This window comes from Shewanella sp. Isolate7, from assembly GCF_022398425.1.
In the GTDB taxonomy this organism is placed as follows: Bacteria; Pseudomonadota; Gammaproteobacteria; order Enterobacterales; family Shewanellaceae; genus Shewanella.
Genome location: NZ_JAKEVJ010000003.1, coordinates 57672 through 100955, shown reverse-complemented (window position 1 = coordinate 100955; position 43284 = coordinate 57672). Strand labels below are relative to the sequence as shown.

Here is a 43284-nt window from a genome sequence, read left to right as displayed (position 1 = left end):
TGTCGAGTAGACGACACTTGTTACCAAGTGCCGCCCCTCTAAGAACCGTACGTGCAACTTTCACTGCATACGGCTCAAGCCTCCACTAAGGCATCATTGATACCCAGCAACTTATAACGCAGTCGGGACAGGCTCTTTCCAAGAGTTACGAGCTAGCCTTTTAGATTTTCTCTTCACCAAATATTCTTGGTATTGAGGGTCAAAAGGGGTCGCTGCATTCTTGATTTTTACGTGTCGCTCGATGGGCACTTTAGCTATTTGGAACAGATTGAAGTGACAGTCCATGTCCATGATTTTCTGCCAACCGTGAAATTGCCACTGGCCTTTACGATTGAGAAAATACTTATGAACAACCCAGTCTTTGGACTTGGTTGGATGACGCCTAACTGCCCAGTGCCATAACGCTTGGAATAGTTTGTGGCCGACATACCCGAATACTTGTTTAGCAACACAGTGGCGATAGTAATTCGCCCACCCTCTAAGTTTCGGATTTATCAACTTGATAAGATCGTTAACAGGGATGGTTGCGTGCTTTTTAATAAGTTCACGTAGATTTCTAAGGAATAACAGCGTGTTAGATTTGCTCGGTTTAATGAGCAATTTCCCTTTGTACTTCCTGTGATTGAAACCCAGAAAGTCAAAGCCATCATCAATATGAGTGACCTTCGTTTTCTCTTCGGAGAGGGTTAACCCTCTTTCTGCCAGAAAGTCAGCAATCAACGGTTTGATATCGTTCACTAGCACTTCCTTTGAAGAGCAGGTGACCACGAAATCATCCGCATAACCAATAAAGTTGGCCCTAGCACCCATTTTCAGAGCTGTAGATTTTATTTGTTGCTCTATTCCCGCGAGAGTCATTAGCATCAAGGTTGGAGATATTATTCCACCTTGAGGTGTACCCTCATCGGTATCATAGAACAGACCCTTATCCACATAGCCAGACTTTAACCATTGCTCTAACATACGTTTATCAACCGTGATATTGTCGATAAGCCATTGATGCCCGATTTTGTCGAAGCAAGCCTTAATATCTCCCTCAAGAACCCATTTCGCTGATCGCTTTAGAGCCAAACATTTGAAACACTGACTGACGGCGTCAGCCGTACTGCGATTTGGCCTAAACCCATAGCTATTGAGGTCGGCAAGCGTTTCGGACACTGGTTCTAATGCTAGAAGGTGGAGGGCTTGTTGCGCTCTATCAATCATGCATGGAATACCCAATGGCCTGAGCTTACCGTTCTTTTTGGGGATGTAGATACGTTTGAGTGGTTTTGCAGAGTAAGCCTTGCGGCTCAATTGATTGACTGCTTTCATACGGCGTACATCTGTGTTCCAGGTGACACCGTCTATTCCAGACGTTTTACTGCCTTTATTCTGAGAGACTCGCTTAACCGCAAGAAGCTTGGCTGAGCGAGAATGAGTCAAGAGCCACTGTAAGGACTTCACCTTGCTGTATTTCTTTTCTCTCGTTGCTTTTGCGATACGCATCTGAAGCTTCAATACGTGTGCTTCAACGGATTTCCAGTCGATGGACTGCCATTGAGCGCCGTCAGAAGATGCACTAATCTCTTTCGAGATCACCATTTGCTTTTCTCCTTGAATAAAGTTCTTCAAATTCTCTCGCAATGGGAGACCAGTCGGAAGTGGGCTCACTTTCGTGATCAGACATAAGTCTGTATCTGCATCATTACAATGTAGCTTTCGCTTTTTCCGACCTCCTATACCTGCATCACTATCGGCCACAAAGGCTTTCCCAAAGGGAGTGATACAGGCTTACCCTGTTCCGTATGTTACGTAAAATGTCAGCTTAGATGCCCACTATAGTGCGGAGAGTACGGCGACCACGAAAAAGTACTGTCCAACCTCTTTCCAACTCTCATTGCCTTTTGGCCACAGCGTATTAACCACTTCCGCTGCTTCATCATATAACGCACCTTGAATGGATTCACATACGTTCATCATACTGACTACCTAGCACTTACCCGAATTGTGGTTTTCAGGAGGAACGTCCTCTCACGATTCTTTTCCCACTCAGCCTAACGGCCAAGTTTCGTTACATTGTCCGAGCCGCTGCTTTATTCAGGCTCGTAGGTTCATCTGGTGATACAGATGGTTCACTCGTTAAGCGGTGAACAACGCTTCATACGACCTCAGGTCGCACNCATCATATAACGCACCTTGAATGGATTCACATACGTTCATCATACTGACTACCTAGCACTTACCCGAATTGTGGTTTTCAGGAGGAACGTCCTCTCACGATTCTTTTCCCACTCAGCCTAACGGCCAAGTTTCGTTACATTGTCCGAGCCGCTGCTTTATTCAGGCTCGTAGGTTCATCTGGTGATACAGATGGTTCACTCGTTAAGCGGTGAACAACGCTTCATACGACCTCAGGTCGCACGGACAAATGTAAGTTAGAACTTTGAATCCAACTCGCTAAATTTAGAATAGAAAAGGTATCTTGAAATCTTTAGGAGCAACAAGCAAGACCAGATCCTATTTCTTCCTGTGGGTATGCCAGTAAAGTCTAGCGAGAGTGGTTAAAGAGCTATTTTATAAAGATGGGATAATATTACAAACGAAAAGTGTGTCACGAAATGTAGGTGATTGATTGCATTGGTAGTTGTAGAGTATCATTGGCACATAATTCAGTTGGTGATGATATAGAATGCTTTTAGATAAATTAATTTCACTTGATGAGTCAGAATCCATAGAGTTCAAGTCGTATTGGTACTGGAACGCACGAGACAACGACACACAGAAAGCCTGGGGGGAACTTCTTAAAGACTTTGTTTCTCTAATTAATACAAAGAGTAGAGAAAAAACTAAGTACTTAATTGTCGGATTTGATGAAATAACAAAGAAAAAAAATAGATACAATTATGATAGGCAAGGAGATAAAATAGAAAACATATCTGATATAGTTGTATTCAAAAACAATCTTGTCAACCGACTTAGAAGAAACTTTCGAGCTAAATGTAGTGATAGCTATGTAGATTTAAAAACCATTCCAATTGATAGCTATTTCACGATCAAAAAGGAAAACTCAGATGACGTGGAATTATTAATAATATCATTTAAGGAAATACCATTTTTACTAGAGTTAGATAAACAACTCCCAGCGCAAACTGCATATAAGCAAGGTAATATTTTTATCCGAAAACTGAAAAAAGATAATACGCCGGAGAATGCAATTGCCAACGCAAGTGATATTTCATTGTTAGTTTCCGAGTGTAAAAAATCTAACGAACTGATAATAAGAGAAAAAGAGTATACTGTAAGCAAACTGGTTGATTGCTTTAGAGAAGTTCAATCTCCTAAATCAGTTATACATAAGCATCATTCTAAAGAAAACAAGTATGAACACTATACACTCTCTGGTGGAATAATACAGAACCCAATACATTTAATTTACTTTAATAAATACACATCTCAAACAAAAGCTGTTCAACATATATCTGAAAAAAGCTTAATCAAGTTCCAAGATCAAGTATTTTTGATAACGGATAATGCGAATAGAACTGGAGGGGAGTTTAACGATAATAAACTATCAAGAGACTTTAATAACATCGAGGTAAGTGTGGGAATTTACACAATTGAGAAATTCTCATTGGACAAGATATATAACGATGCTTTTGAGGTTGATATATTACATGATGGTGAGTTTTCGATTGATGATTTTATAACACCCCAGACAATAAACAGCGATAAAAATGCAGACCTTTTGATTTCAGAGTGGATGGAATTAGACAACTCACCTCTAATGATTTTAAAAGGTCTAGGGGGGATTGGTAAAACAACAGTTGTAAAGCATTATCTTGATGGCTTATACAAACAAAGCAAAGGCGATGTTAATATAATATTTGTAAGCTCTCACGATCTAATAAACGTTCTTAGTAAAAATGATGAAGTTAGTGATTTATATGATTTTTATAAAGCATTCCTAGATGTTGAAAATGTAAGTTACATATTGGACAAAACGGTTTTTGAACTTACTATAGATCATGGTAATTTAATATTCGTTATAGATGGTATTGATGAGGTACTAGCTAAGTTAGGCGGTAAGTTTGACGTAAATGGACTAATTAGTTCTATTTTTAATAATTATACTGATACCCTTGCCAAGGCTAAAGTAATATTTACTTGTCGAGAAGAGTTTTGGTCTATTGGTGAGTACGAGGATCAAATATACTCACTAACTTTATCACCATTCACTAGAGAGTTAGCTGAAAAATATTTTGAGAAAAAATTTGAAGGAAATAAAAACAAAATTAGTAAGGCATTAAGCTTATCTGAGCAATTTGCTTTAAACAAAGAAACAAATGAATATGTTCCTTATATTCTAGACATGGTGAAGGAAAACCTTCTAGTAGACGAACAGAAACTCTCTTTTCCTAATACAGAACTATTGATTCCAGAACTAGCTAATGACTTTTTAATTGGTAAAGTGTGCGATAGGGAAATAATAAAATTAGGGCATAAGTCAATAGATGAACAAGTGAATCTGTTCATAAAAATAGCTCTAACCTATGATGGAAAAGTACCATGCCATATTCTAATGAAGAATGAATCTGTTGATAGGAACGATATGGAAATATATAAGGCGCACCCTTTATTAATATATGATTCTGTTTCTGACTATATTCTCTTTAGATATGATTTTTTCGCGGACTACTTCAAGATGTTGTACGTGTTTTTAGTTCTATCAAAAAAAACTGACTTGAATGAACTATCTAAACTAGACAAAATAACAATCAGTCAGGTATTGTCTATTGGTGTATCTGCTATTGATTTAATTAAAAAGCGAATTGATGATATCGATGCTTTCAGAAATGATTTGATCGACAATCTTTATCTATTTGTAGGCTTAGCTTCACAAGATAGTACTGATAGGAAACTATCTTCATCTATGTTTTTCTTCATCCTATGCACACTCGCAAATCAAACCAAGGATGAGAGAACTAAATTATTGGAGAAAATATATTCCGGGGCTAGTCAAGGGGTTATAGAGAACTTAAATCTTATCAATTTCTATTCAACTAGGACCTTCAAAAGTACATTCAATTTCTCAGACATGGTATTAAAAAACTGTTGGATAGAAAATCATGAAGCATTTGGAGAGTGTGATTTCTCTCGTGATACTAAGTTTTATGAATCTACTTTTATAAAGCCTTTATTTAGTAACGGTTGTATTAACTTTTGTCGAGAAAACTTTGGAAACGATTGCAATATAACTGATCTTGAAGATAAGTTTTCAGAGATTGAAGAACTAAGTTTGGCAAAAGAATATAACTATGAAAAGAGCATTAAGAAATGTTTGAATTATTTTTGGAGTAACGGTCGATTTAAAGTAAAAACTGTCGACTTCATTAATAAAAGAATGCATAAAGATCCTGATATCCTTTTAAAACTACTTCAAGTTGGCGTTATTGAAGAAACCAAGGTGACTACAAATGCGAAACGATTGGAGAAATCTTACTTAATATCCAAGAAATATAAGAATGATCTATCTAAAATTATGGACCAAAATAGTTCCAATTCTTCTCTAGACTTCATTGTAAAAATGGTTGTAGATATTAAATAAATCTCGGATTTGTCTGGCTAGATGCATACTGCAAGGATTGGTACTTCAAGTAACGTGTTGAACTGATTCTAGCCTGTCAGAAACTCAAAAGCTCTCGCAATGGGAGCTTTTTCTTTTACCTACGGTTTATACTGTTGTTTTCCATCCACTCCGTTATAAAGAGTATCCTTAAGTATAGGGCAACAACTCTAACTCGGAACGGGGCAAAACTAAGTTAGCTTATGCCCCCCTCTTCCCACCAAACACGGTCAAATCGAAGAGACGTTTAGATACGGGTGTAAGCACGCTTTTGGCTCTCGGCGGCATGGACGCCGCCGTGAAGCGTATAGGGATATATCCACAGCGTGCCAAAAGAGTGCTTGCACATATATGGACCCATCCGATTTGCAAGACATTTGATATCAATTTTGAAAGAGTTCATTGCACCCATATATTCGGCCTGTTTATGAGGTAACCCTCTGGCCCTGATGGATATATGCTTCTACTTTCCTTATCATCCCTGCGGCGTCTTCAGCGCCTATGTGCAAAGCAGGTTTTAAGTAGAACAGTCTGACTGTCTCATCATCAAATCAATTGCCTTAGCAACTTGGTGGTTGGTTAAAAATTAAAGCTTATTTTATGGCGTTAAAGTCTGCGCAAGTACTATATTGCCATCTTATACTCTTCCTCTCTGGCTGCGACAGCCCACGCTATTCGAGCCAATTTGTTGGCTACCGCGACACAAGCACGATTAAACCCTCGTCTTTCTACCAATGCTATTGCCCAGCGGTTAAGCCTATCTTCTTTGTCGGCACTGCGCTGCAGCACCGCTCTTGCGCCATGGATAAACAATGTTCTCAGGTAAGCATTGCCTCTTTTGCTTATACCAAGCAGGTTATCTTTACCGCCACTGCTATGCTGTTTTGGCACAAGGCCACACCATGCTGAAAAATGCCTACCATTGGTAAAATCTTTTCCTTTCCCAGCTGCTGCATAAAAAGCTGTCGCTGTCACTGGGCCAATTCCAGCTATACCCTCTAATCGTTTACATATCGGGTTATTCTTTGTCTCTTGAAGCACTTGAGCATCGCAGCTTTTAAGCCGAGCTTCGATAGCTTTAAACTCTTCATAGAGTTGATAGAAAATCTCTCGGCTTTTTGCCGTTAACTCATTGTCTCCGTTCTCTAAAATATCAGGCAATTGAGACCTAAAGGCGGTTTTGCTTTTGACTATCACAATACCGTACTCTGCGAGCATGCCTCTGACCTGATTGACTAATGCTGTAGACTGTTTGTTTAACCTGTCTCTTACTCTATGCAGCATTTGAATATCTTGCTGCTCGACAGGCTTTGGTTGAACAAAACGCATGTTTGGCCTTTGCGCCGCTTCTGCAATGGCAAGCGCATCGTTATAATCATTTTTATTGCCAGGCCTGTATGGAATAACATGTTGAGGCGCAATTAATTTGACTTCGTGGCCTACCTTTTGAAACTCCCGAGCCCAATAATTCGCTCCACCACAGGCCTCCATGACAACAAGACAGGGGTCTATCTGTGCAAGAAAGTGAATTAAGTCTTTACGTTTTACCACCTTTTTTCTGACTAACTTTCCAGCCTGATTTACACCAACAAAATGAAAAACGGACTTTGCGATATCTAAACCAACTGTAGTAATCTTCATGGTGGACCCGTCCTCTTTTTGATGAGTTTAAGCAACTACATCCTGGCCCATTGCGAGGCCGATTTAAAGTGGATGGGTCCATTCCATTATCCCTCGCCGGGCAGGCGATAGGTAAAAGTGATGGCTAACGCTAAACAACAGGTTATAAACCTAGATGTCGGTACGCATTACACCTAGACATTGGCTAACTGGTTAGCTGATCCCTGATGCGCATCAGATACAAAAATGCCGATGAAGCCTAAACCTCATCGGCATTCATCAACCTTGAGTCAGCGACTCAAAAATTGAAAGATCGAATTCCCGATCACCCCAACCTTTGGCGAACCGCCTCGAACAAACAGATCCCAGTAGCTACTGAGACGTTAAGGCTAGAGACGCTACCCGCCATTGGAATAGATGCCAGTGAATCGCAGCTCTCGCGGGTCAGGCGGCGCAGGCCCTTGTCTTCGGCGCCCATGGCGATGGCGATAGGGCCTTTAAGGTCTGCCTTGTAGAGGTCATGCTCGGCCTCACCGGCGGCGCCGACGATCCAAACACCCTTGTCCTGCAGGGCCTTCATGGTGCGCGCCAGGTTAGTCACCTGAAACAGGGGCACTACTTCGGCGGCGCCGCAGGCAACCTTGCTGACGGTGGGCGTGAGGCCGACCGAGTTGTCACGCGGCACTATCACCCCATGTACACCGGCGGCGTCTGCGTTACGCAGACAGGCGCCCAGGTTGTGGGGATCGGTGACGCCATCGAGGATCAACAGAAACGGCGTGTCTGTCTTATCCAGCAGTGCCAGCAGATCGTTGTCATTGAGCTGCTTGGCAGGCTTGGCGCGTACCAGCACCCCCTGATGCTGGCTGCTACCGGCCTTGTCGTCCAGCGCCTTGCGTGAGGCTTGCTGTACAGACACGCCATATTCGGCGGCCATGGCCAGCAGCGGCATCAGACGCTGATCGTCGCGCCCCTGCAATACCCACATCTCGATCACCCGCTCGGGGCTATTTTTTAGCAAGGCCTCTACGGCGTGGATGCCGAAGGTGAAATCTTGTTTCTTCATCTGGTTTGAGTCTCTTATTTCTTACTGCTGCGTTTCTTCACGCTCTTACGTTTCTTGGCACCCGGCTTAGCCGATGATTTCTTGGCCCCGGCCTTAGACTTACTTGCACCCGCCTTACCCACGCCTGACTTACCGGCTCCAGGCTTACTTGTTCCAGGTTTAGCGTCGCTGCGTCTACCGGAGCGGCGCTTGCCACTCGGCTTATCGTCCTCTTTGCCCTTACGGGACATCTTGGCGCCCTCGAGGTTGACCCGCTCGCGGGCGGTCAGCGGCTTCTTGGCGCGGCGGGGGCGCGACGTCTTACCATCGTCACCCACCATCATGAGATCGATCTGACGATCGTCCAGGTTGACTGCGGCCACCTTGACGGTAACTGGGTCGCCTATCTGATACACCTGGCCCGAGGCCTCGCCCACCAGGCGCTGACGCATATTATCATAGTGATAGTAGTCGCCGCCCAGGGTAGAGATATGCACCAGGCCGTCGATGAAGAGATCGCTCAGGCGGACAAACATGCCGAAATGGGTCACAGAGGCGATAACCGCCTCGAAGGTGTCACCCACATGGTCACGCATAAACTCACACTTGAGCCAGTCGCTGACGTCGCGGGTCGCCTCGTCGGCACGCCGTTCTGTGGTGGAACACTCCTCACCCAGCAGGTCCAACTCTTCGATCTGGTAATGATATCCGCCATCCGGCGTCCACTTGTCGCTGGCTTCGCCACGCTCCTTCGCCAGCAGATAACGGATCACCCTGTGCAGGATCAAATCCGGATAGCGACGAATAGGCGAGGTAAAGTGGGAGTACTCCTCCAGCGCCAGACCAAAGTGGCCCTCGTTGTCCGGATTATAGGTCGCCTGACGCATTGAGCGCAGCAACATCACCTGAATCAGCTCGGCATCGGGTCGGTCAACCACCTGCTCCATCAAGGCCTGATAATCGGCAGGCTCAGGCTCCAGGCCGCCGCCCATGGCAAGGCCGCGCTCCTTGAGGAAATCTTTGAAGTTAGTGAGCTTCTGCTCCGACGGCGCCTCATGCACACGATAGAGCACCTCACCCTTATGCTTCTTCACAAACTTGGCCGCCGCCACGTTGGCCAAGATCATGCACTCTTCGATGATCTTATGGGCCTGGTTGCGGCTGCGCGGCTCGATACGGTCGATCTTACGATCGGCGTTGAAAATAAACTGGGTTTCCGTTGTCTCAAAGGCGATGGCGCCGCGCTGGGCTCGAGTCTCATCCAGTGTCAGATAGAGCGACTGCAGGGTCTCTAGATGCGGGAAGATTGGCTTGAGCTCATCGCTCACCTCGCCGCCCTCGAGCATATCCGCCACCTGGGTATAGGTGAGGCGCGCGTGGGAGTGCATCACGGCCGGGTAAAACTTGTAACCCGACAGCTTACCCGCCGCCGATATCGTCATCTCGGCCACCATACAGAGGCGGTCGACCCCAGGGTTGAGGGAGCAGAGGCCGTTAGACAGCTTCTCCGGCAACATGGGGATCACCTGAGATGGGAAATAGACTGAGTTACCGCGGGCGCGGGCCTCTTTGTCTAGCGCCGACTCGGTGCGCACATAATGGCTCACGTCGGCAATGGCTACCCATAGGCGCCAGCCGCCACTCTTCTTGGTCTCGGCGTACACGGCATCGTCGAAGTCGCGGGCGTCTTCACCGTCTATGGTAACCAGGGGCAGCTTACGCAGATCGACTCTGCCCTGCTTATCCTCTTCGGTCACCTCATCGGGGATCTTACGCAGCTTCTTCTCGATCAGGCTCGACCAGGTATGAGGCAGATCATAGTTGCGCAGGGCGATCTCTATCTCCATGCCCGGCGCCATCTCTTTGCCCAGAACCTCGGTGACCTTACCCGCCGCCTTCATATAACGGCCGGGACGGCGTGTCAGTTCGACCACCACCACATCGCCCTGACGCGCGCCGTTGCGAGCGTCATCGGGAACCAGGATCTCCTGGGTGATACGCTTGTCGTCGGCGATGACAAAGGCCATGCCAGAATCCAGATGGAAACGCCCCACCAGAGGCGCGGTGCGCTCATGGGTCAGGCGGACGATGCGGGCCTCACGGCGCCCCTTACGATCGACGCCGGCCTTCTGAGCCAATACCTTGTCGCCGTGGAAATACATCAACATGTCACGGTTATTGATGAAGAGGTCGTCGCCGCCTTCATCGAGTTTAAGGAAGCCGAAGCCATCCTTATGCCCCAGAACTGTACCGCTAAGCAGATCCATGCGCTCTGGCAGGCCGTAGGCCTGGCCACGGGTAAAGACCAGCTCGCCGTCACGCTCCATGGCCCGTAGGCGACGGCGCAGGGCTTCGAGCTGCTCTTCGTCGGTTATCTTGAGCGCCTGAGCGATCTTCTCGCGATTGAGGGGTGATTGCTGTGAGCGTAAGTAATCTAAAATATACTCACGACTAGGAATGGGGTTGTCGTACTTCTCTTGTTCACGCTTTAAATGCGGATCTTTGATCATTCATTATCCATAAATTTTGCCCAGGCTCTCCTTTTCTTGTTAAGGGGCTTAGGGCGATTACCGGGATCTCAGGTGCGCCTGCTTAGCCCTCTCAACTGCACTTGCGGGCATCTTCGCTTCCAGCACCATCAATAATTTTAGGGCTTCCTGTTTGGTCGCCTCATCACTAAATACATCGTTATACAGCCAGTGGTAACCCATCTCATAATCTCTGGGGCTACCATAGCCTTCGCCAAACAATCTAACCAGCATCATACGCGCTGGCAGATCGCCACCGGCGGCAGCGGGCAGTGTGTATTGCACCGCACGCTCCTTATCTTGGATCACGAACTTACCGTCATGGTAATACTCGGCGATCCTGACCATGGCCTCGGCGCTCCCCTGCTCTGCGGCGTCGCGTAGCATGGAGATCCCCCGTGGCGGGTTGGCCTTGACGCAGATGCCATAGTTAAGCATCTCCGCCCATAAATATTGGTACAGCGGCTGCTTCAATACCTCGGCACGCGCCTCGATATCTTGCACCAGCTGACAGTCGTCTCCCGTGACGCGGGTCAGGTAAGACTTGTCACGGATCATCTTGATAAGCTGCTCTTGGCTGTAGATATTGACCGCCTTCAACCCTTCCGACCTGTTTTCGGTGGGCTTATTATCAACCGCCTTAGCGGTTTGGGGCTCGGCATGGGCCAGGGTTGATAGCCAGGCCAGCAACATAACACATACTAATCTTGCCATAAGAAAGCTCTCTTGGTTGATCTCATGCCTTATCTCTCAAACAGACTCAGGCAGTATACCTTATCTTATCGGCCGCTGCGGCATTAGCTTAAAAAGTGATCGCATGCTTATCGCTAATAGATCTCAATTTACCCACAGATATTCAAGCTTGGCACGCTCAAAGTATCTGCAACAAAGTCATTTGCGGTAAAAGCATTTGCAATAAAATCGCTTGCAATAAAAAGGCCGCTTAACGCGGCCCTTATGATTAGCTGAACGGATTCACTAGAATCATGGTCTCGTTTCTGTCGGGACCCGTTGAGATAATATCGACTGGCGTTTCCAGTAGCTCTTCTACACGCTTGATGTAGTTGATCGCTGCCTGTGGCAGTTGATCGATAGAGGTCGCACCAAAGGTGTTCTCGCTCCAACCTGGCATAGTCTCGAGCACAGGAGTAACCTGCTCGTAGCCTTCGGCTGCCAACGGCGTAACCGTTGCGATGCTGCCATCTGGGTACTGGTAACCCACACAGATCTTAACTTCTTCAAGGCCATCGAGTACGTCAAGCTTAGTCAGACAGAAACCGCTGATGCTGTTGATCTGTACCGCGCGCTTCATGGCAACGATATCTAACCAACCTGGACGACGCTTACGACCAGTGGTCGCACCGAATTCGTGACCCTTAGTACCTAAGTGATCGCCGATCTCGTCTTGCAGCTCAGTTGGGAAAGGACCCGCACCCACACGTGTGGTGTATGCCTTCATGATACCAAGCACATAATCCAGGTGACGTGGACCGAAACCTGAACCCGTCGCCACACCACCTGCAGTAGTGTTTGAAGAGGTTACGAATGGATAAGTTCCGTGGTCGATATCCAGTAGGGTACCCTGTGCGCCTTCAAACAGGATAGGCTCACCGGCCTTACGTGCTTGATCCAGCAGCTCAGTCACATCGGTACACATACTCTTCAGATAGTCGGCGATGGCCAACGCATCTTTTAGCGTAGTCTCGTAATCAACCGCTTCGCAATCATAATATTCGGTCAGCATGAAGTTGTGATATGCCATCACTTCCTTCAGCTTCTCGGCGAATAGTTCTGCATTAAACAGATCGCCAACGCGAAGACCGCGACGAGAGATCTTATCTTCATAAGCAGGACCGATACCACGACCCGTTGTACCAATAGCTTTATTACCGCGTGCTTTTTCACGTGCGATATCTAAGGCACAGTGGAAGGGAAGGATCAACGGACACGCCTCGGAGATAAGCAGACGCTCCTCTACAGGGACGCCACGCTCTTTAAGCATGTTGATCTCTTTCATCAGGGCGTCGGGCGCTAGCACAACACCATTACCGATAATGCATTTTACATTATCGCGTAAGATTCCAGATGGAATAAGATGAAGAACGGTTTTGTCACCATCGATAACAAGAGTATGACCAGCATTGTGGCCACCTTGATAACGAACGACATATTTGGCCTGTTCGGTAAGTAGATCGACTATCTTACCCTTTCCTTCGTCACCCCATTGGGTGCCGAGAACTACAACGTTTTTGCCCATTATTTGCTGCAAGGTAGTGGTTAAAACGGGATTTTAGCAGATCTTGGGGGGGAAGTGGCAAGTAATTTATGAAAAAATAATCAATATGACCACGCCCGCGGTCACTAAAGCACCACCCAACCTTTGCAAAACTCGTTGATTTTGGCTGGAAATTTCTTGCAAATATGCCCGCCAACGATTCGGAAATAAAAGCGGACCTATCCCCTCGATAATCAACACTATCGCCAAAACCAGCATCAGGAGTTGGAATGTCATCTAGGTGTGTTTCCTATAGCGAACAATTGAGCCTTAAAAATAGCAGAAAACGGCCATAAAAAAACCCAGCACAAGGCTGGGTTTTTCCAATCTTCGCGGCGTAATATTAACGCTTTGAGAATTGTGGCTTACGACGTGCTTTACGTAGACCGACTTTCTTACGCTCAACTTTACGAGCATCACGGGTAACGAAACCAGCGGCACGTAGAGAAGGACGTAGAGCTTCATCAAGCTCCATCAGGGCACGAGTGATACCGTGACGGATTGCACCTGCCTGGCCAGTGATACCACCGCCCTTAACAGTTACATAGATGTCTAGCTTTTCAGTCATTTCAACTAGCTCTAGAGGTTGACGAACAACCATACGAGCAGTTTCACGACCAAAATATTCGTCAAGTGGACGTTGGTTCACGACGATGTTACCACTACCTACTTTAGCGAATACGCGAGCAGTAGATGTTTTGCGACGGCCAGTGCCGTAGTACTGAGTTGCAGACATTAGCTTACTCCCGGATTAGATATCAAGAACTTGTGGTTGTTGTGCAGCATGGTTGTGCTCTGCGCCAGCGTAAACTTTCAGTTTACGGTACATGGCACGTCCCAGAGGACCTTTTGGCAACATACCTTTTACTGCTTTCTCGATAATCATTTCTGGCTTATGATCTTGCAGCTTATCAAAAGTAATCTGCTTGATACCACCTGGGAAACCAGAATGAGAGTAGTAAGTCTTAGCTGCTGCTTTGTTACCAGTTACAGTTACTTTCTCAGCATTGATAACTATGATGTAATCGCCAGTATCAACGTGAGGAGTGTATTCTGCCTTATGCTTGCCACGTAGACGACGAGCGATCTCAGTAGCGATACGACCTAAAGTTTTACCTTCAGCGTCAACAACGAACCATTCGCGCGTCACTGTTTCTGGTGTAGCAGTATATGTAGTCTTCATTTACAAAAACCCAATGTTTAAATTCTGTCTCAAATGCCATTATTTTTAATAAATAACAACACAAAAAATGCCATTCTCCGCCCCTTCGAGCAAAGAATAAGGCTTTACAACTTCCGCCTTTTTGGCGGAGTAACGAGGGCAGGTCGCGAATTATAGACAAAGCTGAGTTAAAAATCACCTAATTTTTTCAGCTAAATTTAAATGATTTACTCAGCTTTCGATCGATTTGGCGCCGAAACGGTAAAAAGCGCCATTTATCGGTTGAATCTCGCCCTATGGCAGGTGTTCCAGCGCGAGATAGTCGTGCGATTGCATCTCGGTCAGGCGCGAACGACAGCGTCTGAATTCGAAACTCAGCAGCCCCTGGGTATAGATCTCCTTCAGTGCTACCTCGGCCGAGATGATCAGCTTAACGTGGCGCTCATAGAACTCGTCCACCATGGCCAGGAAGCGTCTGGCGATATCATCACCCGTGCTCTGACTGCCCATCTGCTCGACACCGCTGAGCAATACCGTGTGATAGAGACAGGCCAGCTCCATATAGTCGCGCTGGCTACGGGGACCGTCGCACAGATCGCGAAAATCGATCAATAGCACCCCTTGGGCCTGCTGGCGGATGGCGATCTCACGGCCATCGATATCAATCGCCTCGCGGGAGACTTCCGACTCGGGCGCCAGCTGCTGGAAATACCCCAGCAGGTTCTTATCGGCCTGAGGGTCTAGTGGATAATGGTAGATCTCGGCCTGCTCCAGGGTCCGCAGGCGATAGTCGATGCCGCCGTCCACATTCAACACCTGACAGTGCTTGTTAATCAGCGCAATCGCCGGCAGGAAACGCGCCCTTTGCAGGCCGTTGCGATAGAGCTCATCGGGAATGATGTTCGAGGTGGCCACCAGCGCCACCCCTTCGGCAAACAGCGCCTGAAATAGTGTGCCCAGCAGCATGGCATCTGTAATGTCTGAGACGAAGAACTCGTCGAAACAGATCACCTGATAGCGCTCAGCCATCCGCTTGGCGATCACCAGCAGGGGATCACGCTGCCCCTTGAGGTTGTCGAGATCCAGATGAATCTGATGCATGAAGCGATGAAAGTGCGCCCTGAGTTTACGCTCGCCCGGCAGCGCATCATAGAAGGTGTCCATCAGATAGGTCTTGCCGCGCCCGACGCCGCCCCAGAGGTAGAGGCCTTGCACCGAAGGCGCCGGCTTAGCCAGGAACCCCAGCAGTTTCGCCATCCCCGTCGGCTTTTGCTGCGCCGCAATCAACTCATCATAGACACGCTGCAGGGCCTTGACCGCCTGCTCCTGAGCGGGGTCATAGGAAAAGTCATCACGTTGTAGATCGGCTTGATAATGCTGCCAGGGGGTGAGATGCGACACTGAAATTATTCTCTTCTATCCTTAATCCAATCGCTAAATGGTATCACGACACGCAATCTCAGGGTATATGTGCGCCAAGCTTAAACCTGAGCAGACACAGACAAACGTTAATGGGACGACCAGGGTTTTACCGCTCGCTAGTCGATGAAGACTAACGAAAAATTAACCTTTGTTAATCACCTGAACTTTATCGAGAAGGCGATAGTCGGATTGAGTAACACTGTCTTTTAATCACTTGATTTACGTCCGAGTAGCCTTATATCTACAGAGTCATAAGTTCATAATTGCAACATTGGAGTCATGAATAGATGAAAACGAAATTATCACTACTTTCCGCCGCACTGCTCGGCGCGAGCCTGATGGTTATGCCTGCCGTTTCTCAAGCCGCCATTCCACTGGCCGTCGACGGACAGGAGCTACCTAGCCTGGCCCCCATGCTGGAGAAAACCACCCCAGCCGTGGTGGCCGTCGCCGTATCTGGCACCCATGTCTCTAAGCAGCGTCTGCCCGACGCCTTCCGCTACTTCTTCGGCCCTAACGCCCCGAGAGAGCAGGTGCAGGAACGTCCCTTCAAGGGGCTAGGTTCGGGGGTCATCATAGATGCGAAGAAAGGCTATATCGTCACCAACAACCATGTGATCGACGGTGCCGACGAGATCTTGATTGGCCTGCATGACGGCCGTGAGATAGAGGCCAAGCTTATCGGCACAGATGCCGAGTCCGACGTGGCCCTGTTACAGATCGAAGCCAAGAACCTGGTGGCCCTCAAGCGCGCCGACTCAGATGAACTTAAGGTGGGTGACTTCGCCGTGGCCATTGGTAACCCCTTCGGTCTTGGCCAGACAGTCACCTCGGGCATCGTCAGCGCCATGGGCCGAAGCGGCCTAGGTATCGAGATGCTGGAGAACTTCATTCAGACAGACGCCGCCATCAACAGCGGTAACTCGGGCGGCGCCCTGGTAAACCTCAACGGTGAGCTGATCGGCATCAACACCGCCATCGTCGCCCCGGGCGGCGGTAACGTAGGCATCGGCTTTGCTATTCCGGCCAACATGGTCAACAACCTGGTAGATCAGCTGATCGAACACGGCGAGGTACGCCGCGGCGTGCTGGGTGTCAGCGGTCGAGACCTAGATAGCGAGCTGGCCCAAGGCTTTGGCCTGGATTCTCAGCACGGTGGCTTCGTCAACGAGGTAATGCCAGACAGCGCGGCGGATAAGGCGGGCATCAAGGCCGGTGACATCATAATCAGCGTCAACGGCAAGCCGATCAAGTCCTTCCAGGAGCTGAGAGCCAAGATAGGTACCATGGGTGCCGGTGCCAAGGTGAAGCTCGGCCTGATCCGCGACGGCGATGAGAAGACGGTCACCGCTGTGCTAGGCGAGGCTAACCAGCAAACAGAAACCGCGGCCGGTGCCGTACATCCTATGCTGGCGGGTGCAACGCTAGAGAACAATAAGAAAGGGGTCGAGATCACAGAGATCGCCCAGGGTTCTCCGGCGGCGGCTAGCGGCCTGCTCAAGGGCGATATCATAGTCGGGGTCAACCGCACCCGTATCGAAGATCTTAAAGAGCTTAAGGCGGAACTTAAGGAGCAACACGGCGCCGTAGCCCTGAAACTGCTGCGCGGTAACAACAGTCTTTATCTGGTGCTCAGATAGGACGACTCGGGGGCCATGGCCAGGCTTAACCGCCTGCGCCATGGCCTCTTTTATTTCTCGCTTTATGCACTTAGGCCAATAGTGCCCTATAAATAAACATGTTAATCTAACGCTACTTTCCCCATAACACCTTAAATCATGACGCTTAAAGACACGGTAATTTACATCGCGAAAGCTGTTTTTTTCGGCCTCATCATGGCCGCCGTCTTTCTGGTCATCACCCCATGGATCACAGGCACGGCTAACCACAGCAACTTCTTCCAGAGCCGCGGACAGAACGGAATAGAACTCTCCTTCTCCCAGGCAGTACGCCGCGCCGCACCGGCGGTAGTCAACATCTACAGCCTGAGCATAGATCAGAGCCGTCCGCTCAATTCGGGCTCACTACAGGGGCTGGGATCGGGCGTGATCATGAGTAAAGAGGGTTACATACTCACCAACTATCACGTGGTCAAGAAGGCCGACGAGATAGTGGTCGCCCTGCAAGATGGCCGCAAGTTTACCTCTGAGGTCGTGGGTTCTGATTCTGTCACCGACTTGGCGGTGCTCAAGATAGAGGGCGATGCCCTGCCTGTCGTCCCCATCAACTTAGATGTGCCGGCCCAGGTCGGCGACGTGGTACTGGCCATAGGCAACCCCTATAACCTGGGGCAAACCATCACCCAGGGGATCATCAGCGCCACAGGTCGTAACGGCCTGAGTTCGGGCTATCTGGACTTCCTGCAGACAGACGCCGCCATCAACGCGGGTAACTCGGGCGGCGCGCTCATCGACACCAGCGGCCGACTGATCGGCATCAACACCGCCGCCTTCCAGATTGGCGGCGAGGGTGGTGGCCATGGCATTAACTTCGCCATCCCCATCAAGCTGGCCCACAGCATCATGGGCAAGCTGATTAAAGATGGCCGGGTGATCCGTGGTGCACTTGGCATCACTGGCGAGGCGATCAACCCTGTGATGGCGCAGATCCTCAACCTGCCGGATCTGACCGGTGTCATGGTGACGGGTGTCGATCATCAAGGGCCGGCCGCCCAGGCCAAGCTCAGACCCAGAGACGTGATCACTAAGTTTAACGACGAAACCGTTCCCGGTGTCGAGATGCTGATGGACAGAATTGCCGAGACGCCACCAGGCACTCAGGTCACCATGACCATCATACGCAGCGGCAAATACTATGAGGTGCCCGTCACCATAGGGGAAAATCTAGGCAGTGAGTAAGAGCCTGTGAATAGCCCGCATAAAAAAGCCAGCAATCGCTGGCTTTTCTTTTATCTGTTCTATGGCTGATAGCCCAACAACCTAAGTGTAACGGCTCAACCTAAGTCGCTCGACCTAACGTAAGTTTAACGGCCCAACCTAACCCTAACCGCCCAACCAGAGTTGTGGCAGGCCAGTCGCTATCGACTCGGACGCTTAAATAGCCGGAGCCAGAAACCACACTCGAGCAGCGCGCCGACGACCAGCAGGCTCAAGGCCCCCAGATGCATCCCCACGCCGTAACAGATAAGGGCGCCGATAAGCAGCGCGACTAACAACGCCATCCTTTTGCTATGTGCCATATACTCTCCTTAGCATAATTAAATTGGCCGACCTTTTTATACTACAAGTATAAGCAGATCTGTACCGCCCAGATGAGATTAAATATGTTTCATCCCTGCAGAGGAAGTTCTTGCGAAGGACTAGGGCCATTCGCTGCAAACTGTGCCTTGCATCTATCCACTTTTAGCACACACAGAGCAAGCACGGGGCTTATTCGCACCTTCCCTAAGCCTTACTCAACCTGGCATGGCGCTTATCGCCAATTTCACCGCCTAGACCGCGGCAAGTCTTGACCTGCATAGCGGTGACTCATCCTCCCCCCAAAAAAAAGACCACCTTAGCGCAGTGGCTGAGATGGTCTTCACCTATGGGGAAGGGCAATGAATCACTTTTTCACTTCATTATCGTGGGCACAACCCACACTTATTATCTAACCTGTTATTTATGGATCTTAGTCAGGGCCGCCGCCTTCTCTGTGTAGTCGCCATGACAGTTACCACAGGTAAACTTGGCCGTACCCCAAGGCATTTGATACTTACCATCGTCGGTAAACTGTTTCGCATCGGGTGACAGGTCCAGGGTGAACAGGTGAGACTTGATATCACCAAACACCACATCGGCACTGCCTAACTTAGGTCCAGTGGTTACCGCACTCTTAGCAAGTTTCGGCATATGACAGTCGGTGCACTCGGCAATGGAGCTATGACCGTAGGATCCGCCACCATCGGCAAACGCCATGGTATGACAATCGCTACAGGCCTTCACCGCGCCCGCATGTAGACCATCGCTGCTATCCTGATTCTTGGTTGACTTGTGCGCATCATGACAGCTGGTACAGCTCATGCCTTTCTTGGCACCAATCTCATCGCCGGCTTTGTAGGCACCATGATCTTGCGGTACGACACCCAGGAGTTCGTCGGCGGTTTGGTGATGCTGAGCCAGGCCTCCCTTAGCAATGATACGTCCCCCTACCTGACTGCCCGCAGGGAAAGCACCGTTGTACTTGCTGACGAAGCTTGGATAGTCCTTCTCACCGTCACGGGTATGACATTCGGCGCAGGTAACTGCCTTGCCATATGCCATATCCTCGGCGAGGAAATCATCCGTGGTGCGCGCCGTTGCTATCTTGGTGATGTTGTCTTTCGAAGGCGCCTTCACGTGTAAACTACCGGCACCGTGGCACGATTCACACTGAATCCCCTGCTCGGCAAAGGTTCCGTTCATGCCGGGTAGGTCGCCTTGACGATCCGGATTACGGCTGTCGCCACCGGCCACGTCTGTGGTGCGCTTCCAGCCCGTGGTGTGACAGTTACCACAGCTGTACTGCACATCAAATTCGGTATCTTTGTAGTTACCCATGACGTCCGGGTCGGCGGGGTGATTGTCGGGAATGTTCAACTCGCCTTTACTGTTATGTATGTTGTACTGGACATTCTTACCCGTCACTATGTAACCGTCTTTATCCAACCAACGCATCTTCCAGTGATAACCGCCCACCACATAGCTCACCTCATCATAGCTAGTCGGCGCCCCCAGGGTATTGTTTGGCGTCGAGTCGACCAGCAGATCTATGGCTCCAGTGATGGTGCTCTCTGGCGTATAAGGAAAACTCGGCTGCTCGCCAGCGGCGATCTTCTGAATCTTGAAGTTATGGCCCGTCTTGGCGAATGAGGCATGCTGATCCCCATGACAGCCAGCACAGGCGGCAGAGCCGACATAGGCCAAGGCTTCAGGCTCAGGCAGCGCCTCGACGGTCACGGTAACCTCACCAACCGCCTCATCTGTGCCATCTGTGATGGTATAGTTAAACTTAACCTCTCCCGCCGCGTCACCTGCGGTATATTCAACCTTACCCTCCTTGATGACCGCACTATCGGAGCTGACAGAGACGATTGACAGGGTATCGCCATCGGCGTCGGTATCGTTTGCCAGCACATCTATGCTGACCATTTCTGACACGGTAACGGTTGCGCTATCGGCAACGGCAACGGGCGGGGTGTTGCTTTCAACTGGTGGAGGGGTGTCGTCATTATCACTACCACACGCCACCAACATAGAGATCATGCTAGCAAGCAATAGCTTTTTACATGGAATTTGGCTGCTCATATATTCATCCTCTCGTGGCTTATGACAATCACCAACTTGCAGGAAGGGTGACTGATATGTCTCTTCGGACATGGTCACAGTATTTGCGACTTACCACTTAAGGGATAGATTAGGCGATTTCACAATAGCCTGACTATTGTGAAGTTTCCTTATCAGAAAAAGATTAACCTACTGATTATTAGGATTTTATGACGTCATGAAAGATTGTGATTTTGTAAAACAAATTGCCCAGTTGTTGTCAAAATATAGACCTTACTCTCATTTTGTTGCACCAGACCGGCCTTCTTTAATTGGCGCAGATGAAAATTAAACCTGGTGTGATCCTCGACGCCCACCAGACGGCAAAGATCCATAAATTTAAGTTGCTTATGAGTCCCCAGCTGTTTCAGGGTCGAGCGCCGCAACGGATTGGCTAGGGCGGCATAGACGCTATCGGCGTCGATATTGACGGCCGACTTCAACAACTGCTTCTCGGCGATACTGCGTTTAATCCCCATCAATAGCTCACCGGCATTGAAGGGTTTGGTCATCACGCTGTCGGCGCCCTTCTTCATGGCATCGACGGCGGTATCGACCGTGGCGTAGGCGGTGACTATGATAATGGCGATGAAAGGATTCAATTGGCGTAGGTTAGAGATCGCCTCGACCCCAGTCATACCCGGCATGAGCAAATCCATCAGCGCGATGTCGAAGCTGTGCTGCTGGCAGGCCGAGATCGCCGCCTCGGCGCAATCGACCGCGACGACCTGATGGCCTTCCAACTCTAAGATATCCACCATATTGGTGCGTAAGTCGGCGTCATCTTCGGCAATTAAAATGCTGGCCATCAGACCTCCTCAAATAGAATCGACACCTGGGTTCCCTGCCCCAGCTGGCTGTGAATATCCATGCTTCCCCTATGGGCCCTGACTATCGACTCGCAGATAGCCAGCCCAAGTCCGGTGCCCTTACCTATCGCCTTGGTGGAGTAAAAAGGCTCTAACGCCCTGGCAAGACTCGCATCGTCCATCCCCTGCCCCTGATCCGTGACCGACAGCCTAATCCCACCCGCTTCGCTTGCCACATCGACGCAGATGATGCCGCCCTGTTTACTGGCATCCATGGCATTGTTGAGCAGGTTGATCAGCAGCTCTTCAAGCTTAATCTTCTGCCCCAACATCGACAGCGATTCGGGGCAATTGACCCGGATCTCGAAGTTACGTTGCTTATGTGACAGCAGCTTAATCGACGAGCGAATCACCTCAGCCAGGCACACCGGCATCGCCTCCTCCGAGTTCGGTCTGGCATAGGCCAGTAACTCCTTGCTGATCTCGGCGGCGCGGCTGATCCCGAGTCGAATACGGTTGATGTACTCTTTGTATGCGTCATCTTGTGGCGGATGCTTTCGCTCTAACAGATCCAGCGCCAGGGTCGAGGATGCCAGCGGATTGTTGATCTCATGGGCCACCCCCATGGCCAGCTGACCGATCGCCTTATACTTATCGGCCTCTATCGCACGCTTTAACTTCACCTCAGTTTGCTGCTCCCGCTCGATGTCGAAGATCTTGAGCGCCTTAAACAGGGTGATCAACACCAGGCCACTGGCTAGGGTACGCAGCACGGGAATGGTCATATGCAGATCGGTCGGCACCAGACCCGCAAGCACGCCGTAAATCCACAGGCCCACACCGGTCGCCACAAAATACTGGCCATAGTCATGCCGCGCCTGTAGCAAGCCATGGCCATAGATAGCCATGCCGGAGCCGGCCAGAAACGCGCTGCCAAACCCCAGCAACAGACGCGTACAGTGAGCCGCCTGTGAAAACATCTCATCGGAGAGATCCAAGGAGCCAGATAGACTCACCACTGAGATACTGTAGGCCAGCAGAACCAGCAGGATCGCCCCATGGCCTATGCGGGCTATGCGCCGCGACAAGATAGCGAAGAGCAGCCAGGCAAACACCATCAGGCTGGCAAAGGAGAGTGCCAATTTAAGTAGCCTAAGCCACTGAACCAGCACCTGATATTGCTGACTGATGTCGTCGGCAAAGAGGATGACGTATAACTCAGACCACTCGTGGAAGGCGTGGGTAAAGCCAAACAGGGCCAGGGCCCAGAGCGTGGGCGAGATGGAGAGCTGACTGTACTTAAAATTGCGAAAAACGACTACGCAGCCAATGGAAAAAAACACTAGGCCATAGAAGAGGTAGATGTTAAACACGATAAAAGTCAGCATAGGAAGACTTTAACACTGGCTCAACATAGGCCGCCGTGACAGTCTCGACAATATCGACGCAAATTTATCTCGGCCACAAAAAAGCCACCCTAAGGTGGCTTTCTCATGATAAAGAAAAGGTTAGCTGACCCGCACGACTTCGCCGCCTAGGCCCTTAAACTTCTCTTCGATATGCTCATAGCCTCTGTCGAGGTGGTAGATACGATCCACCGTAGTCACACCATCGGCCACCAGACCGGCAATCACCAGGCTCGCCGAGGCGCGTAAATCTGTCGCCATCACCTGAGCGCCGTTGAGCCGCTCACAACCCTTGATGATACAGGTATTGCCTTCCAGCTCCATGTTGGCGCCCATACGGATAAGCTCAGGCACATGCATGAAACGGTTCTCGAAGATGGTCTCGGTAATGGTCGCCGTACCTTCCGCCAAGACGTTTAGCACACAGAACTGCGCCTGCATATCTGTTGGGAACCCCGGGTAAGGCATGGTCTTGATATTGACCGCCTTAGGGCGTTTGCCCTGCATATCCAGTTCGATCCAATCTTCACCGGTTGTGATGCTGGCGCCGGCGTCTTCGAGCTTGGCGAGTACGGCCTCCAGGGTCTTAGGATCGGCATCGACACAACGTATCTTGCCTCGGGTTACCGCAGCGGCCACCAGGAAGCTACCCGTCTCGATGCGATCTGGCATCACGCGATATTCACAGCCACTGAGAGACTCGACACCCTGGATACGAATGGTATCACTACCTGCGCCTGTGATCTTTGCGCCCATGGCGTTGAGACAGTTGGCCAGATCGATCACCTCAGGTTCGCGGGCAGCGTTTTCGATCACGGTCTCGCCATCGGCCAGGGCCGCCGCCATCAGCAGGTTCTCTGTGGCACCGACGCTGATCATATCCATGAAGATATGGGCGCCCTTGAGGCGACCATCGACACGTGCCTTGATATAACCCTCTTTCACCTCAATCTTGGCGCCCATCTGCTCCAAGCCATGCAGGTGCAGGTTAACCGGACGAGCACCGATGGCGCAGCCACCAGGCAGGGATACGTCGGCGGTGCCGTAACGGGCCAGCAAGGGGCCCAGGATCAGGATAGAGGCGCGCATGGTCTTCACCAGTTCATAGGGCGCGCAAAACTCGTTTAGCTGAGTCGTCGAGATGGTGATCTTGCCGTCATCGCCACGGCTCACGTCGGCGCCGAGGCAACGCAACAGCTCACAGCTGGTGTTGACATCGCGCAGGTTCGGCACATTGCTGACCACAAAATCGGTCTCGGCGAGCACACCGGCCATCAGAATCGGCAGGGCGGCATTCTTGGCGCCTGAAATCACCACGTCACCGGCCAATGCACCACTGGCCTGAATTGTTAATTTATCCACTGTGAGTCTCTAACCTGGCATGTTGAAGATTTTTTCACGCTTCCACTGCGTCGGGGTAAAGGCATTGATAGTGATGGCATGTAGCGCCCCACTGGTCACATGTTCCATCAAGGGGGCATAGATCATCTGCTGCTGCTTGACGCGGCTTACACCGTCGAAACACTCGCCGACGGCGACAATCTTATAGTGTGTCCCATCCTGGCTCACGTGTACTTCATCTAGTGCCAGCGCTTGAGTAAGCAGCTGTTCAATCTCATTACATTCCATAAACGGATAACCCTTTTATTTGGCTTCTTCGGTGAAGAAGTCTTGTAAATCATATAAATCTATTAGCTTTTGCAGTTGCAATGGTGGATTGCAAAGCGCCAGTGACTTTCCCTTCGCCTGCTGCTCTGCCACCAGATGCAACAACAGGGCGACACCTGCGCTATCGCTATAGGCGACTCCAGAGAGATCCAATCGCTCACATGGCCCGCTCAGCAGTGTCTCCAGTTTAGGCCAGAGCTGTACCACGGCCGCCTGTGACAGCTGGCCGCTCACCTTGCACTGGCCAGCGTCCTGCTCAAAGGCCAGCATTATAGCTTAGTCTCCTTGCTCGCCAAGCTGATACGGTCTGCCGTGTGCGTCTCTAGCTCCTTGATCACCGCATCTATGCCATTCTGGCGGATGAGGTTAGTGATCTCGGCGCTCTTTGAGGAGAGCAGGCTGACCCCTTCTGCCACCAAGTCGAACGCCTTCCAGGTGTCGTCTTTGAGGCGGCGAACCCTGAAGATCAGCTTGATAGGCGGACGTCCCTGCTCGATGATCTGCACGTTAACATCCACCATCTTCTCATCGTCGAAACGCTTGGCCGGCGCAAATTCTACCTGCTGATCCGTATACTCGGTAAAGGCCTGAGCATAGGTGGCGATCAGATAGGCCCTAAACGCCTCGGCGAAACGCTCACGCTGATCCGGCGTACTCTGACGTAGGTAAGGCCCCATCACCTTGTAAGAGGCATACTTGTAATCGATATAAGGCATCAGCTCGTCAGAGACTATCACCTTAAGATGGTCAGGATTGGCCTGAATTGTGGCAATATCCTGATGAAATCGGGCGAAAGTCTTGTTGGCGACCGATTCCACCATGGCGTAGGGGTCTTTAGTATTGACCGAGATCTCCTCGGCGCTGACCAGATTGCTAACTAGCAACACCAAGGAAGAGAAGAGCACTTGCAACAACTGTTTCATATTCGTCCCTATTAATTTTCTTTAGACTTCATACTGTATAAGAACTGGCCGATAAGGTCTTCGAGCACTAAGGCCGAATGGGTATCGTCGATACGATCGCCATCTTTCAACATGCCGATATCGTCCATCACGAAACCTGGCGTCAGGCCCAGGAACTGCTCACCCAAGAGCCCAGAGGTCAAGATAGACAGGCTACTGGTCTCGGGGAACTGATCGTACTCTTTGTCCATCGCCAACTCGACCACGGCCACCAGTTCATCGGGATCCAGGCCAATCTTGGTCACTCGACCAACCACCACGCCACCCACTTTGACCGGCGAGCGCACCTTGAGGCCACCCACATTGGTAAACTTGGCATACAAGGTGTAGTGGCTCTGCCCAGGCTTCACCTCGACGTTGGCGACATTGAACACCAAGACCAGGAAGGCCATCAGGCCCGACAGAATAAACAAACCAACTAAAAGTTCAATTTTGCGAGTCAACATACCCAATTACCACTCAGTTCTATACATACCACGAAGGCAGGCATATAGGTTTATCCATAAACAAAAATTCATCAGCGGCCAAACATCATGGCCGTCAACAGGAAGTCCAGCGCCAACACCGCCAGGCTAGACTGCACCACTGTTTGTGTGGTCGCCCTGCTAATCCCCTCGGGATTAGGAATCACATGATAGCCACGATACAGGGCTATCCAGGTGACCACTACGGCGAACACCAAGCTCTTGATCAAACAGTTCACTATGTCCTGACGCCACTCTACCGAGGCCTGCAGTATCGACCAGAAGCTGCCGCTATCGATCCCCTTCCACTCAACCCCCACCAGATGACCGCCATAGATGCCCACGGCGGTAAACATCAGCGCCAGCAGCGGCAGGCTGATCACCCCGGCCCAGAAGCGCGGCGCGATCACCTGACGCAGAGGATCGATAGCCATCATCTCCAGGCTGGAGAGCTGTTCGGTACTCTTCATCAGGCCGATCTCTGCGGTGAGCGCCGAGCCTGCTCGTCCGGCAAACAGCAGCGCGGTCACCACGGGGCCAAGTTCACGCAGCAGACTGAGCGCCACCATGGGCCCCAGGCTGTCTTCGGTACCAAAACCCACCAAAATATTATAGCCCTGCAGCGCCAGCACCATGCCGATGAAGAGGCCTGAGACCAGGATGATCACCATGGACTGCACGCCGATCACATACAGCTGCTTGATCAGTAGCGGCGTGCTCTTACGTACCCTTGGCACCTTGGCGATGGCGCCCCACAACATGAGTCCGGCGCGTCCCAGGCCGGTGACACTGTCGATCGCACCACGACCTAAGCGGGCGATTTGATCAATCACGCTCACCTAACATCTCCTTCTGGTAATCCTGGGCGGGAAAATGAAACGGCACGGGCCCGTCGGGCTCGCCGCCGATAAACTGTTTCAATTTCGGATTGTCTGCGGCCCTTAATTCGGCTGGCGTACCATGGGCGATCACCTTCTTATCGGCCAGCACATAGACGTAGTCGGCAATCCCCAGCACCTCCTGTACGTCGTGAGACACCACCACAGAGGTGAGGCTCAGCGCGTCGCTCAGCTCGCGGATCAGCTTAACTAGGACGCCCATGGAGATAGGGTCCTGACCGGCAAATGGCTCATCGTAGAGCACCAACTCGGGTTCCAGGGCGATGGCGCGAGCCAGGGCCGCACGCCTTTGCATGCCGCCAGAGAGTTCGCTCGGCATCATCTGCGCCGCGCCGCGAAGACCGACCGCCTCGAGCTTCATCAACACGATGCGGCGAATGATCGCCTCGGGCAGCTCGGAGTGTTCCCTAAGGGCAAAGGCCACGTTGTCGAACACATTCATGTCGGTAAACAGGGCGCCGCTCTGAAACAGCATGCTCATGCGCTTACGCAGGGCAAACAGCTCGCCGCGATTGCATTGATGCACGTCTATGCCATCGACCTTGATGACCCCTTTGTCTGGGCGCAGTTGACCACCGATCAGCTTAAGCAGTGTGGTCTTGCCTATGCCGCTGGGTCCCATGATGGCGGTCACCTTCCCCCTGGGGATCGTGAGGCTGACATCGTCATAGATAACATGGGTGCCACGACTGAAGCCCAGATGACTGATCTCGACCAATGGCTTCGCTTGTTCCATCGGCGCTTGTTCCATCGGCTTAGTCTCACCCTTTGCTTGGTTGTCATGACTTAACGATTGATGACTCATAACGGGACCTAGTGCGTTCCATGGTTAGGCGGCAGGAAAAGAGGCAAATTGTACGAAATTGACGGATTGTGCACAACTGAATCGACACTATCTTTGCGCAATACTTTCAATTTTGTTCAAATCCAGCGAAAATGCGCGGCAGACTCTTAAATAAAAAGATTTTCAATGCTATTTAATATTTTCTTACTGATTGCTGGTTTGGGTGCACTGGTTTGGAGTGCCGACAAATTCGTCTTCGGCGCCGCGGCATTCGCCCGTAATCTCGGCCTGCCGCCTATGTTGATTGGCCTCACTATCGTCGCTATGGGCAGCTCGGCCCCGGAAATGTTTGTGGCAGCCACCGCCTCCCTCGAGGGCATGACAGACACGGCCATAGGTAATGTGCTGGGCTCCAACGTCGCCAACATCACGTTGATCTTAGGGATCACCGCGCTGTTAGGCGCAATCTCGGTAAGCTCACAGACACTCAAGCGGGAAATCCCTATGATGCTTGGCGCCACGGCGCTGGCAGGATACTTTCTCTATGATGGTCAGCTGACCCGCATCGAGGGGCTGGTGCTGTTGGCACTCTTCTTCGCCCTCATGGGATACCTGATCTGGCATGCGATCGCCAATAAGGAAAAAGATCCGCTCATCGATGAGGCCGAGAGCGAGGTGCCTAAAGATGTCCCCACGCCTAAGGCGATCCTCTGGCTCGTCATCGGCCTAGTGCTGCTGCCCCTGTCTGCCGACTGGATGGTGCAAGGCGCCGTGGGTATCGCCAAGGCCTTCCATATGTCAGACTTAGTCATAGGCCTGACCATCATCGCCGTCGGCACCAGCCTGCCGGAACTGGCGGCCTGTGTGGCAGGCGTGCTGAAGAAGGAAGACGATCTGGCCATAGGTAACGTGGTTGGCTCGAACCTGTTTAATATTCTAGCGGTATTGGCGCTGCCCGCCCTTATCGCCCCTGGCGCGGTCGATGCCGCCGCCAGCAGTCGCGACTTTTACATGGTGATGGCAACCAGCGTTGCCCTGGCCATACTGATTTTATTAACCGGCAAAGCCCGCCAACTTCGCCCTTGGCATGGCGGCGTGTTATTAGCGACTTTTATCGCGTACCAAATCACGCTTTTCCTATCCTAATAACGTTTAGGCCGACAAAATAGAGAGAACAAGATGGTAGATGCAGATCAATTACGTCATTGGGGACGCAAGGTTATCGATATCGAGCGCAACGCGCTGGACAACCTGTATCAATATGTCGACTCAAGTGAATTTGCCAAGGCCTGCCAGCTGATCCTCGCCTGCACCGGCAAGGTAATTGTGATGGGCATGGGCAAATCCGGCCACATAGGTAACAAGATCTCGGCCACCCTGGCCAGCACTGGCACCCCCGCCTTCTTCGTCCACCCCGGCGAGGCCAGTCACGGAGACCTGGGCGTCCTGAGCGAGAACGATATCGTGCTCGCCATCTCCAACTCGGGTGAGGCCAGCGAAATTTTAACCCTGATGCCGGTGATCAAGCGCATGGGATTGCCGGTCATCGCGGTAACGGGTAAACCCGAATCCAACATGGCCAAACACGCCATAGTCCACCTGTGTATCGAGGTACCGGAAGAGGCTTGTCCGCTGGGACTGGCACCAACTTCCAGCACCACGGCCACCCTGGTCATGGGCGATGCCCTGGCGGTGGCCCTGCTTCAGGCTCGTGGCTTTACCAAAGATGATTTCGCCCTATCCCACCCAGGCGGTAGCCTGGGCCGCAAGCTGTTGCTCAAGGTGAGCGATGTGATGCACAAGGGCGACGAGCTGCCACTGGTTAGCGAAGATATCTGCATCACAGAGGCCCTGTATGAGATCTCCAAGAAGGGGCTGGGCATGACTGCTGTGGTCAATAACCAGGGGCTGCTGGTCGGCATCTTCACCGATGGCGATCTGCGCCGGGTGATCGACGCTGAGATCAACCTGCGCAAGACCTCGATTTCAGAGGTGATGACCCATGGCTGCGTCACCGTCAGCGACGGTATCTTAGCCGCCCAGGCACTCAAGGTGATGGACGAGAAAGAGATCAACGGCCTGATCGTCACCGACGATCAACAAAGACCGATTGGCGCACTCAACATGCTGGACATGGTTAAGGCGGGGGTGATCTAACATGGCACATCAAGGTTTCTACGGTCCCATCAGCGACGAAGTCTGGCTGAAAGCGAAACAGATCAAGCTGTTGATCTGCGACGTCGACGGCGTCTTCTCCGACGGCCTGGTCTATATGAGTAACTCGGGCGATGAGCTCAAGACCTTCCATACCCGCGACGGCTATGGCGTCCGCTCTCTGCTGACCAGCGACATTCCCGTGGCCATCATCACGGGGCGCAAGTCACAGATAGTGGAAGATCGCATGACGGCACTGGGCATCACCCACATCTACCAGGGTGTCGACAACAAGCTAGAGCCCTACCAGGAGCTGCTAAGCCTCTATAAGGTCACGCCAGAGGAAGTTGCCTACATAGGTGATGACATGGTGGACCTGCCTGTGATGGAGAAGGTGGGCCTGTCTGTCTGCGTGGCCGACGGTCACCCCTATGTGCGCCAACACGCCGACATGGTCACCCATATCAAGGGCGGTCATGGCGCCCTGCGTGAACTGACGGATCTTATTCTGCTGAGTCAGGATAAGTTTGCCTCGGCCCACGGAATGAGCATATGAACAGAGTCACCCTGGCGATCATCGCCTTCTTCGGCACCGCACTGCTGCTCTATTGGCAGGTGCAGTCGAAAAAGGGCAACGAAGATCTAGCCCTCAAAAACGTCGATCGTCCCGACTATATCGTCCGGGATCTCAAGAGCGTGCAATACAATGATGAGGGTGGCATCAACAGCCGGGTATCGGCCAGCCACATGGAACACTATGCCGAGCGCAACCTGACCTACTTTACCCAGCCCATCTATCTGGTCTATCCCGACAACGGCGATGCCCAGTGGCGCCTGAGGTCCACCAAGGGCACGCTGGACAAAAATAGCGGACGGGTCACCCTGGAAAATAATGTTATCATTGATGCCATTAGCCCAGAAGAACCGATTCAGACCATAGAGACCACCTATCTGGAGCTGGATCTCAATACTATGATTATGACATCCGACAGAAGCATTCGGGTCACAGGGCAAGATTTCCTCATTACCGGGGAAGGCTTATATGCCGATCTCAACGCACAAAATATACGACTGACGAGTCAGGTAGAAGGAACATATGAAACTAAATAGCCTTATTCTTGCTGGCCTGCTGTCCCTGGTCAGTATTGGCGCCCACGCCGAGGTAAACGACCTGCTGCAAGAGGTTAAGATCTCTGCCGCCAGCCAGGAAGCCGACATCAAGAACAACCAGATCATCTTCCACGGTCCGGTAGAAGTCACACAAGGCTCAATCAAGATTTTGGCCAGTAAGCTGCGCGCCTTCAGCAAAGAGAAGAATAGCGGCAAGATCCTCATCGCCACCGGCAACCCAGCCACCTACTCTCAGGTGATGGAAGATGGCCGCCCAGCATCTGCCAGTGCCAAGGAGATACGCTACGAGCTTTCCAGCCGCACCCTGACACTGATCGGCGACGCCACCCTGGAACAGGAAGGCAGCCAGGTCACAGGTTCGCAGATCCGCTACAACATAGAGCAGCAACAGCTGATCGCCGAGAGCAGCGGCAAAGACAGAGTGATCACCATCATTCAGCCTGAGAACTATCAGGAGCAGATCCAGCCAGAACAGAAACCCGAACAGCCCAAACAGGAAAAGCAATGACACACCTAACCTTGAAGGCGGAGAACCTCGCCAAGAGCTATAAGAGTCGTGCCGTTGTCCAAGACGTGAGCCTCACGGTCAAGACCGGGCAGATCGTCGGCCTGCTGGGGCCAAACGGCGCCGGCAAGACCACCACCTTCTACATGGTCGTCGGATTGGTGCAGAGCGACAAGGGCCGCATCTTTATCGACGATGACGACCTGACGCTGGATCCCATGCACCTGCGCGCCCGCAAGGGCATAGGTTATCTGCCTCAGGAAGCCAGCATCTTTCGTAAGCTCTCGGTACGCGACAACATCATGGCCGTACTGCAGACCCGCAGCGATCTGAACAACGACGGCCGCGAAGAGGAACTGGAACACCTGCTGGAAGAGTTCCATATCACCCACATCCGTGACAGCCACGGCATGGCACTCTCAGGTGGTGAACGTCGCCGGGTAGAGATCGCCAGGGCGCTGGCCGCCAACCCTAAGTTTATTCTTCTCGACGAGCCTTTCGCCGGGGTCGATCCCATCTCGGTCATCGACATCAAGAAGATCATCGAGCAGCTTAAGAATCGTGGCCTGGGGGTGTTGATCACCGACCATAATGTGCGCGAAACACTAGATGTCTGTGAGAAAGCCTATATCGTCAGCCATGGTAATCTGATCGCCGAAGGCACACCCGCCGAAATCTTAGACAACCAGCAAGTACGAGCAGTGTACTTAGGTGAACAATTCAAGCTATAGTTAATCTTATAACGGGGCCACACAGAAAAACCTATCTTAGATTGTGGCCTTAGCGACTATTCGATATATTTGTCCGGCACATATAGCCAGAGCTTTCTCATTTTATAATTAGAAACAAGGGAATAGCAGTACGATGAAAGCGTCACTTCAGCTCAAAATGGGTCAGCATCTCACCATGACGCCCCAGCTACAACAGGCCATTCGTCTGTTGCAGTTGTCGTCATTAGAGTTGCAGCAGGAGATCCAGCAGGCATTAGAATCTAACCCGCTACTGGAGTTGGACGAAGAGCAGGAGAGCGCCAATGTCGAGCTGCAAGATGATACCGTCAGCGACAACTTCGATAACAAGTACGACGACAAGATAGAGCTGGATTCGAGCCAGGATAATTCAGGTGTCGAGACCTCTGACGCCCTGACCCAGGACTCCATGCCAGACGAGCTGCCGGTCGATACCACCTGGGACGAGGTCTATACCGCCTCGCCCAACTCCAGCTCGGGCGCCATGCGTGACGACGACATGCCTTTTCAGGGTGAAACCAGCGAAGGCCTGTATGAACACCTTGAGTGGCAGAAGAACCTGACCCCCTTTTCCGATAACGATCTGGCCATCGCCACCGCCATCATAGATGCCATCGACGAGCGTGGTTACCTGACCCAGACCTGTGAAGATATTCTCGAAGCCATGGGCGATCCTGAGATCGAACTCGACGAGGTCGAGGCTGTACTCAAGCGGGTACAACACTTCGATCCCATCGGCGTGGCGGCGAGGGATCTCAGCGAATGCCTGACGATTCAGCTCGCCCAATACAGCGACGACACGCCGCACATCGCCAACGCCCGCATGCTGATCAAGGAACATCTGGATCTCATCGCCGGCCGCGACTTCCGTCTGTTGATGCGCAAGACCAAGCTCAAAGAAGATGACCTAAGGGATGCCATCGCCCTGATCCAGACACTCAATCCCCGTCCCGGTCTCGCCATCACCGCCAGCCGCGACGAGTATGTGATCCCGGATGTGACCGTCACCAAGAAGAAGGGGCGCTGGGTGGTCGAGCTTAATCCCGACAGCATGCCCAAGATCAACGTCAATCAGCAGTATGCCGCCATGGCGCGCAGCACCAAGAGCCAGGCGGATGGCCAGTTTATTCGTGGCCACCTGCAGGAAGCCAAATGGTTCCTTAAGAGCCTGGAGAGCCGCAACGAGACCCTGCTCAAGGTGACCAACTGTATCGTCGACTTCCAACAAGGCTTCTTCGAATTTGGTGAAGAGGCGATGAAGCCCATGGTACTGAACGACATTGCCGAGGCGGTGGAGATGCACGAGTCCACCATCTCACGTGTGACCACACAAAAATATATGCATACCCCGAGAGGGATCTTCGAACTCAAATACTTCTTCTCCAGTCACGTCGGTACCGACGATGGCGGAGAGTGCTCTTCAACAGCAATACGCGCCTTCATCAAGAAGCTGGTTGCTGCGGAAAACCAGAAAAAGCCATTGAGCGACAGCAAGATGGCTCAACTCTTGGCCGAACAGGGTATCAAGGTAGCTAGACGCACCATTGCCAAGTATCGCGAAGCGATGCTGATACCGCCGTCGAATCAGCGCAAGAGCTTATAAAACAAACCTGGAAACTGGAGGACTATCTTTATGCAAATAAACCTGACTGGGCACCATATCGAGATCACCCAATCTCTACGAAGCTACATCGAAGAGAAATTCACAAAGCTTGAACGTCATTTCGATCAGATCAATAATGTGCACGTTGTATTAAATGTCGAAAAGTTGCAACAGAAGGTTGAGGCAAAGTTACATCTCCGCGGCGGAGAAGTGTTCGCAACATCCGAACATGCGGACATGTATGCCGCGATAGACTCCCTGATTGACAAACTCGATCGTCAGGTCATTAAACACAAAGAGAAGCTTACTAAACATTAACGATGGAACTGAGTACCATCCTGCGGCCGGAGTGCACCACCTGCGCCACTCCGGGCAGTAAGAAAAAGGTACTGGAGCTTATCAGCGACTTAGCCGCTGTCCAGTACCCTACCCTCTCCTCTCAAGAAATTTTTGAAAGCCTTCTGGCTCGAGAGAAAATGGGCAGCACAGGTATAGGCAATGGTATCGCGATTCCTCACGGGCGGCTGACCAACATAGATCAACCCGTGGCCGTACTGGTGAAATGTGCTGAACCAATCGCATTCGATGCCATTGACAATCAGCCCGTCGATATCCTTTTTGCATTATTAGTGCCCGCAGATCAATGCGAGCAACATCTTAGCACCCTGGCCGCCATGGCCGAGAAGCTCAATGATAAGGCGATCATTAAGCAGCTAAGAAAGACCCAAGATGAATCCGAACTCTATCAGGTGATCACCCAATGAAATTGGTTTTGGTATCAGGACGCTCAGGATCGGGAAAATCCGTCGCGCTTAGGGTCTTAGAAGATCTAGGCTATTACTGTGTCGATAATCTGCCACTGCAGATGATGGAGTCCCTGCTGGAGCAGCTCAAGGGACGCAACGATCTCGTGGCCATCAGTGTCGACGTGCGCAATATGCCGAGCGAAGAGATCCAGCTGGAAAAGCAGCTGGCCAAGCTTCCCAAAGATACCGAAATCTTAAGTTTCTTCCTGAACTCCAGCGACAGCGTGCTGCTCAAGCGCTATAGCGAGACCCGCAGACTACACCCGCTGTCACGCTCTAAGGTCTCCCTCAAGGAGGCGATACAGCTCGAAGGTAAGTTACTGGATCCCATCGCTAAACTGGTGGATCACTACATAGATACCTCCAACCTCAACATCTATGAGCTAAGCGACAAGGTTCGCGAGATCCTGCTTGGCACTGTGGATAAAGAGTTGGTGATCAACTTCGAATCTTTCGGCTTTAAATATGGCATGCCAAGCGAAGCCGACTTCATGTTCGACGTACGCTTCCTGCCCAACCCCCACTGGGAGCCGGAGCTGAGGCCCTTAACCGGCCTGGACGAGCCTGTGCAGCAATTTCTCAGTCAGCAGCCACTGGTCAACAAGTTCATCTGGCAGATCGAAAACCTGCTGGAGACCTGGTTGCCTCACCTCGAGCGCAACAACCGCAGCTACCTCACCATCGCCATCGGCTGCACCGGCGGTCAGCACAGGTCTGTCTATGTGACCGACCAGCTCGCCAAGCTGTTTAACAAGGGGCAGCATAAGGTACAGGCTCGCCACAGAGAGCTAAAGCATGACTAAGTTGGCTCGCCAGCTGACCATCTGTAACAAACTGGGGCTACACGCCAGGGCGGCGACCAAGCTGGCGGTACTCGCCGCCAAGTTCGACGCCGAGGTCACCCTAATTCAGGGCGATAAACAGGCCTCCGCCGCCAGCGTACTCGGCCTCCTGATGCTCGAGACCGGCATGGGCAAAACCATCACCATCACCAGCGAAGGCAAAGATGCCCAGGCGGCCCTAGATGCCATCAGCGCCCTTATTGACGCCAAATTCGATGAGGCCGTATAATCGGCTCGCTTTCCGGTACCAGCTTAATTTCGTCCTATACTTATCATAGACTTACAAGCCTACCGCCCATGCCGTTCAATCAACTGCCAAAGGAGGAGCTATGCCGATCGAAGTGTTAGATAGTGAGACCACAGATCAACGCCTTAATCAGCTGACTCAAGCCTTAGGCAGTGGCATGTTTGTCCATGTGCGCAGCATGCTGCACGACATGGCCGCCTCCGATATCGCATTCATCCTGGAATCTTCGCCGCCGCGCACCCGTCAGGTGCTCTGGCAGCTGATCGACCAGCAGCACACGGGGGAGATCCTCGACGAGCTGGGTGAAGAGCTCAAAGATACCCTGATCACCCAGATGAGTCCCGAGCGGGTCGCCAAGGCGGCCGAAGGCATGGATACCGACGATCTGGCCTACATACTGCGTAGCCTGCCCGACAGCGTCTTCAATCAGGTGTTGCAGTCGATGACGGCGCAAGACAGGGCCAGGGTGGAGCAGGCGCTCTCCTATCCGGAAGATACCGCCGGCAGTATCATGAACACAGATACCGTGACAGTGCGGCCCGATGTCACCATAGATGTGATTCTGCGTTACCTGAGGATCCGCGGCGAGCTGCCCGATGCCACAGATACCCTGTATGTGGTGGACAAGCGCGACAGCCTGCTGGGCGGCGTACGCATTACCGACCTGCTCACCTGCGATCCTAATGCCTCGGTGCGAGAGATCATGAACGACGATCTCGAGGGGATCCCCGTGGCCATGGACGACGGCGAAGTCGCCCAGTTGTTCGAACGCCATGACTGGGTCTCGGCGCCCGTGGTGGAAGAGGAAACCAATCGTCTGCTGGGCCGTATCACCATCGACGATATCGTCGACGTGATCCGTGAGGACGCCGAACACTCCATGATGGGGATGGCGGGTATGGATGACGATACCGATACCTTCGGCCCTGTGGTCAAGAGCACCCTGAGGCGCTCCCTCTGGCTGACCATCAACCTGTTTGCCGCGCTGCTGGCCGCCTCGGTCAGCAACATGTTCGAGAACACCCTGGAGCAGTTTGCCACCATCGCCATCTTGATGACCATAGTACCCAGCATGGGCGGCGTGGCGGGCAACCAGACCCTGGCCCTGGTGATACGCGGTATCGCCCTGGGACAGATAGGTCAGAGTAACTCCCGCTGGCTGATCGGCAAGGAGCTGGCTATCGGCTTTCTCAACGGCCTGCTCTGGTCCTTGCTGGTGTTTGCGGCCATCTGGCTATGGAAGGGCGATATCGCCCTGGGCGGACTGATCGGCGGCGCCATGCTGATCAACATGACGGTGGCCGGTCTGGCTGGCGCCTGCATTCCCCTGCTGCTGAAGAAGTTTAATATTGATCCCGCGCTGGCCGGCGGCATGGTGCTCACCACAGTCACAGATGTGATTGGCCTGTTCGCCTTCCTCGGCCTCGCCACCCTGTTCCTGCTGAATTGATTCTCGAGTGCATCCCAAAGCCCAATCGGATGCGCTTGAATTTCAATGTTAACGACATCTTTTTCACGCTAGGATAGGTAGAGTCACCGGCGAGAGAAAAGCCATGCAAAATACTCAAATACTCATCATAGAAGATAATGCCGATGTCGCCGGCGTCCTGGGAGACTACCTGGAAGCCCAGGGGGCTCAGGTGGATTACGCCAGCAACGGCGAACTCGGCCTGCGCCTCGCGACCGAGGGACACTTCGACGCCATAGTACTGGATCTCATGCTGCCCAAGATGGACGGCTATGCCGTGGCCAAGGCCCTGAGAGAGCAAGGCTCCAGCGTCCCAATCCTGATGCTGACGGCGCTGGACGACAAACAGGATCTGCTGCAAGGCTTTCACAGCGGCGCCGACGATTACCTGACCAAGCCCTTCGATCTCGATGAACTGCATGTGCGCCTGCTGGCATTAATCAAACGCCAGCTGGGACGGGTCGCTCAAGGCTGCCAGCAGTGTGGGCCGCTCACCCTCAACATCGCCGAGCATACCGCCTACCGCGATGGCAAGAAACTGCAGCTGACTCCCAGTGGTTACCAGATCCTGCACCTGCTGATCTCCCGCGCCCCCAATGTGGTGAAGCGGGAGGAGATAGTGCAGCATCTGTGGGGGGAAGAGCCTCCCAACAGCGATATCCTGCGCAGCCACATGTACCAGCTGAGAAACCAGGTGGATAAACCCTTCGACACCCCCATCATACTGACAGTGCCTAAGATAGGCTTTCGGTTAGACGTGAATCAATAGAGGCCCAACAGGTGCGAAAAACCGCCAAGAGTATGACTCGTAAACTCAGTTTCTACTTCGGGAGCATCGCCCTCCTGGTGGCCGCGATCCTCTATATCTTGAGTATCATCATCCTCTACTGGGTCGAAGATGAACTCAACCGCCGCACCCTGGAGCAGATCGCCCCCAGTGCTCAGACGGCGTTCGAACAGGGCGCCATGTCGCCGCTGGTCTTAAGCACCACGATCGTTGCCTACAATGATCCGGACACCCTACCCAAGGAATATCAAACCATTGCCGATCTCCCCATCGGCTTTCTCGATGAGCTACACGACACCTTCAAGGAAGATATCTTCATCTATCGCAGCCAATATGACGACACCAAGGCAACCCATCCCCTGATTCTGGTGATGGATGCCGAGAAGGTAGAGCTGAGCCGTGACGAATGGAACAACATCAGCCTGGTTATCTTGGCGGTCACCCTGATGTTGTTTGCCCTGTTCGGCTTTGCCATCACCATGCTCACCCGTAGGCTTATCGCTCCTATCCGGGCCATCAGCGAGCAGCTCGAGGGCTCGGAGGGCAACCAGAGCTTTCAAGTCTCCAAGGACGCCACCCTGGAGTTTCATGCCCTCACCGCCAGCCTCAATCACTATCAGCAGCAGATCGCCCAGCTGATCCGCCGCGAACGGGCCTTCTCTCGCTATGCCAGTCATGAACTCAGGACGCCGCTGACCATTATTCAGGGCGCCAGCCGTCTGCTCGAGCAGGAAGGCAATCCGGAGTTTCAACAGCGACAACGCGGGCGCATCGCCAAGGCCGCCAGCAATATGCAGCAGATCATCGATGCACTGCTGAGCCTGGTAAAACAGGAAAAAGGACTGAGCTCGCCCGAGCTCAGACCCCTACAGGAGAAGGAACTCAAGCAGATCCTGGCCGAGGTCGCCCCCCTGGCAAGCCAGAAACAGATCCAGCTAACGCTACAACTCGATGCCAGTCCGCAGATAGCCCCCAGCGAGCCTGTGCTACGCATGTTGCTGGTCAACTTGCTTAATAACGCCATCAACGCCAGCGATAGCGGCCACATCAGCATCAGCGTCGATGAAAAAGGGATCTCGGTACAAGATCAGGGCCATGGCATGAGCAGTAGCGACACCCGCCCCCAGGGCCATGGCCTGGGGCTGGAGATCGTCGAGGCCCTGTGTCAGCGTTATCAATGGCGTTTTAGCCTCAACAATAGCGATACCGGTTGCATCGCCAGGTTGCACTTCCCTGCAGCAATTGATGCACGCTAATGGTGCAAAATAATGGTGCAACATAGGCGCTAAGCCAGGTTCTAGCACGCCCCAACCCCGAGTTTCTGTCTGTCATCTAATTGGCATAAGTTTCGCTTATCCTAGGGCCTGTTTATCTTTCGCGTTCATTTTTGCAGCATTCTGTATCGATTTTATACAAGGCAGAGCGATTGTAATGTAGTGTGCTACATCAATGAGCGATAACGCAGTAGAAAAATGATACAGACGCTGCCCGCAGGGTTCGTCTTGAGCACGTTCAACTCTTTGTTACTCGGCTTTTATATAGAATAACTATACTTCAAGCCTCATGCCGCGATTTGAACGTGCTCAATTAGAACAAAAATTGTTCTCAAAAGGTCAACAGGCCCTAGCGCGGTCACGCACTCAGGAGGCTTTCCCTTGTACAGGCTTGAGACACAAAGACACACCAGAGACAAAGACGCGTTTTGGCAGCCGCAATTCGACGGCGAGCCAAATCATCAAGATCAGTATTACCCGCACCACCTGGGCGGTCATTCGCAGTCGCGCGCGATCCATGACAGCCTAAGTGCGCTAGCCAGCGAAGCGACAGACCAGAGCCGACAACGTCAGCTCAGCCTGAATCGTGAGATTGTCGCCCTGGTCGCGGAGCAGGCCAGGCTATCGCTCAACTAAGACGACTTAACTAGGGCTTATCGCCTGATGCGACTCATATAAGGGCGACTCATGTCAGAGCGTCCAGGTTCGAGCGACTAGGTTCGAGTGGCCAGGTTCGAGCGTCCAGGTTCGAGCGTCCAGGTTCGAGTGGCCAGGTTCGAGCGCCCCAGTTCGAGGAACAGTACTCGCGAACCAGGCGACAAGGGAGTCTAACCCCTTAAAGAATCAAGAGGCCGCTAACGGGAGCGCGGCGTGATATTGGAGAGGCTATCGAAGAATCTCTGTCTCTGCTTCTCGGCATCGAAGCGGCGCACTATCTGCCACTCCTGATACAGGGCTATTGCAAACCCTACGACCACTACCAACAAGCATCCGGCTCCCAGGTAAGTGATGATGTTTACGGCGACATCTGCTCCTGCAGAACTACTGGCGCTGCCAAAACCTATCATACACAAGCCCTTCACATAGTCTCTGGGTGACCACAAGTCACCTTCGACCTCAGGGTAGCGATGAAAAATGAAACAAGCCTTAAGCCAGCCTGCCCTCCATGAGTAGCGCCGGTTAGTAGATGCTAACTCACTGAAGTAATTTGAGTTATGGCAAGCAGCTAAATTGCGACAAAGTGTATCTCTGCGCGATTAACACAAGGGGGCGACTACTGGGTCATGATCACCAAGAACTGACTCTGCAAGGCTGGCTTATCCTGTCTGCCATACTTGATCAGCAGATCTGCCTTACCATCCAGATTTAGATCTTCGCTACTCAGCATGTCGCCATCTTTAGGCAGGGCGATCTTCAGGCTCTCTCTGCGAGCAAAGAGCGCCCCCTTGGCGTTGCCCAGAAACAGATCCAGCTCCTCTTCACCATCGGAGAGCAGCAAGTCCTGACGTCTATCGCCATTGATATCCGCCAACCTGACTACGGGCGAGCCACTCTGCCCCGAGGTCAGGCTGAAACTCAACTCCACCGACTTGCTCATGTTCGGCTTAGCAGCGAAGCGCCCCTTATCATCCATGGTAAACAGGTGCACATCCTGATCGATACTCCCCGACACCAGAGCGCCGATGATCTGCGACAGACCTATATCGAAGCCAGACACCAGCACCTCACTGCGGCCATCGAGGTCGATATCCACCAGCTCGAAACCCGTCAGGGTGCCATCACCGCGGATCACGCTCTGGGGCTGTTTGCCGAAAGTCACCCCATTCTCGCCCTGCTCCCCCAGGTAGATCTCATAGTCGTTAACCCTATCGAGCACGCCCGAACTCTTGGTATAGCGCACCACCATATCCACTATCTCATCGCCGTCGACGTCTTGCAGGGCCTCCACCTTACGGTAGACAAGATCGCTCTGATCCAGCGCCTCGCCATAGGCATCGCGTCTGTCCCACCAGTCCAGGCCACTGATCGCCTGGCTCACGGGCTGAAACCTGGGATAGCTCTCAAACTGACCATCACTATGCTGGGCATAGATCTCCAGCTCCCCCTCACCAACCTTGATGATATCGTCGCGCCCATCGCGATCCATGTCGGCAAAATAGAGCTTGGTCTCGCTGTAGCGGGCGCCGTCGCGATACAGCAGCACCTTAGGCTGAATCGCCAGGGTCTGAATCTTCCAGCCGTCGTCCTGGCTGAGGAAGAGCTGCGTCTGCTCAAACTGGCCCAGGATGAAGTCGTCACGGCCATCCCGGTTGAGCTCCCTAACAAACTCGCCGCGCGCAATAAACTCGATGCGAGGCTTTAGCACCAGCGGGGCAACATCAAACAAGGGCTCTAGTACCAGCCCCTGCTCCTTAACCCTGAGCACCGAGAGTTGAGCGCGCGACATAAAATAGACCGACTGCAGCGCATCAGCCTGCTGTGAATTGCCCAGCTGTGGCTTGGCACTCACATCATAGCGATAGAGATCGGCGGCGAGGGGCAGCTTGTGCAGCAGCTGATACTGGCCAGTATCAGTGTCTAGGCCATAGACGGCGAGCCACTTGGTCTGGCGATCATCTACGCCGATCACCAGCAGCTCCTTGTTGGCATCGCCAAGCAGGTTCAGGCTCTCCAGCGGGTGGGTCAGTTTAAAACCGGTATCGATTGTTTGGGACACGAAGGCCAGCGGCGCAACCTTATCGGCCCAGGCCTGCATGGCGCAGAGGAGCGTCAGGCTTGCGATGAGCCAAGGCGCGAGTGCACGAGTTGCCAGTTTTTTCACAGATCATTTCCCTATGTGAAGCCAAGTGGGTTCTAATCTATCGATTCCCGGCAAAAAAGAAAGTTCAGTTAATGACTTGTTACAAACAAAAACAGTCCGCGAGTCAGAACGGGATTTGCCTGACTATTCTGGCTTGGGCTTCCATGCACGAGTCATCTCCCGTCGCCCTAGCGCCCCCGGATGGGGCTTCACCCTGAATCCGGCGGCCTTCAAGTTACGCTTAAATTGACCGTTGGCACAATAGCTGACCAGCATCCCCCCCGGCATCATCATAGGATAGAGCCGGTCGAAGTTATCCTGAGTCCACAACTCTGGCTGCTTGCTCGGCGCAAAGCCATCGTAGAACACCAGGTTTATCGATTCACTCGGCAATGCCAGGCTATCCCAGGAGGCATGGATCTTATGCAGTACGAAGCCGGGAAACAGGGTGACATCCTCGCCCCAGGGCGCGCTGTGCAGGCGATCGAACAGATCCTGCAGCGCAGGCGCTAGATGTTCCTTATAGTTCAGCTGGGCGATCACATCATTGGGGACTGGATAGGCCTCGACCGTCACGAAGCGGATCGGCCTGGTGAGTTTATCCGGCTTACCGTCTGCACCTAGCACCTGCTTGAGTGTGAGCATGGCATTCATGCCCGAGCCGAACCCCAACTCGAGAATGTTCACCCGCTCGAAGGCGGGATCCAGCGCGGCAAGGCCCGACTGAATGTAGACGTGTTCAGACTCGCTGATGGCACCATTGTGGGCATGGTAACTGTCGTCAAACAGGCTGCTCATCAGGGTGTGGGAACCATCTTTGGTCATCTGCACATGGATCTTGTTCATTCTCGGGCTCGTCAAAAAGTGTTTACTGGCGCCGATTGTACCTTAGACCTAGGGTCTGTTTATCTTTCAGGTTTAATTTTTGTTCGATCTAAACGCGTTTTGCTCAAGGCGCATGCTGTG

At 52.0% G+C, this 43284-nt stretch carries 42 protein-coding genes; 18 read left to right on the top strand and 24 right to left on the bottom strand.

What is annotated here, in order from left to right:
• Window positions 1-111: 111 nt before the first annotated feature.
• Window positions 112-1584: a group II intron reverse transcriptase/maturase gene (gene ltrA, locus L1D47_RS01535; RefSeq protein ID WP_275661348.1), complete on the bottom strand. Its 1473-nt coding sequence runs from the start codon at window positions 1582-1584 to the stop codon at window positions 112-114.
• Between the two features lie 1087 nt (window positions 1585-2671).
• Here ltrA and L1D47_RS01530 point away from each other — a divergent pair.
• The gene (locus L1D47_RS01530) at window positions 2672-5587 is read left to right on the top strand and encodes an NACHT domain-containing protein (RefSeq protein WP_239882281.1); all 2916 of its coding nucleotides are present in this window, start codon (window positions 2672-2674) and stop codon (window positions 5585-5587) included.
• Window positions 5588-6229: 642 nt separating this feature from the next.
• Here L1D47_RS01530 and L1D47_RS01525 read toward each other — a convergent pair.
• From L1D47_RS01525 to zapE, 9 genes are all read right to left on the bottom strand, one after another.
• Window positions 6230-7246 carry an IS110 family transposase gene (locus L1D47_RS01525; RefSeq protein WP_239882280.1) on the bottom strand — a complete coding sequence of 339 codons (1017 nt, stop codon included), beginning with the start codon at window positions 7244-7246 and terminating at the stop codon, window positions 6230-6232.
• Between the two features lie 304 nt (window positions 7247-7550).
• The gene (gene rlmB / locus L1D47_RS01520) at window positions 7551-8291 is read right to left on the bottom strand and encodes a 23S rRNA (guanosine(2251)-2'-O)-methyltransferase RlmB (RefSeq protein WP_239882279.1); all 741 of its coding nucleotides are present in this window, start codon (window positions 8289-8291) and stop codon (window positions 7551-7553) included.
• A gap of 14 nt (window positions 8292-8305) precedes the next feature.
• Complete coding sequence (gene rnr / locus L1D47_RS01515) at window positions 8306-10780, bottom strand: ribonuclease R (RefSeq protein WP_239882278.1); 2475 nt, start codon at window positions 10778-10780, stop codon at window positions 8306-8308.
• Between the two features lie 57 nt (window positions 10781-10837).
• A complete protein-coding gene (locus L1D47_RS01510) occupies window positions 10838-11512 on the bottom strand; it encodes a flagellar protein MotX (RefSeq protein ID WP_239882277.1) in 675 nt (224 codons plus the stop codon).
• Window positions 11513-11759: 247 nt separating this feature from the next.
• Window positions 11760-13055, bottom strand: a complete 1296-nt coding sequence (locus L1D47_RS01505) for an adenylosuccinate synthase (RefSeq protein WP_041509957.1) — start codon at window positions 13053-13055, stop codon at window positions 11760-11762.
• Window positions 13056-13121: 66 nt separating this feature from the next.
• Complete coding sequence (locus L1D47_RS01500) at window positions 13122-13310, bottom strand: DUF2065 domain-containing protein (RefSeq protein ID WP_011867088.1); 189 nt, start codon at window positions 13308-13310, stop codon at window positions 13122-13124.
• A gap of 106 nt (window positions 13311-13416) precedes the next feature.
• Complete coding sequence (gene rpsI / locus L1D47_RS01495; protein WP_011867089.1) at window positions 13417-13809, bottom strand: 30S ribosomal protein S9; 393 nt, start codon at window positions 13807-13809, stop codon at window positions 13417-13419.
• A 15-nt stretch (window positions 13810-13824) separates the two neighbouring features.
• Window positions 13825-14256 carry a 50S ribosomal protein L13 gene (rplM, locus tag L1D47_RS01490; RefSeq protein ID WP_011867090.1) on the bottom strand — a complete coding sequence of 144 codons (432 nt, stop codon included), beginning with the start codon at window positions 14254-14256 and terminating at the stop codon, window positions 13825-13827.
• 273 nt (window positions 14257-14529) lie between these two features.
• Complete coding sequence (gene zapE, locus L1D47_RS01485; RefSeq protein WP_239882276.1) at window positions 14530-15636, bottom strand: cell division protein ZapE; 1107 nt, start codon at window positions 15634-15636, stop codon at window positions 14530-14532.
• A gap of 308 nt (window positions 15637-15944) precedes the next feature.
• On the opposite strand from zapE, the gene degQ reads away from it, so the two are divergent.
• Entirely contained in the window at window positions 15945-17297 is a 1353-nt protein-coding gene (degQ, locus tag L1D47_RS01480) for a Do family serine endopeptidase DegQ (RefSeq protein WP_041509955.1), read from the top strand.
• A gap of 138 nt (window positions 17298-17435) precedes the next feature.
• A complete protein-coding gene (gene degS, locus L1D47_RS01475) occupies window positions 17436-18515 on the top strand; it encodes an outer membrane-stress sensor serine endopeptidase DegS (RefSeq protein WP_239882275.1) in 1080 nt (359 codons plus the stop codon).
• A gap of 179 nt (window positions 18516-18694) precedes the next feature.
• Here degS and L1D47_RS01470 read toward each other — a convergent pair whose 3' ends face one another.
• The 11 genes from L1D47_RS01470 to L1D47_RS01420 all read right to left on the bottom strand — a co-directional run bounded on the left by L1D47_RS01470 (window position 18695) and on the right by L1D47_RS01420 (window position 27919).
• A complete protein-coding gene (locus L1D47_RS01470; RefSeq protein ID WP_160290146.1) occupies window positions 18695-18856 on the bottom strand; it encodes a hypothetical protein in 162 nt (53 codons plus the stop codon).
• 418 nt (window positions 18857-19274) lie between these two features.
• Window positions 19275-20942, bottom strand: a complete 1668-nt coding sequence (locus tag L1D47_RS01465) for an Ig-like domain-containing protein (RefSeq protein ID WP_239882274.1) — start codon at window positions 20940-20942, stop codon at window positions 19275-19277.
• 194 nt (window positions 20943-21136) lie between these two features.
• Window positions 21137-21769 carry a response regulator gene (locus L1D47_RS01460; RefSeq protein ID WP_239882273.1) on the bottom strand — a complete coding sequence of 211 codons (633 nt, stop codon included), beginning with the start codon at window positions 21767-21769 and terminating at the stop codon, window positions 21137-21139.
• A complete protein-coding gene (locus L1D47_RS01455; RefSeq protein ID WP_239882272.1) occupies window positions 21769-23157 on the bottom strand; it encodes a HAMP domain-containing sensor histidine kinase in 1389 nt (462 codons plus the stop codon). The genes L1D47_RS01460 and L1D47_RS01455 overlap by 1 nt, the downstream gene beginning before the upstream one ends.
• 120 nt (window positions 23158-23277) lie before the next feature.
• The gene (gene murA, locus L1D47_RS01450) at window positions 23278-24537 is read right to left on the bottom strand and encodes a UDP-N-acetylglucosamine 1-carboxyvinyltransferase (RefSeq protein WP_239882271.1); all 1260 of its coding nucleotides are present in this window, start codon (window positions 24535-24537) and stop codon (window positions 23278-23280) included.
• Between the two features lie 9 nt (window positions 24538-24546).
• The gene (locus L1D47_RS01445) at window positions 24547-24804 is read right to left on the bottom strand and encodes a BolA family protein (protein WP_041509949.1); all 258 of its coding nucleotides are present in this window, start codon (window positions 24802-24804) and stop codon (window positions 24547-24549) included.
• A gap of 15 nt (window positions 24805-24819) precedes the next feature.
• On the bottom strand, window positions 24820-25113 hold the full coding sequence (locus L1D47_RS01440; protein ID WP_239849501.1) for an STAS domain-containing protein: 294 nt from the start codon (window positions 25111-25113) through the stop codon (window positions 24820-24822).
• Window positions 25113-25766, bottom strand: a complete 654-nt coding sequence (locus tag L1D47_RS01435; RefSeq protein ID WP_041509947.1) for an ABC transporter substrate-binding protein — start codon at window positions 25764-25766, stop codon at window positions 25113-25115. The genes L1D47_RS01440 and L1D47_RS01435 overlap by 1 nt, the downstream gene beginning before the upstream one ends.
• Window positions 25767-25777: 11 nt before the next feature.
• A complete protein-coding gene (mlaD, locus tag L1D47_RS01430) occupies window positions 25778-26251 on the bottom strand; it encodes an outer membrane lipid asymmetry maintenance protein MlaD (RefSeq protein WP_041509946.1) in 474 nt (157 codons plus the stop codon).
• A gap of 71 nt (window positions 26252-26322) precedes the next feature.
• Window positions 26323-27108, bottom strand: coding sequence for a lipid asymmetry maintenance ABC transporter permease subunit MlaE (gene mlaE, locus L1D47_RS01425; protein WP_239882270.1), 786 nt, complete (start codon window positions 27106-27108; stop codon window positions 26323-26325).
• Window positions 27095-27919: an ATP-binding cassette domain-containing protein gene (locus L1D47_RS01420; protein WP_239882287.1), complete on the bottom strand. Its 825-nt coding sequence runs from the start codon at window positions 27917-27919 to the stop codon at window positions 27095-27097. The genes mlaE and L1D47_RS01420 overlap by 14 nt, the downstream gene beginning before the upstream one ends.
• 219 nt (window positions 27920-28138) lie before the next feature.
• Here L1D47_RS01420 and L1D47_RS01415 point away from each other — a divergent pair, with 219 nt between their 5' ends.
• From L1D47_RS01415 to L1D47_RS01345, 15 genes are all read left to right on the top strand, one after another.
• On the top strand, window positions 28139-29098 hold the full coding sequence (locus L1D47_RS01415; RefSeq protein ID WP_239882269.1) for a calcium/sodium antiporter: 960 nt from the start codon (window positions 28139-28141) through the stop codon (window positions 29096-29098).
• Window positions 29099-29131: 33 nt separating this feature from the next.
• Window positions 29132-30109, top strand: a complete 978-nt coding sequence (locus tag L1D47_RS01410; protein WP_041509943.1) for a KpsF/GutQ family sugar-phosphate isomerase — start codon at window positions 29132-29134, stop codon at window positions 30107-30109.
• Between the two features lies 1 nt (window position 30110).
• Entirely contained in the window at window positions 30111-30662 is a 552-nt protein-coding gene (gene kdsC / locus L1D47_RS01405; protein ID WP_041509942.1) for a 3-deoxy-manno-octulosonate-8-phosphatase KdsC, read from the top strand.
• Window positions 30659-31216 (top strand): LPS export ABC transporter periplasmic protein LptC, encoded by a 558-nt coding sequence (gene lptC, locus L1D47_RS01400; RefSeq protein WP_239849499.1) that lies wholly within the window; start codon window positions 30659-30661, stop codon window positions 31214-31216. Before kdsC ends, lptC begins: the two co-directional genes overlap by 4 nt.
• On the top strand, window positions 31203-31745 hold the full coding sequence (gene lptA, locus L1D47_RS01395; protein WP_239882268.1) for a lipopolysaccharide transport periplasmic protein LptA: 543 nt from the start codon (window positions 31203-31205) through the stop codon (window positions 31743-31745). The genes lptC and lptA overlap by 14 nt, the downstream gene beginning before the upstream one ends.
• Complete coding sequence (gene lptB / locus L1D47_RS01390) at window positions 31742-32473, top strand: LPS export ABC transporter ATP-binding protein (RefSeq protein ID WP_041509939.1); 732 nt, start codon at window positions 31742-31744, stop codon at window positions 32471-32473. Before lptA ends, lptB begins: the two co-directional genes overlap by 4 nt.
• 133 nt (window positions 32474-32606) lie before the next feature.
• Window positions 32607-34094, top strand: coding sequence for an RNA polymerase factor sigma-54 (locus tag L1D47_RS01385; protein WP_239882267.1), 1488 nt, complete (start codon window positions 32607-32609; stop codon window positions 34092-34094).
• Between the two features lie 30 nt (window positions 34095-34124).
• Window positions 34125-34412, top strand: a complete 288-nt coding sequence (gene hpf / locus L1D47_RS01380) for a ribosome hibernation promoting factor (protein ID WP_011867108.1) — start codon at window positions 34125-34127, stop codon at window positions 34410-34412.
• A gap of 2 nt (window positions 34413-34414) precedes the next feature.
• Window positions 34415-34858 carry a PTS IIA-like nitrogen regulatory protein PtsN gene (gene ptsN, locus L1D47_RS01375; protein ID WP_041509937.1) on the top strand — a complete coding sequence of 148 codons (444 nt, stop codon included), beginning with the start codon at window positions 34415-34417 and terminating at the stop codon, window positions 34856-34858.
• Complete coding sequence (gene rapZ, locus L1D47_RS01370) at window positions 34855-35703, top strand: RNase adapter RapZ (protein ID WP_041509936.1); 849 nt, start codon at window positions 34855-34857, stop codon at window positions 35701-35703. The genes ptsN and rapZ overlap by 4 nt, the downstream gene beginning before the upstream one ends.
• Complete coding sequence (locus L1D47_RS01365) at window positions 35696-35971, top strand: HPr family phosphocarrier protein (protein ID WP_041509935.1); 276 nt, start codon at window positions 35696-35698, stop codon at window positions 35969-35971. The genes rapZ and L1D47_RS01365 overlap by 8 nt, the downstream gene beginning before the upstream one ends.
• Window positions 35972-36071: 100 nt before the next feature.
• Window positions 36072-37439, top strand: coding sequence for a magnesium transporter (mgtE, locus tag L1D47_RS01360; protein WP_239882266.1), 1368 nt, complete (start codon window positions 36072-36074; stop codon window positions 37437-37439).
• Window positions 37440-37542: 103 nt separating this feature from the next.
• Window positions 37543-38226, top strand: coding sequence for a response regulator transcription factor (locus L1D47_RS01355; protein ID WP_041509933.1), 684 nt, complete (start codon window positions 37543-37545; stop codon window positions 38224-38226).
• A 32-nt stretch (window positions 38227-38258) separates the two neighbouring features.
• On the top strand, window positions 38259-39500 hold the full coding sequence (locus L1D47_RS01350) for a HAMP domain-containing sensor histidine kinase (protein ID WP_239882265.1): 1242 nt from the start codon (window positions 38259-38261) through the stop codon (window positions 39498-39500).
• A 399-nt stretch (window positions 39501-39899) separates the two neighbouring features.
• Window positions 39900-40154, top strand: a complete 255-nt coding sequence (locus L1D47_RS01345; RefSeq protein ID WP_239882264.1) for a hypothetical protein — start codon at window positions 39900-39902, stop codon at window positions 40152-40154.
• A gap of 218 nt (window positions 40155-40372) precedes the next feature.
• On the opposite strand, the gene L1D47_RS01340 is transcribed toward L1D47_RS01345, so the two are convergent.
• The 3 genes from L1D47_RS01340 to mnmD form a co-directional block, all read right to left on the bottom strand.
• The gene (locus tag L1D47_RS01340; RefSeq protein WP_239882263.1) at window positions 40373-40621 is read right to left on the bottom strand and encodes an intracellular growth attenuator family protein; all 249 of its coding nucleotides are present in this window, start codon (window positions 40619-40621) and stop codon (window positions 40373-40375) included.
• A 170-nt stretch (window positions 40622-40791) separates the two neighbouring features.
• A complete protein-coding gene (locus L1D47_RS01335; RefSeq protein WP_239882262.1) occupies window positions 40792-42339 on the bottom strand; it encodes a VCBS repeat-containing protein in 1548 nt (515 codons plus the stop codon).
• 123 nt (window positions 42340-42462) lie between these two features.
• Window positions 42463-43164: a tRNA (5-methylaminomethyl-2-thiouridine)(34)-methyltransferase MnmD gene (gene mnmD, locus L1D47_RS01330; protein WP_239882261.1), complete on the bottom strand. Its 702-nt coding sequence runs from the start codon at window positions 43162-43164 to the stop codon at window positions 42463-42465.
• Window positions 43165-43284: the final 120 nt, after the last annotated feature.

Excerpts from the sequence above, each read along its gene's own strand:
- ltrA (WP_275661348.1), bottom strand. The coding sequence starts at position 1,584 with ATGGTGATCTCGAAAGAGATTAGTGCATCTTCTGACGGCGCTCAATGG.
- L1D47_RS01530 (WP_239882281.1), top strand. The coding sequence starts at position 2,672 with ATGCTTTTAGATAAATTAATTTCACTTGATGAGTCAGAATCCATAGAG.
- L1D47_RS01525 (WP_239882280.1), bottom strand. The coding sequence starts at position 7,246 with ATGAAGATTACTACAGTTGGTTTAGATATCGCAAAGTCCGTTTTTCAT.
- rlmB (WP_239882279.1), bottom strand. The coding sequence starts at position 8,291 with ATGAAGAAACAAGATTTCACCTTCGGCATCCACGCCGTAGAGGCCTTG.
- rnr (WP_239882278.1), bottom strand. The coding sequence starts at position 10,780 with ATGATCAAAGATCCGCATTTAAAGCGTGAACAAGAGAAGTACGACAAC.
- L1D47_RS01510 (WP_239882277.1), bottom strand. The coding sequence starts at position 11,512 with ATGGCAAGATTAGTATGTGTTATGTTGCTGGCCTGGCTATCAACCCTG.
- L1D47_RS01505 (WP_041509957.1), bottom strand. The coding sequence starts at position 13,055 with ATGGGCAAAAACGTTGTAGTTCTCGGCACCCAATGGGGTGACGAAGGA.
- L1D47_RS01500 (WP_011867088.1), bottom strand. The coding sequence starts at position 13,310 with ATGACATTCCAACTCCTGATGCTGGTTTTGGCGATAGTGTTGATTATC.
- rpsI (WP_011867089.1), bottom strand. The coding sequence starts at position 13,809 with ATGTCTGCAACTCAGTACTACGGCACTGGCCGTCGCAAAACATCTACT.
- rplM (WP_011867090.1), bottom strand. The coding sequence starts at position 14,256 with ATGAAGACTACATATACTGCTACACCAGAAACAGTGACGCGCGAATGG.
- degQ (WP_041509955.1), top strand. The coding sequence starts at position 15,945 with ATGAAAACGAAATTATCACTACTTTCCGCCGCACTGCTCGGCGCGAGC.
- degS (WP_239882275.1), top strand. The coding sequence starts at position 17,436 with ATGACGCTTAAAGACACGGTAATTTACATCGCGAAAGCTGTTTTTTTC.
- L1D47_RS01470 (WP_160290146.1), bottom strand. The coding sequence starts at position 18,856 with ATGGCACATAGCAAAAGGATGGCGTTGTTAGTCGCGCTGCTTATCGGC.
- L1D47_RS01465 (WP_239882274.1), bottom strand. The coding sequence starts at position 20,942 with ATGAGCAGCCAAATTCCATGTAAAAAGCTATTGCTTGCTAGCATGATC.
- L1D47_RS01460 (WP_239882273.1), bottom strand. The coding sequence starts at position 21,769 with ATGGCCAGCATTTTAATTGCCGAAGATGACGCCGACTTACGCACCAAT.
- L1D47_RS01455 (WP_239882272.1), bottom strand. The coding sequence starts at position 23,157 with ATGCTGACTTTTATCGTGTTTAACATCTACCTCTTCTATGGCCTAGTG.
- L1D47_RS01445 (WP_041509949.1), bottom strand. The coding sequence starts at position 24,804 with ATGGAATGTAATGAGATTGAACAGCTGCTTACTCAAGCGCTGGCACTA.
- L1D47_RS01440 (WP_239849501.1), bottom strand. The coding sequence starts at position 25,113 with ATGCTGGCCTTTGAGCAGGACGCTGGCCAGTGCAAGGTGAGCGGCCAG.
- L1D47_RS01435 (WP_041509947.1), bottom strand. The coding sequence starts at position 25,766 with ATGAAACAGTTGTTGCAAGTGCTCTTCTCTTCCTTGGTGTTGCTAGTT.
- mlaD (WP_041509946.1), bottom strand. The coding sequence starts at position 26,251 with ATGTTGACTCGCAAAATTGAACTTTTAGTTGGTTTGTTTATTCTGTCG.
- L1D47_RS01420 (WP_239882287.1), bottom strand. The coding sequence starts at position 27,919 with ATGGAACAAGCGCCGATGGAACAAGCGAAGCCATTGGTCGAGATCAGT.
- L1D47_RS01415 (WP_239882269.1), top strand. The coding sequence starts at position 28,139 with ATGCTATTTAATATTTTCTTACTGATTGCTGGTTTGGGTGCACTGGTT.
- L1D47_RS01410 (WP_041509943.1), top strand. The coding sequence starts at position 29,132 with ATGGTAGATGCAGATCAATTACGTCATTGGGGACGCAAGGTTATCGAT.
- kdsC (WP_041509942.1), top strand. The coding sequence starts at position 30,111 with ATGGCACATCAAGGTTTCTACGGTCCCATCAGCGACGAAGTCTGGCTG.
- lptC (WP_239849499.1), top strand. The coding sequence starts at position 30,659 with ATGAACAGAGTCACCCTGGCGATCATCGCCTTCTTCGGCACCGCACTG.
- lptA (WP_239882268.1), top strand. The coding sequence starts at position 31,203 with ATGAAACTAAATAGCCTTATTCTTGCTGGCCTGCTGTCCCTGGTCAGT.
- lptB (WP_041509939.1), top strand. The coding sequence starts at position 31,742 with ATGACACACCTAACCTTGAAGGCGGAGAACCTCGCCAAGAGCTATAAG.
- L1D47_RS01385 (WP_239882267.1), top strand. The coding sequence starts at position 32,607 with ATGAAAGCGTCACTTCAGCTCAAAATGGGTCAGCATCTCACCATGACG.
- hpf (WP_011867108.1), top strand. The coding sequence starts at position 34,125 with ATGCAAATAAACCTGACTGGGCACCATATCGAGATCACCCAATCTCTA.
- ptsN (WP_041509937.1), top strand. The coding sequence starts at position 34,415 with ATGGAACTGAGTACCATCCTGCGGCCGGAGTGCACCACCTGCGCCACT.
- rapZ (WP_041509936.1), top strand. The coding sequence starts at position 34,855 with ATGAAATTGGTTTTGGTATCAGGACGCTCAGGATCGGGAAAATCCGTC.
- L1D47_RS01365 (WP_041509935.1), top strand. The coding sequence starts at position 35,696 with ATGACTAAGTTGGCTCGCCAGCTGACCATCTGTAACAAACTGGGGCTA.
- mgtE (WP_239882266.1), top strand. The coding sequence starts at position 36,072 with ATGCCGATCGAAGTGTTAGATAGTGAGACCACAGATCAACGCCTTAAT.
- L1D47_RS01355 (WP_041509933.1), top strand. The coding sequence starts at position 37,543 with ATGCAAAATACTCAAATACTCATCATAGAAGATAATGCCGATGTCGCC.
- L1D47_RS01350 (WP_239882265.1), top strand. The coding sequence starts at position 38,259 with ATGACTCGTAAACTCAGTTTCTACTTCGGGAGCATCGCCCTCCTGGTG.
- mnmD (WP_239882261.1), bottom strand. The coding sequence starts at position 43,164 with ATGAACAAGATCCATGTGCAGATGACCAAAGATGGTTCCCACACCCTG.